Here is a 57,671-nt window from a genome sequence, read left to right as displayed (position 1 = left end):
GATCCTACCCTATTGAAACAGGTCGAAGTTCTTCGTGGCCCCGCATCAACAATTCATGGCACAGGCGCCTTAGGGGGGGTCGTTGCTTTTGAAACAAAAAGTGCTGATGACTTCCTAGAAGTCGGCGAGAAATACGGTGCTCAGATTTCTACTGGCTTTAGCTCTGTTGATAACGGGGTACATGGTAATATCACGGGCTATGCACGCCCATTAGATAACATTGACCTTATGGCAAGCGTTACCCGCCGTAAAACGGATGATTATGATGCAGGGGACGGTAAAAAAAGGGCGTACACCGATGATGACCTAGCCTCGGGCCTAATCAAAGGCGGCATTGATATCGCTGATTTCCACCGTATAGGCCTTTCATACAGGCTTTATCGTGATGATCATAACCTCCCAGCCACACCTGACGGATTAAGCACGTCGTCTATTGTTGAACGCGAAAGTAAAGAAGACAGTTTTGTTTTCGATTACAATTATGACAACCCTGACAACCAATGGTTCGACACATCTATCAAGGCTTACTATGACACAACGGACATAGACGAGGTCAGAATATCTGACGGACGCCATGAAGAACGAAACTTGGAAACTATAGGATTAGAAGGCTTCAACACATCCTATCTTAACCTTCATGAAAATGCTGAACTTGCTGTGACAGTCGGCGGGGAAATTTTTCAGGACACCCAAGAGGGCGAGAGCAATGGTGCGCCGATTGGTGGTTATCCTGATGCCGAACGTAATATCTATGGTGTGTATCTAGACAACACCTTAACGCTATTTGAAAATCTGGAACTCACCGCGGGACTTCGATATGATTCTTATTCTCTCGAAGCAGATGGACAAGAAAATTCAGAAGAGACAGCAACATCTCCTCGTTTTGCCATCAGCTACAAAGTTCTCCCCTTCTTACAACCTTATGTAAGTTACGCTGAAGCTTTTAGAGCTCCCACACTCGGCGAGACATACGCATCCGGTCTTCATTTCCCGGGAGGAGGACCTACTCCAAACAACTTTTTTGTGGCAAATCCTAACCTGAAACCAGAAACAGCCAAAACATGGGAGATTGGGACAAACATCAAACAAGATGGTCTTTTTAGGAAAGATGATTCTCTTCGTGCCAAAGTTTCTTACTTTAGAAATAACGTCGATGATTTTATTGAACTAGATGTCGATGTACCCGGCGGAACAACGACCAGCAGCAATGTCACAAAAGCACGTATTCAAGGTTTTGAAGCCGAAATCCATTACGACACACCAACCGTATATGGCTCTTTAAGCGGCTCAAGAATTCGCGGCAAAAACACCGACACCTCTGAAGCATTATCAGGTATTGGAGGTGATAAAGCAGCCCTAATGCTGGGATATCACTTTCAAAGCATCAATCTTGATCTTGGCGGTCGCGCCCTTGCGGTCAGGGAACAAAATCGCGTCCCAGACGACAGCGATGCAATTGACGGCTATGCAACATTTGATGTCTTCACCTCTTGGGACGCTGATGATTACGTCCCTGGCCTGAAAATCAATGCGGGTATCGATAATATTCTCGATAAAAATTACAGACGCGGTGCGGCTGTTCTGGATGAACCCGGACGTAATTTCAAAGTAACAGCCAGCTTGAAATTCTAGAAATGGAATACCCCACAATAGATCGAGAAGTTCACACCAGTATCCACCACAACAAAAGCAAAAGTGCCTAAAAATACAAGTTACTAGGCACACCGAGATCTAAGTCAAAATAAGGTTATAAAATCAGGAGCATTATCATGCACAACACACTCTCTGTTGAATACAAATCGCCATCAGATGCCTGGGCAGATCTATGCGCTGGCACAGCTAAAGGTTACGCCCGAGATATCGCCCATGCGATGAATATCACAGAGGCAGAGGTTGTGGCGGCGGGTGTGGGTGATAATGTCATCCGGCTAGAGGCCGATTGGGGGCAACTTGTACAAGAGCTTGGTTCTCTTGGTGATGTTAAAATTATCACTCGGAATGAACACGCTGTTCATGAAAAAGTCGGCCTTTTCGACAAAATTAGTGCCAAAGGTCCTATGGGAATTGTACTCAACCGCGAAATTGATCTTAGATTATTTTTAACGAAATGGGCCTTCGGCTTTGCCGTGACAACGGATAACAACAAAGGCAGACGGAAAAGCCTTCAATTCTTTGATCACGAAGGCACAGCTATTCACAAAATTTTCCTGACCGAAAGTTCTGATGAAACAGCTTATGAAACACTTATTTCTCGATACGAAGCGACTGAACAATCATCTATACTTCGACTGAAGAACTACGACCCGGCGAATACTCCGGCTGCCGACGGCACGATTGATATTGAAGCCCTGAAAAACGAATGGGGTGCTCTCAAGGATGTGCACCAATTCCACGGCCTATTGAGAAAGCACAATTGTGACCGCCATCAAAGCTTTAGGTTAATTGGCAAGGAATTCGCCGAAAAGCTAACGCCTGAGGCTCTCAAAAATGTTTTGGATCAGTCCGTTGCCAATAACATCTCGATCATGGTCTTTGTTGGGAACAAAGGATGTATACAGATCCACACTGGGCACATTGAAAAAGTTAAAGAGATGGGCCCTTGGATCAACGTACTGGATCCAGGATTCAACCTGCACCTCAGACAAGATCACATTGCAGAAATTTGGCTTGTTAGAAAACCAACCAAAGACGGCATCATCACAACCCTTGAAGTATTCAACGACAAAGAAGAAAGCTTTGCTTTGCTTTGTGGGGAACGTGAAGTGGGACAACCGGAAAACATCGCTTGGCACAACATGCTCGAAAGTTTGGTTCGACACGACACTGTTTCTGCTGCGGCAGAGTAATGATCAAAGAAAAGTCGAAAAAATGATCTCTGATACACCGATGTCTTTTAACCTTACTTGCTTGCCTAAACTTTATAAAGCAATCGCCATATGCTTGGCCTTTGCTTTGATCCTTGTACTTAATAAACAGGCAAATGCTGATGCCCAACGAATAATCACCTTGGGCGGACCTGTAACTGAGATTGTCTATGCGCTTGAAGCTGGAGAAAAAGTTGCAGCAACGGATACCACCAGCAAATATCCAGCAGCGGCTGTGGCATTACCAAAAGTCGGCTATTTACGGCAACTTTCAGCCGAAGGCCTCTTAAGCCTGAAGCCTGATTTAATCCTCGCGTTAGAGGGATCAGGTCCGGCACATGTACTCGAAACCATTCAAGCCGCTGGGATCAAAGTCGTTAAAATACCAGAACTTGTAGATACCACATCAATAGTAACAGGCATTGAACTGATCGCGGCACATACCGATCGCCAAGAGTTGGGGAAAACACTCAGCTCACAGATCTCAACTCAACTGCAAAAACAACTTTCTGCTGTTGATACGAAAAAGGAAAAGCCGACAGTTCTTTTCCTTTTAAACACAGGCCATGGCGGCCCTATGACAGCGGGGAAGAATACCGCGATTGATGCAATCATTACCTATTCAGGTGCTAAAAATATCGCCTCAGATTTGGAAAGCTTTAAGCCATTGGCCAGTGAATACATTCTCGGGAATAACCCTGATTATATTTTAATGTCGAAAGGATCCTTGGCGAATAGCGGTGGTATAGAAGTCTTAGCCACAGATCCACTTTTGGGCAAACTATCCGCCGTACAAAAGGGCCGCATCGTAACACTGGATGGTACGCTTCTCTTTGGATTGGGACCACGCACCATAGATGCAGTAAAAACTTTGTCCGCTCAAATCAAACAACAGACACCCTGAACAGACAATGGTCCAGACTCTGACAGAAACATCCGCCCGCCGTCAGCAAAGAAGCATTAAAAAGCCCTACTATATTTTGGGGGGGCTTTTTTTGCTTCTTATCCTATCTTCAGTTATATCGCTGGGGATCGGGGGCGTGGCAATTTCTCCCTTATCAAATATAGAACACTTTGCTTCTTTTATCGGCCTAAGTGAAAGTAAGTTAGAGCTACATCAAGCACTGGTGATCGAATCAATTCGCCTTCCCAGAATTATTCTGGGACTGATTATTGGTGCATCCCTAGGCCTTTCCGGGGCCGTTTTGCAAAGCTTATTCCGAAATCCTCTAGCTGATCCCGGTTTAATCGGCGTCTCTTCGGGCGCAGCCCTCGCCGTGGTTTGCGTAATCGTATTGGGCGACACCTACTTTACTACTTTTTTAGAGCTAACCCGTAATTTTGCGCTTCCCATAGCCGCCTTTGCAGGAAGCTTGTTAACCACCGCTTTGATTTACCACCTATCCAGACGCGATGGCCTTACAGATGTCGCCATGATGGTACTGATGGGCATTGCGGTAAATGCCATTGTTGGCTCTCTTATCGGCTTACTAACTTACTTAGCCGATGATACAGAGCTTAGGTCTTTGACCTTTTGGTCCATGGGAAGTCTGGCTGGTGCGGGCCAAACAGCATGGTTCTCTATCTCGATAATGATTATCGCTTCGCTTTTTTTGCTTAAGCTTTCCAGCCCCCTTAATCTTTTCCTGCTGGGCGAAGCCGAAGCCAATCACCTTGGCATACCAACAGAACGGGTCAAGCAACAAGCAGCAGTTGCACCTGCCTGCGCAACCGGCGCCGCTGTTGCTGCGGCAGGGATGATTGGGTTTATTGGTTTGATAGCCCCGCACCTATCCCGCTTGATAGGTGGGGCAGATAACCGTTTTGTATTACCAGCAGCTGCCTTGATAGGTGCCAATCTTATTGTAATTGCCGATACCATTGCCCGAATTATTGTTTTACCTGCGGAACTTCCCATCGGACTGGTCACAAGCTTTATTGGCGGCCCTTTCTTCTTCGTCCTTCTGTTCCGTGAATTCAAAAAGAGACGCATGTGACACTCAAAGCAACCGCCATTAACGTAAAAATCAATTCAACCAAATTACTAGAGGATGTTTCTCTCGAGCTTATTCCCGGAAAACTCTTAGGTATCTTGGGTCCGAATGGTGCGGGGAAATCCACCCTTCTCAAAGTGCTATCTGGTGATCTTACACCAACAAATGGTACGATTACCCTCGATGATAGCCCCCTTCAGAAATGGGCAAGTATTGATCTCGCCAAACGGCGTGCCGTTATGCCACAGGCATCACAGTTGGCTTTTCCTTTTTCTGCACGCGATGTCGTTGGCATGGGACGTTGGCCATATGAAAAGTTATGCTCACCTTTCATCAACAGGCTCGCTGTCGAAAAAGCCATGAGCCTAGCCGACATAAAACATCTCGCTGATCGCCTTTACCCCGTACTGTCGGGCGGGGAAAAACAACGCGTCCAACTTGCCAGAGCCTTAACCCAAAGCATCGGATTAACTGGCGATACAGAATCAAAATTTCTGCTGCTGGACGAACCAACCGCAGGCCTAGATATTGCGCATCAACATGCGGTTCTTGCCGCAGCAAAAAAACAGTGTAAAGAACGGAATACGGCTGGCCTAGCCATTCTCCACGATCTCAATCAGGCCGCTCAATACTGCGATTCCATTGGGATCATTTCTAACGGCACATTAATATCCAACGGGCCAACGCTTGAGGTCATGGAGCCAGGGCTGTTATCTGATATTTTCAGTTGTAATATATCAAGATCTTTAGACATAGCCTCTTCGACACCGGTTTTTCTTTCCTCAATCTGAGCTTTCTTCTGAATAAGCAAAAATAACTTGCCTTACAAAAGTCACAGCCTATTCACCTTAAGTTCATAAAGAATGTCTAATAATTTTTATGAACTTAAGGAAGGTAGCGCAGAGACGAACATGATTATCAGAGTCCTATTTACCATAGCCGTTATCGCCATCAGCTTGTTGGGGTATACAGCCTATATGGACAGAAATCTGGAAGTCATAGAGGCTGCCAAAATCCCCCTCACGATCAAAGCCGTCCCAGTACCCAACCAACAGTTCGCTACCCGAGAAACAGAAATTAAAGAAGTACCTTCTCTCTATTGGCGGGGTGGTTTTAAAATTAACTCTCCCCATAAACGCTTTGGCGGCTTGTCTGGGCTTGAGGTTTCAACAGATGGGCGTTCTCTCTTAGCTATTGGGGACAAAGGTCTCTGGTTTACTGGGCGCTTGAATTACGATCTTAACGGCAACCTTCTTTCCCTCACAAATGGGCTCATATCAACAATGAAAGGTTCTTTGGGGGAAAACCTGGTTCGAAAAAAAGACAGAGATAGCGAATCAATCGCTTTGGCTGATAGTGGAGCAATTTTTGTTAGTTTTGAGCGAGATCACCGAATTTTAGAATACTCCGCGCCCTTAACCACGACCACCGGAGCCATCCCCCTTCCAAGCGAATTCACAGATATCGCGTCTAGTAACCGAGGGATTGAGGCTCTTACATGGTTATCTGGCGATTGCCTTTTGGCCATTCCCGAGCGAACGACTACGCCACCGACCACGACACGCTCCTCACAAGAGAGCGTCATAGAAGCGTATCTCTTGCACCAAGGAAGTTGGGACAAACTATATCTGGAACCGAATAAAAATTATCTACCCACAGGCTTAAGCAGCACAGCAGAGGGCGATTTACTCTTGCTGGAACGAGAGTTTTCTTTTTGGGAAGGGTTCAAGAGCAGCTTGAGATTATTTACTGCATCAGAAATTGAAAATGGACTTGCCACACAAGGCTACGTGATGCGCGGAGATATTCTAGCAACGTTCGAAGGCGCTCAATCCATCGATAACATGGAGGGCATCAGTAGCCGGATCGGTGCTAATGGCGAAACCCTGATCTATCTCTTATCTGATGACAATCTAAATTTTGCGCAGGATACATTACTATTAATGTTCGAACTGCAAAAACAAAGAAAGCCCGCTGGCCAAAGCACAGCGGGCTGTTCTAAGAATAAGACTTCTTATTCAGCTGCTTTGGAAACCAAAGCTTTCTGAACGCGCTTTTTCATTTCCCGAGCTTTTTTGCCCAGTTTTTCAGATGATGTTGACAGCAAGAATGCGTCAAGACCACCACGCTTTTCGATGGTGCGGATAGCTGCAGTGCTCAGACGGAACTGAACAGTCTGACCTAGAGCATCGCTCAACATCGAAGTCTTTTGAAGATTTGGCAAGAAGCGACGCCGTGTTCTATTCTTAGCGTGGCTCACATTGTTGCCAGTCTGTACCTCTTTGCCGGTAAAGTCACAACGGCGTGCCATGGTTCTAATCCCGTAAACTCGATGAAAATAAAAATCTAATGCCGATACGTCGGCTCGGCGCGAGTTTTAGGACACCGTCGCCCAAGGGTCAAGATAAAAGCACGATTCACGTAAAGATTCGTAACGAATCTGTAAAAACGCCGCGTTTACAGCGTTTTATTACTCTACATCAGGTATAGAGAAAGATATTGAGCAGCTTTCTCGCTGCCGTAGCTGGCGCCATTTTACCCGAAATCACATCGGATTCCACCTTTTTAAGAGCCTTATCAATCTCAGGCTTATCCTTAAATGCGAGAACCAGAGATTCCTTAATCTCACTCCACATCCAGGAAACAGCCTGCTTAACCCTCTTATCCGGGATCTCGTTGCTTTCCCAAAGCTTGGTTCTAAATTCCTCTATCCCTGCCCAAATCTCATCAATGCCTTCATCATGCAATGCAGAACACTTCTTAACCCGAGGCTTCCAATTGGGACTGGACGGGCGCATTAACCCCAAAGCCGCATGATATTCTGCGGCGGCCCGATTTGCTGCTGGCGCAAGATCTCCATCAGCTTTGTTGACGACAACCATGTCAGCCAACTCCATAATCCCTTTTTTAATGCCCTGTAGTTCGTCACCTCCGCTTGGCAGCAGCAGTAACAGGAACATATCAACCATCTCTGAAACAGCCGTTTCCGACTGACCAACACCAACGGTCTCAACCAGAATGACATCAAAGCCCGATGCTTCGCATAACAACATCGCTTCACGGGTTCTACGCGCAACGCCCCCCAGCGTCGCACCAGCCGGGGAAGGACGAATAAAGGCTGCCTCTTGCCTAGATAGGATCTCCATCCGAGTTTTGTCGCCCAGAATCGAACCACCTGTTCGCTGTGACGATGGATCAATAGCCAAAACAGCAACACGAAAGCCTTTATCAATCAAGTGCATGCCGAAAGCTTCGATAAAAGTGGATTTACCAACACCAGGAACCCCGGAAATACCAATCCGGATAGATTTACCGCTCATCGGCAAGATTTTTTCTAACAAAAAATCCGCATCTTCCCGGTGATCTGCGCGGGTTGATTCAATCAGCGTAATTGCCTGTGCCAAAGCGCGCCGCTGTCCATCAGCAATCCCAGCAACCAGTTTACCGATTTTATCGTTATCTTTCGCCATAATGCCGCTTTACCTATACTATTCCGCCAACCGCGTCATCTTGTCCTGCTACCTTTTCAACCTCTGCAACCTTCTGGGCCACTTCCAACTGTCGGCGCCACATTTCAGCATAGTGACCTTCTTTTTTAAGGAGATCGCTATGGGTCCCACGCTCTTCTATCTGCCCCTGTTCAAGGACAATAATTTCATCGGCATCCACAACTGTTGAAAGACGGTGGGCAATGACCAGCGTTGTTCGGTCCTTGGATACATCATTAAGACTGGCCTGAATTTCCTGTTCCGTGCGACTATCCAATGCAGAGGTTGCCTCATCAAACAACATGATCGCCGGATCTTTAAGAACAGTTCTCGCAATGGCAACACGTTGCTTTTCCCCACCTGACAGCTTCAGCCCTCTCTCTCCGACAATGGAATCGTACCCGTCTGGTAATGACAATACAAAGTCATGAATTTTGGCTAGTTTTGCAGCCTCTTCGACTTCTTCACGCGTCGCGCTTGGGCGTCCATAGGCGATGTTATAAAGGATCGTATCGTTAAAAAGCACGGTGTCTTGCGGGACAATACCAATTGCCTGACGAAGTGATCCCTGCTTCACTTTGGCAATATTTTGCCCATCGATTAGGACCTCACCCGCATCCAGATCGTAAAATCGGAAAAGCAGGCGACTGATCGTTGACTTACCTGCGCCACTAGACCCCACAATGGCCAGCTTTTTACCCGCTGGAACCGTGAAACTAACGCCTTTTAGAATAGGCCGTCGTTCGTCATACCCAAAATGGCAGTCTTTAAACTGAATTTCAGCACCACTAACGGTCAGCTCTTTTGCATCCGGCTCGTCTTTGATTTCAAGATCTTTATGGAGCAATTCGAACATTGTATGCATATCGATAAGCGCCTGACGGATTTCTCGATAAACAAAGCCCAAAAAATTCAATGGCATTGCAAGCTGCAACAGATAGGCGTTGACCATGACAAAGTCGCCAACCGTCATCGCACCATTTACGACACCATAGGCAGACATGATCATCATTAAACTAGCCCCGAGCGAAATAATCCCAGACTGGACAATATTTAGGCTGGAAAGACTTGTCCGACTACGAATAGCTGCATGCTCATACGCAGCCAAGCCCCGGTCATAACGTTTGGCTTCATGTTCTTCATTGCCAAAATATTTAACTGTTTCAAAATTCAAGAGACTATCGACAGCTTTGGTATTGGCATCATTATCAGCCGCGTTCATATCCCGGCGTAGTGTGATGCGCCATTCCGTAATGCGGAGAGTCAGGAAAATATAGGCTAGGATTGTCACAAGCGGAACAACCGCAAAACGCCAGTCAAACAAAACCCACAGCAAAATACAAACAACTGTGATTTCAATAAGCGTCGGGATTACATTAAACATCAAGAAGGTGAGCATAAACTCAATCCCCTTTGTTCCCCGATCAATCGCGCGGGTTACGCCTCCCGTTCTGCGTTCGATATGGAACCGCAGAGAAAGTGAATGAAGATGTCGGAAGGTAACCAGCGCCACACTTCGAATAGCATTCTGCACAACCTTAGCAAATAATCCCTCGCGAATATTGTCAAACGCAATTGCGCAGACCCTAGCTGTACCGTAAGCAACCAAAAGGCCAAGCGGAACGACAAGCAACGTTGGGTCATCTATACTCAACGCATCCACCGCCTCCCTAAGAATATAGGGCACAGATACATTTGTAAGTTTTGCAAAAATAAGAAGCGCAAAGCAGAAGATAATCCGAGCTTTGAGATCAAAACGGCCAACTGGCCAAAAATAGGGCAGCAGCGTCTTTAGAGTATCCAGCTGGCTGTTCTCGCCCTCTGACTTAGGAACATCTTCACGCATCCGGCGCATATATCATCACTCCATACGACCAAGAGAACGCGCGAGAAGAACATAGAGCTTTCCAACATCTGCAGTCATAAACGTTGCGGAAAGAACGTCTTCGCTATCACATTCACGGGCCTGAGACATCAGGTTATCAAACTGATCCAGATAGCGATTTACCTGATTTCTGAAGGTTTGATTTGTCTCAAAATAACGTTTAACTTCACGTGTATCGTAAAGATCTTTTTTCTTTAGAATGGACCGTGCAAAGATAGAACGGTCCCCCTTGTGATATCGTTTCCAATATTCCTCAGGCAAGTCCTCGTCCAAAATTTTATTCAAATCAATGGCCGAAGAATTGAGATCATCAATAAGAATTGTCGCGCCGCGCAAGAATGCATCCCGCTTATTCGCCGAACGATCTTCGCGTAATTTTAGGGCCTGACGTGTTGCTTCTTCGGATGCATGCGCCAGATCTCGTGCCTGTTGCCCAAAAGCGTCCGCAAGCGATGAAACCTTGCCATGCAATTCTGTGACTTTGTTACTATCTTGCGAGAATGTCTCACTCAATTTCTCTGCGCTTTTAAGTGCACCGTCTGCAGAACCTTTCAAATTGGACGCAGCCTTTTCAGCACGAACACCAATATCCTCAACCTGTTTCAACGATTCTTCTGCTAAGACAGCAAGCTTTTCTCTTTGCTGATCAACATGATCCTTCAAGGTATCTGCTGTTTGACGGGATTCATCTGACGCCTTGCTGAGTGCTTCGGTACGGGCATCCAGCGACGTACGAACCTCTTCCAACAGAGTACTGAAGTCATCGGACAGTGTTTTAAAGGCATCCAATTCTTCGTGAACCCCATGGCGCAGGTCTTGCACTGCTTGATTGGCTGCGCTGGATCCATCCGCAAGTGCAAGTGTTTGAAGTTGAAACACTTTGGCCACTTCCGTAGTGTGGCGCACAGCTTTATCAGCGGCAAGTTCCATAAGCCTTGTTTGATCCTTAAGCGCTTTTGATGCTTCTTCAACATTCTCCTGTGCGCTTTTGCTAACCTGTCCAATTTCGCGGGTATGCTCGCTCAAGCCGCCCATCACAACATCGGCAAGATCGCTGAGTCGTTCAGAAGATTCTTCCAAACTAGCAATCCCCGGACGGATTTTTTCCGCCGCAGCCACCAAAGTATCCTGTGCCTGCGCCGTTGCCTCTGTCAGTCGGGATGCTTCCTCTCGCCCTGCCAGAGAAACCGCTTCGCCTAAATCCTTGGTGACCTGTGTCAGATTATCAGCAACTTCCTTGCCGCTCTTATCAAGTTCACCTGCCTGCACTCTAAAGCGTTCATTCATTTCCCCCGCTCGCAAGGCAACATCGGCAAAAAGCTCTCGAACCTCTTCCGCGTCTTTACGCATAGCATCGGATAGCGAGACAGCTTTGTAACCAATTTCAGCAACCAGTTGTTCCATGGCCTGATTCTCGCCAGACAATCTCTCGCCGAGCTCTGAAACTTTAGCTCCGGCCCCTTCGAGTAGCAGCTCAACATCGCCGATGCGATCCTTGATCAGACCTTTGAACTTTTCGCCTTCGGTATCAATCGTATCCTGAACTAATTTCAGGGTTTCGAGATCTTGTTTCAGGCTTTGGCGCATGGTTTCGCCACAGACTTCTGCTGTCGTACCCGCCGCGGCCATATCTTCAGCCTGCTGTTTTAACATTTCACTGGCATCTTCAGTTCGGCCGATTGTGCGTTCCACCGCCTCGTCCAAAACATCGACGGAGTCACGCAATGTCTTGCTGATCGTCTCAGCCATGACTTCACTGCGAACTCCAGAACTTTCGAGGGCAGTAACCTGTTCCTTCACTGCTTCTCGTGCATTTTCAAGGCTGGAATGAATTGAATTATGGACGTCTTCAAGTGAGCTTTGTTGTGTAACAAGCGTTTCTTGAATCTGTTCGGTCTGAGAAGAGGCCCGGATCGCGGCTCCCGTAAGCTGCTTTGTTTGCTCTTTAAATGCGCTAATCAGACCGCTCAGACGTTTTTCGACTTCACCCGACGCGCTATTCAGGCTTTCAGCCTGTTCTTGTAACTGGCGTGTAATGTCTTTAACGCGGGTATTCTCTTCGTCATCGGGATAGGTTAGCTTATCCAGCTTATCCAGAAGCTTGCGCGTTTCATTGGAAAGCGCAGCCCCCCTGAGGATAAAAAGAAGTATCGCCCACAAGAGAACAAGTGGCAGCGTGATACCAGCAAGCACCTGCCCCTGTTCCTGAGGCACCATGCTTTCAATCACATCCAGACCAACCTGGTTCTTAAAATACTGATAACAAACCCACAGCCATGCCCCTGATGCTGCCACCCCGAACAGCGCCAAAATTCTTGTGATCCAGGTATGACCTGACATCCCCTCACTCCCTGTTTAAACACGATTTACGATCGCCTGAGAGAGATACTACGGCAGGAAAGTCCTATAGTCCAAGAAAGACCATTAAGATCAGGGCCTTCTTGGACATTTTTTTTAATTAGCTTCGTTTATTCAACAAGCCAATAATTTCCTGTGCCGCCAAGGGGATATTGCTTCCAGGTCCATAAACCGCAGAAACGCCGGCTTGTTTCAGTGCATCATAATCTTGTGCCGGGATAACACCGCCACAAATGACAAGGATATCATCTGCTTTCTGGCGCTTAAGCTCAGCAATCAATTGCGGCACCAGCGTTTTATGGCCAGCAGCCTGTGTCGAGATACCAACAACGTGAACATCATTTTCAATGGCCTGTTGCGCCCCTTCTTCCGGTGTCTGGAAAAGGGGACCGACATCAACATCAAAGCCAATATCCGCAAAGGCCGTTGCAATGACTTTTGCGCCGCGATCATGTCCATCCTGTCCCAGCTTCACGACAAGCATTCTGGGGCGGCGACCTTCCTGTTCAGCAAAAGCTTCTACCTCGCCCTGAATACGGGCAAAATCATCATCGCCGTCATACGCAGATCCATACACGCCAGATATACTCCTGTTTACTGCACGATGACGACCATACACCTTTTCCAGTGCATCAGAAATCTCGCCAACTGTTGCCCGTAACCTCGTCGCCTGGACAGCCAAATCAAGCAAATTACCAGAACCATCTTCTGCCGCTTTGGTTAACGCAGCAAGAGCTTCATCACAGGCTTTACTATCACGTGTCTTGCGAATTTCATTCAAACGTTGAATCTGCTGTTCCCGAACCGCCGTATTATCAATATTAAGAACATCAAGATCGTCTTCTTTTTCAAGGCGATATTTATTAACGCCAACGACAGTCTCTTCACCACGATCAATCCGCGCCTGTTTCTTTGCCGCAGACTCTTCAATCCGCAATTTAGGCATGCCGGATTCAACCGCCTTGGTCATCCCGCCTATCTCTTCAACTTCATCGATAATTTTACGCGCTTCTTCAATCAAGCTCGCGGTCAGGCTTTCCACGTAGTAACTCCCAGCAAGAGGATCTACGACCTTAGTGATACCTGTCTCTTCTTGTAATATTAGCTGTGTATTACGAGCTATTCTTGCAGAGAAATCAGTGGGCAAACCTACCGCTTCGTCCAAAGCGTTGGTATGAAGGGATTGCGTTCCGCCCAAAGCTGCGGCCATGGCTTCAACAGTTGTCCGAATAACGTTGTTATAGGGGTCCTGTTCGGTCAAAGAGACGCCAGATGTTTGACAGTGTGTCCGGAGCATCAAGGATTTAACATCCTTGGGATCAAACATCTTTTTCATATAATGCGACCACAGAAAACGTGCAGCCCGAAGCTTTGACGCTTCCATAAAAAAGTTCATGCCAATCGCAAAGAAGAAACTAAGCCGCGGCGCAAAAGCATCTACGTCCAGACCTTTTGAGATCGCGGTGCGCACATATTCAAGGCCGTCTGCAATGGTAAAAGCAAGCTCTTGCACACAGGTAGATCCAGCTTCCTGCATGTGATAACCGGAAATAGAAATTGAATTGAAGCGTGGCATATTTTTAGCCGTGTAACCGATAATATCAGAAACAATCCGCATGGAAGGCGTCGGCGGGAAAATATAGGTATTTCGCACCATAAATTCTTTGAGAACATCATTCTGGATTGTTCCCGAGAGTTGTTCCGGCTTAACGCCCTGTTCTTCAGCAGCAACAATATAGCCAGCCAACACCGGCAACACGGCACCGTTCATTGTCATAGAAACAGACATTTGATCTAGCGGAATACCATCAAAAAGGATCTTCATATCCTCGACAGAATCAATCGCAACGCCAGCTTTACCAACATCCCCAACCACACGCGGATGATCAGAATCGTATCCTCTGTGCGTTGCCAAATCGAAAGCAACAGACAGCCCCTTTTGTCCTGCGGCAAGATTCCGACGGTAAAAAGCATTGGACTCTTCAGCAGTAGAAAAACCTGCATACTGACGCACCGTCCACGGACGCGCCGCGTACATACTGCCCCGAGGGCCGCGCAAGAAAGGAGCAAAGCCCGGTAATGTTCCCACGGTATCCAGATCTTCAAGATCGTCTTCCGTATAGATCGGCTTTACCACAATACCTTCGGGAGTTTCCCAATTCAGGCTATCGCTTTGCTTACCGCGAAGTTCTTTCTCAACAAGTCCTTCCCAGTCCGCGATTGTTTTTTTGGGAAAATCAGACATTCAACGCCCCTCCTAGTTTTCAGGATATCGCCCCGGCTTTTATTATTATGCCAGTCTTTATTATTATAACTGTTCACGTTATCGGGTATTTTCGTCTTACGGATAGACGCCCCTAAAGCAGAATTTTTTTTGCAGCGCAATATAACCAGCTTTTTCAAGGCGAGTCTATGCTCTGTAAGAAGCCTAATAAAGCAGAGCCAATTCAGTAAAATTGCAGATGTAAAAATTTTTACATGAAATCTTCGACAGGAATCACCCTTGTGGCGTTATACTTTCATCACCATGCAACTCTGGAAAACAAAAACCGGGAAATGATCGAAATAAATAAGAAACCCAATGCCCCAATTGTTCTATATGACAACCCCGTTATTTTATAACGATGATCGTTTTTTCCCGCTGCGAGTTTCGTTGGATTGCCACATAAAAATGCCTGGGCTTCTTTGAATCAAGCCGAGATTAGTATTCGGAGATAGGTATCGTGGCATTTCAGCAGATGTTCCTAACCATCTCGGCGAGAACCACCCAAGCTTTAAACCACAAAATCTTTACGACTTTACCACTTAAAGATAGGCATAGCTGCGACCGGATACTGGTTATAACGATTACATAGACCGACAAGTTTCAACATATCAGTTGGAGAGTTCAGGCCATTAAGATCATCAGAATGAATCCCACCCGCAATAAACAAACCATGAATACCTGCGGCATTTGCCCCTGTAATATCAGTACGGAGCGAATCACCGACAGCAAGCACACGTGATCCATCTTCGATACCGATAAGCTTCATGCATTCCTTGTATATATCCTGATAGGGCTTGCCGTGGTACTGCACTTCCCCACCCATATCTTGGTAATGATGAGCCACAGAACCAGCGCACAGTTCCCGTTTACCGCCTCGAATGACTTCCAGATCAGGATTGGCACATACCATAGGTAATTTTCTTTCAAGCGCCGGTTTTAATAGAAAATCATACCGCTCAACCTTATCTTCTGGATCCCAGATCCCGGTCAGCATAATAAAATCAGCGTTATCAATGTTATCTACAAAAGTGAAATCCAAACCTTCTTTCATCCCCAGATCTCTCTCAGGGCCAATCAAGAAAGCATTTTGACCTAACTTCTGATAAAATGGCAGGGATCGTTCTTTCAGGTTGCGCCATGTAACCTCACCCGAAGAAAGAACAGCATCGGCAAGATCCCGGGCGATACCCAGTTCTTCATTCCGAACGGTTACAGATTCAGCCCGTCTGGGTGCGTTGGACAGGATGACAACTCTTTTGCCAGCCTCTCTTAGTTTCTGAAGCGCATTCACGGCCTCAGGAAAAGCCTCTAAACCATCATGCATCACCCCCCAAAGATCGATTACAAATCCATCATAATTATCGATGACTTCGGAAACCCCTGATAGAAACGGGATCGTTCGAGGCGTAGATGACATAGGAAGTTCCTGCAAATAAATGTTTTAGAAATAGCAAGACTTCTTGTGCCACAAGCATCTTGACTTGCAAAGGATTACTCATACTCTCGAAAAGAGAACTTCCCTTATGGTTTAGCAGGTCGCGGTTCTCCAAAAAGATACCCCTGACCATAGGCAACGTCCTGATCAAGAACCTGAACAAGAGCATCTTCGGTTTCGATCTTTTCAACAACCAGCTCAATGGGAAGGCTTCGTAAGTTATTTAAAAATTTCTTTGTCTTGCTTTTGTCCTGTGAAAAAAGCCAGCCCTCTAGCTTCAAGAATCTTACACGGCCAGCGGCGAAAGCTTTTAGGTCCATATCCAGTGTTTTCATACGATCGAGTGACAGTCGACAACCATGCCCCATCAATCGTTCCAGGCTCAACAACTCGCTGGCCTTTAAGTCCAAAAACTCATCTTGTGCGACTTCGATAATCAAATGCGGCGCTATCTCAATATTTCCACGCACGAAATCGACAAAATCATCAAAGAAATCCTGATCCTTCAAGGTATGAGACGACAAATTTACAAAGAACGAAACATCTTCACCTGACCGGATAATCTTTCGAATAATCTGCACACACCTGAACAACAACATATTATCGATAGCGGTGATCAGCCCCGCCCGTGTTGCAACAGCAACATATTGTCCCGGCTCGATTACCTGTCCGTTCGTTGTGCGCAAACGGGAAAAGCACTCGTAAAATTTTCTTTTTCGCTGGGGTAAAGCAACAACGGGCTGCAGAAACATATCAATCCGGTCATCCCGTAATGAACGCCTCACGATTGATAAAATTTCCGTTTCGCTCAGATCACTTAAAACAGAGACCTGCTCTCTCTCTTGTTTCGTTTGCTTATCATTTCGTGCAAAGCGTAAAGATCTTTCATTTCTGAAATCATCCAGAAAATCACTTTTTACAATCTGCTGCTTTTCGCGAGCAGGTTCTTTACTTTCGGTCTGGCCAAACTGAGAACTTTCTTCATCATCGAACAATCCGAGAAAAGGGTCTGTCAATCTGGGCATAAGCGTTTTAAGTAAGTTTACCTCGGACAGAGCATCATTAATAATGTTTTGCTCTTCACTTAACTTGCTTGACTGACCTGCGGCCTCAAAGGCCTCTGCCATTCCTTTTATTTCTCGACGGGTCCAGGAGATACGATCTCTCAAAACAGCCTGATTATGATGGAGCGTTTCCAGTTTTGCAGTAACGTCATCATCATTTGACCGTCGGGTTATGATTTCATGCAACACGGCGCCCGAAAGAAAAACCCATAACCCAAGTAACATTGCCCCACCTGTTTGCAAGTCAGGAATATAGCTGGGTCCCATAAGGGCAGCGATCAGTGCAAGAGCACAATAGATTGTGATAAAGAGCAAATGGTGTAGCAGCGGCATAAATCTTTATTTCAATTAGATATAACGAATAGAGCAATCAATGACACAAGGTTCTTGAGAGAGCCTTAACAAGTGACTAATAATCTGACAGATTTCAGATCTCTTTTCCAACTATATAGATGGCCTAACTGATATGACGGTTAAAATTCTACACAACCCCCGCTGTAGCAAGTCCCGCGAAACTCTTAAAATAATTGAAGAGCAAGGACACACTGTAAAAATTATTGAATATCTGAAGGATGCAATCACTGAAAATCAACTCACAGACATTCTAGAACAGTTAAAACTAAATCCGTGTGATCTATTAAGAAAAGGGGAAAAAATCTATAAAGAGCTTAGCCTTTCAGACAAAAGCCTAACAGACCAAGACTTAATCAAAACCATGACAGAACACCCGATACTTATCGAACGCCCCATCGTAATTAGCTCAAAGGGTGCCAGAATTGGCAGGCCACCAGAATCAGTATTGGAAATTCTATAAGGTAAAAAGGTCATCTGTGATCTGCGCCAACGGCTTCAGCCACAGAGCCAAAACCATCTTGACGCAGCAAAACAGTCAGTTCTTTAAGAATCTGAGAGATAAGAGGCGGGCCACCATAGACCAGCGCAGAGTACAACTGTACCAGCGAAGCGCCCGCTTTTATTTTAGCATAAGCCTGTTCACCATTGGCGATACCACCAACACCGATTAATGGAATTTTTCCCTCTGTTAATCGGTACATATCCCTCAAAACATTTGTCGATGGCTCAAAAAGCGGCGCCCCGCTCAACCCACCCACCTCTGTACGATGTTCGCTTTTGAGGGTTTCAGGACGTTCTATTGTTGTGTTTGTAACCGTCAAACCGTCCAACGCAAGGTCCAACGCGACCGCAGCTATGTCTTGCTTATCTTCCTCGGTTAGATCAGGAGCAATCTTTAAGACGAGCGGGGGAGCTTTCTCACCAAGCGTAGAAGCCAATACATCCTGCACACCGGAAATCAACACCTCCAACTCTTCTCTACCTTGTAAAGCTCTCAAACCGGGCGTATTGGGGGAAGATACATTGATTACCATATAATCGGCATATCTTGCGAGTTTTCGAGCACCTTTTTGATAATCTTCAAGAGCAACTTCAGTGGTTTTATTTTTACCAAGATTGACCCCCAGTAACCCCGAAAGCTTTTTCTTGCGAAGTTGAATCAATCTCTTTTCTGCAGCATCCATTCCACCATTATTAAATCCCATGCGATTTATAACAGCCTTATCATCTGATAAGCGGAATACTCTGGGTTTAGAGTTTCCTGGTTGTGCCAACGGCGTAATTGATCCAACTTCGGTGAAGCCCAAGCCTTGCCCTAGCATCGGCTCTACAGCCTCTACGTTCTTATCAAAACCAGCTGCTAGCCCTAAGGGGTTTGAAAATTGAAGCCCCCATACAGACGTTTTAAGAAAAGGATCATCAAGTAGTTTTTGTGATGGAGCCAGACCGTGTTTGAGACACCATAAGGTAAAGTTATGCGCTGTCTCTGCCGGTAAAAGACGAATACATGGACCAACGATATCGAAGCTGTTCACAAAAATCTCCCGAGATCATAGCAAAGCTGTATTTGGAGGGGAGTAACATAGGCATGTCCAAGTCACCACCCCAGAAGCAACTACAAGTACAGAATTTGCAAAATTAAATTATGATTGCTCACGTAACCAAACAGGAAATTGATGCTTACCGTACATATCCAAATTTAAATCAACTGTTCGCACAACCGCCGCTAAAGGTAAATCAGCATATAGGTGAGGAAACAAAGCCCCGCCCCTTGATGGTTCCCACTTCAAAGCATCACCAAGCAGCTGCACATCGACTTCCAATAAAATGAGCCCATCCTGTCCAGCACGATGCTTAGCAACTGAACTATGAACCTGATCTGGTCCAGAAAAGTGTATAAAGCCGTCAGCTTTGTCTTGTGAGGATCCCGAATACCCCCCTTGCTCCTTTGCAAGGCACCATTCATCCAGTCTACAAACGTGATATATTAACTGTTTCGTCATATTACCCCCCTTCAATTCGCAAATAGCGTTGCATATTGCAAAATACATCAAGTCAAGCTACCGCAAAATGCAACACGCGATTAATTGTAACAACTTATAATTTCATTCACCGCTAGTTCAACCCCGCAGTTTCTAAGGGATTCAAAGCAATCTTAGGCTGTGAAAACAAAAAGAAACACCACCCAAAACACCTCTCCCCCGCAGAAACGCTCATTTTTTTTAAATATTTGCGAAACCCTCACCCATCAAAAACATTTTAACAATCATTTCTTAAGTTTAATATCAATGACTTAACTAAAAATATTAATTCATGTAACAAATACAACACAAACTGGCACACTCCCTGCAATATACCCTTTCAGGAAGTCTATTGCGAGCTAGACGACCTAGTATAAAGGAGAATACCATGGCACATCAAAACATGACAGCGAGCACCATCGGCAGCAGAGCATTGGCAACTGCTCTTGACGCCGTATCAGCCATGGAACAATCGGATCAGTCAATGATACCGACTTCTCCAAAAACAGCGATCTTCAATGCAGGATCGCCACAGAACGACTTAGGCGAAGAAAATATTCGGCAACTCTTCGTATCAATGGTTGAGACAGAACAGTAACCCCCTCACGTTCTCAACCATCTAAGTCGCTAAAGACTGTCTTCAGCCTGTGAAAGACAGCCTAATGGCGGGAAGGTAACTTCCCGCCATTTCTTTTTCTCAATACAGCACACCCAACAAGAATAAAGTATATGGCTCTACAAAATATCATCGGTAGAGACCATTTTCCATTCTCCCGGAAGCAAGTTTCCCAGTGTCAATTTACCAATAGATTCCCGAACAAGGCGTAATGTAGGGAACCCAACTGCAGCCGTCATCCTTCTTACCTGACGATTTTTCCCCTCAGTCAGGGAAATTCGCAACCAAGCCGTTGGAATATTCTTTCGCTCTCTTATTGGGGGCGTCCTTGGTGGAAGTTCTGGTTCTGATTTCATAAGTTCAACTTTGCAAGGCTTCGTACGATACCCTTTAATTGTTACGCCTTTTCTAAGCTGATCAAGGGTATCGTCATCTGGCACTCTTTCCACCTGAACAAGATAGCTTCTCGGATGTCCATTTTTAGGGTGAATCAAACGATCAATAAACGGGCCATCGTTGCTTAACAACAACAACCCTTCACTGTCTTTGTCCAAACGACCCGCAGCATAAACACCCTGGGGTAAATCTATCTCGCCAAGCGTCCGCTGCCCTGCCTCACCTGTAAATTGACTCAAAACATCATATGGCTTGTATAGCGCAACATATAACAAAACAGATGGTTTAACGATATTTCTCTCTCCTTGAGAAGACGTCTTCCGCTTGTTTTTCAAGCCATATTTTTCGGGCTGATGCTGTCTCCCAGTTTTTTGGCTCCCAGTTTTTTGGCCCACAATTTTTCGTTCTCTTCTTTGAATCATAACAATTATCTACTGCAACAATGACTTACAGTCACGTTTCAATTACGTAATACACAACTAAAACACGGGAAATCATCGACTTTACTCACCTCACTGCAAACGTGCGTCATGCTTGATAAGTTTTTGATCCTATTTTTTAGCAAATTGAGGTATAATTCCCAGAGAGTACAGGTGTCACGTTGCATAACAACAACTGAATAGGTGACCGTACAATGCTTAAACATGCTGATATATGGCACGCCATAGATAGTTTAGCTGCACAAAACTCCCTATCCCCCTCTGGCCTGGCACGGAAAGCAGGGCTGGACCCAACGACTTTTAACAAAAGCAAACGCATAACCCAAAAGAATAAACCCAGATGGCCAAGCACAGAGTCCATTTCTAAAATTCTTGACGCAACCAACTCAACACTCGCTGAATTTGTTAATCTCGTAGGTGAAGAAAGTGCTGGCTTACTCGCAAAAAGGATCCCGGTCCAAGACCTAACTCAAGCCTCTTCTTTGGGGCAGTTTGACCATAACGGTCACCCGATGGGAGACACCTGGGACGAAGCTCTTTTTGCCCGTATAAACGACACAAATGCCTTTGGATTAGAAATTACAGGCAATGACTATCAACCGGTATACAGAGACGGACACTTATTGATCATCTCCCCCAATGCCGACTTAAGACGGGGTGATCGCATTGCACTCATGACAACCAACTATGAAATTTTCATCAAAGAACTTATCAGAAACAGTCCGCTTAAAGCTGAATTAAAAGGCCTAGCTGCCCCACATCAAGATATGACAATTTTGACTCAGGATATAATCTGGATCGCTCGCATATTATGGGCCAGCCAATAAGTTTTGGTTGCAAAAAGCGCTTTCACACAACTTACTTTAACTAAATGTAAATCATAATTTTTACTCTTTTTAAAGGCTTTAGCGTCATATTAAATTAACAAACGGCTTAAGTGTTTGTCGTTTACTAACGAGAATTAAATTTAATTAAAGAGGCACTGACGCATGGCAAAACTGGACATGGATGGCCCCCTGAAATTGGAAGAGAAGACTATTCTCAAAGAAATAATTCAGCCCATGCCTGGCTCATTTGCACTCGGACATCTTGGTTCAGATCGAAGCTTTGAAGTATTGTACGTTGGATATGCCGAAAAAACAGTTCAGGAAACATTATTGCACTGCTTGAAAAAGCGGGTTGGACAAGGCGGCTTGATGGATAAATTAACGGGCAAAAACCAAATCAATGCCTTCAAATACAGCTACGCAAATTCGCTTGAAGCCTGCTTTCAAAAAACGTGTAAAAACTTTCACGATTTTGGCGGCTCCAAAAAGTTGAATAACAAAGTTCACCCCGCGCCACCCAAAGGATCTGACTGGGCTTGCAACAAATGCACAGAAGAATTATCGGCGAGCTTTAAGATTAAAGCTGGGTAGTTTTAAATAATGCCCCCCAAAGAAAAGCCCCGAATTAAAATTCGGGGCTTTTCTTTTTTTAATCTGCTTATTTTTTTCTGCGTCTTTAATTATGCCTGGCGTTAAGCTGAAAGATCTTCCCCAGCAAGGGCTCTTTCGATCAACTTAATACTCTCGCTCAAGCCATAGAGAGCAAAAAACGTTCCCATACGCGGCCCCTGAGACTGGCCCAACAAAACCTCGTAGAGACATTTGAACCAATCGCGCAGATTATCAAATTCATGATCTTTACCAATAGTATAAACTTCTGTTTGAATATCTTCCGCACTTGTATCGGACGGCAAACCTTTCAAGACAGCTAGCAAATCTTCAAGGGCTTTGATTTCTTTACCTTCTGGCGCCCGATATTGAAGCTTTGGCTTCACAAAATCCTGGTAATAACGAACAGCAAACCCGACCAGTTTATCAAGAAACGGCGTCGTTTCTGGCGACGCTTCTGGTGCATACTGCTTAATAAAGCCCCAAAGGCGATCGGTATCATTCGCGTTACAAACGCTTGCAAGATTCAACAAAATACCAAAAGAAAGCGACGTTTGCTCAGAAGGAACATTTCCTGTGTGAATATGCCACGCAGGGTTCTCAAAAAGTTTGCTTTCGTCCTGTTCTCCAACCTTCCCCTTGAAAGTGACGTAATCATCAACAGTTCGGGGAATAACATCAAAATATAACTTCTTAGCTGTTCTTGGCTTATTATACATAAACAAGGCTAGACTTTCCTGTGGCGCATAAGTCAGCCACTCTTCCATGGAAAGTCCGTTCCCTTTGGATTTAGAGATTTTTTGCCCCTGCTCATCCAGGAAAAGCTCGTAAGTAAAGGTTTCCGGTCCTTTGCATCCCAGAACCTTTTGTATTTTCTTGCCCAGTTTGACTGAATCAATCAGGTCTTTACCTGACATTTCATAGTCAACATCAAGCGCGTACTGACGCATCGCCCAATCCGGTTTCCACTGAAGCTTACAATGCCCGCCAGTTACGGGAACTTCGATCAGATCACCACCTTCATCACGGAAAGAGATCGTTCCCGCATCGACATTGGTTTCCTCGACAGGCACCTGAAGGACTTTCCCTGTCTTAGGGCAAATAGGCATAAAAGGACTATAGGTTGCCTGACGCTCTTTCCCGAGTGTCGGCAGCATCACCCCCATGATCTTGTCATAGTTAGCCAGGATTTCCAATAATGCCTTATCGAATTGACCAGACTGATAGACCTCGGTAGCAGAAAGGAAATCATACTGAAAACCGAAGCTGTCCAGGAACTGTCTGAGACGAGCATTATTATGGTGCCCTAGACTTTCGTGCTCACCAAACGGATCAGGCACCTTTGAAAGTGGCTGCCCGATGTTTGCCGCCAGCATTTCTTTGTTGGGCAAATTATCCGGTACTTTGCGGAAGCCATCAAGGTCATCAGAGAAACAGAAAAGCTTGGTTGGGATATCGCTCAGCTGTTCAAACGCATTACGTACCATCGTCGTACGAGCAACCTCACCAAAAGTTCCAATATGAGGCAGCCCTGATGGACCATACCCTGTTTGAAAAAGAACATACCCCTTCTCCGGCGTCTTCCCACCGATACGAGCCAATACTTTGCGCGCTTCTTCAAACGGCCATGCTTTTGCCTGCATAGCAAGTTCCTGGTGGTTAGACATCGTTTCAATCCCTCAAGGGTGTAATGTTAATTTAATGAAAGTCGTTCTGACTCTATTCAATAACAGGCCAGAGATGGGGAAATTAGGCGCAGGAAAGCCTCGCGTCAACTATAGTCGTTTAACTTAATTTTTGTTCTAGGCGTGAAGAGAGAAGTGTCGATAGCCTACACGAACAATGAAACAATGACGGACAAGAGTTAAGTTAAACGACTATAAGAGGCGTAACAGAGACTGATATTTCATAAATCACAACAAATGTTCGCCGCTTGTTCTTTTTCAATAGCCATTAGCGACGCCCGCTTTTATAAGAAGACAAAGAAAGCCGTCCAAACTTATATAATTGGTAAAAAATATTTAGATAGAGCATAGACCTTACGAGGAACAACATCAGAAATATGACACTCAAAGCATGACACCGGAACCCCCAACAGCAAATCAAACGATTACCAGCCAAGCCGACGCAATTATGATGCCCAAGGCGCCTTTGTTGTTATCCGGATTACGTTTTTCAGTCTGGATTAGTCCAGACGGCGAGATCGAAAGATTGCCAAATATTGAGGCTGCTCGCCGTGTCACCCTTGAACCCCCGATGGTATGTCATGCAAAATCTACGGCCCAAAGGTTGGGCATCGATCCCTTCCCATCGTATGATGTCCTTGAGCTGATCGCTTTTGTGCGCCCGGCTGCCGCCTGTACACCAACGCCCCGGGGCCTCGCGGCCTTTATTGGCGCCCCAGAGCCCACATCAATTGAAGCCGCAGCCCTAATTCTGCATCAAACATCAGAACTTCTTTTGCGTGAGCAAGCATCCAAAGGCAGACAATACGATCCCTATGCTGCAGATATTGCAAGAACAATGATGATGGCAGGCTGGCTATGGGCCCCCGCAATACTATCGGCTATGCAGGAAGAAAACCTGCACTCCCCGGCCCTAAAGCCCGGTCGAGGAATGCGTGTTTGGGAACGCCTTGAAGAATGGAGTGATCACGCTCCCGAAGACCCACCAAGGCATCAGTCTGTTAAACCAGAAGAAGCAAGACGCCGCCTCTCTGAACTACTCGGAGAAGATGCTGAGGTTCGTCCGCAACAGGTGGATTATTCCGCCGCAGTTTCTAGCGCTTTTGCCCCCAGAGACGTTTCCGGCGAACCCAATATTGTCTTGGCAGAAGCCGGAACCGGTGTTGGCAAAACCTTGGGGTACATTGCGCCAGCTAGTCTTTGGTCCGAAAAAAATGGTGCCCCGATCTGGATATCCACCTTTACCCGAAACCTACAAACTCAAATCGACAGTGAGCTCAATAGGCTTTTCCCGGAACGGCGCGAGAAATCAAAACGCGTCGTCATACGTAAAGGTCGCGAAAATTATCTTTGTCTGCTGAATCTTGAAGAAGCGTCTCAAGCCCTAATGACGAAACCCCATGACGCCATTGCCATAGGTTTGATGGTAAGATGGGCATCACGCAGCAGAAATGGTGATATGGTTGGGGGCGACTTCCCTGGCTGGTTGGCTGACTTGGTTGGGAAGAACAGAACTCTGGGTCTAACAGACAGACGTGGCGAATGTATTTACTCTGGCTGCCCCCACTACAGTCGTTGTTATATTGAACGCAATATCCGCAAAGCCAAACGCGCAAATATCGTTGTCGCAAACCATGCACTGGTCATGATTCAAGCTGCCATGGGCGGCGGACGTGATGAAGGCTCTCTTCCCAGTCATTATGTTTTTGACGAAGGCCATCACCTGTTTGATGCTGCTGACAGTGCTTTTTCTGCACACCTAACAGCACAGGAAAGTCAGGAACTCCGCCGCTGGATTTCTGGGGTAGAGACAGGATCAACCCGTTCTGCAAGCCGAGCACGCGGCCTGAAAAAGCGGCTCGAAGATTTGATCGCAACAGACGACAGGACTCGCGATCTGGTCACCGAAACCGTACACGCGGCAAGACATCTTACCGGGGACGGTTGGGTAAATCGGATGGAAGATAACCTTCCAAACGGGCCAATGGAAACCTTCCTTTGCCGGTTAAGAGAACAGGTTTACGCTCGTACGGACCATGAAAACTCCCCCTATAGTCTCGAAGCGGAAACCAAACCCGCAATTCCGGGCCTCATAGAATCTGCAATTGAACTACGTTCTGCACTCGAAGAACTTTTGGAACCAATTAAAAACCTGCGCCGCCGCCTGGAACAACGCCTTGATAATGAAGCTGATGAACTAGATAGCGACACACGGCGACGGATCGAAGCGGCTTGTAAAAGTCTGGAACAACGCGGCAGTAATCAGGTGCAGGCATGGATCGCCATGCTCATTGCGCTGGAAGAGGAAATTCCAGAAGATTTCACCGACTGGCTTTCTGTCGAACGTGCGGGAGGAAAAGACTTAGATGTTGGCCTGCACAGACACTGGATTGATCCCACTAAACCGCTGGCGAATACTTTGTTATCTCAGGCGCATGGTACTGTCATAACATCAGCAACCCTGACAGAGGGGAGCGGAAATGAAGAAGGCGACTGGATTGGCGCAGAACGACGTAGTGGCGCATCTTTCGTTCCCGGTATTCCGACAAGAGCCCGATTCAAATCCCCCTATGATTACGTCAATCAAACCCGGGTCTTTATCGTCAATGATGTCCGTAAAGACGATATGGATCAGGTTTCAGCAGCCTATCGAGAATTATTTCTGGCCTCACAAGGCGGGGCCTTAGGACTTTTTACTGCCATTTCCCGCCTCAGGACTGTTCACCAGAAAATGGGACCCGAACTCGATCGATCCGGTTTGACGCTCTATAGCCAGCATGTCGATAACCTCGACACCTCAACACTCATCGATATATTCAGGGCAGAAAGAAATTCATCTTTATTAGGCACCGATGCCGTTCGTGACGGCGTAGATGTACCCGGCGATTCGTTACGGTTGATCGTATTTGATCGCGTCCCCTGGCCAAGGCCAACCATTCAACACCGTGCCCGCAAAGAGCATTTTGGTGGCAACCGCTATAATGACAGCCAAACAAGACTAAAGCTGAAACAAGCCTATGGTCGCCTCATCAGACGTGAAAATGATCGTGGTATATTCGTCCTTCTTGATCCCATGATGCCGACGAGACTCCAAAATGCCTTTCCCGAAGGTGTTTCAATACAAAAAACAGGATTGGCAGACGCCGTTTCCCAAGTTCGTGACTTCTTTGACACTTCCTCTAAATAGAACAAAAACCTAACATTCCAGCCTATAAAGATTAAGTCCAAGTCCTTCATTTTAGTTCCGTACAGAAATTTCTGTTTTTTTTACTTGCAAAAGTAAAAGAGGAAGAATAAACCTCACTCCGGATCGGGGAGTAGCGCAGCCTGGTAGCGCATCTGGTTTGGGACCAGAGGGTCGGAGGTTCGAATCCTCTCTCCCCGACCAATTATTCCAAAAAGAAGGAATAATTGACCACAAAGACCGCCTTCGAGCGGTCTTTTGTCTTTTTAAGGCAAACACTTCCTCACGATACGCAAATGTTTACTTTAAAGTTCTGTAATAATAAAAATTCATGAGAATTTGAATGCAATATAACGAAACAAAAATCGTTAATTGAACAGCAGAATAACGCTATCCATCAATTCACTCTAACATTGCGACAAACCAAATACTCTGCGCCTAATACTCTGTGACAGGCATACCTTCGCGAAACGCGATCTTTCATACACCCGCAACAAATTGTGTTTTGGACAGGATCTAAAACACCCTGCCCAAACCACATAAATTAAGCCATTTCTGTTCGGCTTGATACCTTTGCCCTTAACAGGACACCCAACACAACGAGAGTCCCCAGCGTAATGGCGATCCAGCTGTTTGAGATAAGGACTAAACCAGCAAGAGTAAGCAAAACCTTCTCGACTAAAATAAGTTCACGCCCCCAAAACCCGATATAAGCAGCAGACAGAGCGAGAATAGCAAGAACCCCACTAAACAAAGCCAAGACAAACTCAACCAGAGAAAAGTCGACAAACAACAAACTAGGCGCATAGATAAACATAAAAGGTACCAATGCCTTACCCATAGAGAGCCTAAAAGCGGTCGTGCCCGTGCGCATCGGGTCTGCCCGTGACAGCCCTGCTGCAGCGTATGCTGCTAAGGCAACAGGAGGGGTAACATCTGCCAGCACTCCGAAGTAAAAAACAAAGAAGTGTGTCGCGATCAACGGCACACCAAACTCTGACAATGCCGGTGCCGCTATTGATGCCAAGATAATATAAGTCGGCGTCGTCGGAATACCCGCCCCCATCAAGATACAGGCAATTGCCACGAAAAAGAGACCGAAGAACAAAGCAATAGATTTTTCAGAAAGAAGGTCAGTAAAGTCGAACGCCGTGACAATTCCCGCTAGATCATACGCCAGCTGTACAACAGCCGCCGAGAACTTGAACCCCAGACCCGTTAATGTCGTAATACCCAGCAGAAAGCCTACACAGGCACAAGCAGCACCGATAGCTAGCGCAAACTTAGCGCCATCCTCGAAACCGATCATGAGCTTTCTTGGCGTCAATACTGTGTTTAAATCCATATCCCGATTACCCATTCTATGAGCTACCAGCGGGATATAAGAAAAACCTATCGTGAATAGAATTCCCCAAAAAGCGGCCAAAAACGGCGTATATTGCATCAATAAAAGTGTAACCATGACAGCTAAGGGAATCAATAAGTGCCAAGACCGTTTCAGAACGTTAGCCAGCTGTGGAATTTTATCTGCAGACATCCCCGCAAGTCCCAACCGCTTTGATTCCAAATGCACCATCAACAAAATGGCTAAATAGTGAAAAGCGGCCGGAATAATCGCAATAAGGATGATTTCATTATAAGGCACACCTAACATCTCGGTCATCACAAAAGCCGAAGCCCCCATAATCGGGGGTGTGACTTGCCCACCACAGGATGCAGATGCTTCAACCGCACCTGCAAAGCGCCCTGAAAAACCCATCTTTTTCATCAACGGGATTGTAAAAGCCCCTGTGGTAACCGTGTTGGCAATCGGAGACCCGGAAATCATTCCGAAGAAGCCAGAAGACACAACAGAAACCTTTGCACTCCCCCCGGATTGGCGGCCAGCGATGATCGTTGCCAAATCAATAAAGAGCTGCCCAAGGCCACTCATTTGAGCAAGAATCCCAAATAGAACAAAATGGAAGACATAGGTTGCAACAACGCCGACTGCGACGCCGTAGATACCTTCAGTTCCAACAAAGAGGTGATTAATAATACGATCGATCCCGTAACCACGATGGGCCAAAATACCGGGCATGTAAGGACCAAACATAGCGTAAAGAATACAAAAGGCCCCAATGTAGGCTAGCGTAGCCCCCATGGTACGACGTGTTGCCTCTAGCGTAACGATAATGGCGATCAGGCCCATCATATATTCTTGTGGACGCGGTTCGCCAACATTCACGATAAAGATGTCTTTGAAGAAGACTGCAAGATAAGCAGAGAACCCTGCGCCTAACGCAGCAAAAAGCCAATCACGTAAAGCGATTTTTCCCGGCTCACAACCACGCCCTTTTATTGGCAGGGTCATGATAGCCAGCCCCACCATTCCTGCGATAAAAACATAACTTGAGACAGTCGCGGGTAATTGTCCCAAAAGGTCAAAGATCAAAAAGAGATAGAAGGCCGCAAACAAGAAAGAGCTGCGCCACATAGCTGGTGTCGGCGCTGCCCGTTTGCGCGGGAAAACCAAAAATACCAGCCCCATCACAAAAGCCAGATGTACCGTGCGGTGCATAACTTCGTTCAGAAGTCCAAAACCTGCCGTATACAAATGGAATAAGGACAGAGCAACCGAGGCAATTGTGATCAGTATAGCAACTGGCCCCAATAAATCGCGGAAGTTAGATTCGGAGTCGTACTCCTTGATCATCGCCTCGATTTGTTCGGGCGAGAGGTCTGGATCTGACTGTCCAGATTGACCTGTTTGCTTTGTCATATGTTACTTTCCTTCATTCTCGCACATCTGAATACCCAGAACCTTGGCTTTAAGATCCGCCAAAGTAATCACAAATTCACCAAGATGCAGACTATTGAGGTATTCACGCTGAACACGCAGCTGAATACGGGTAAATTTCCGATCCATTTCAAGGATAAATTTACCGTCCTGTTGCCGCCATTTGATTGTTCCAACATCACCAGCAAAAGAAGGCAATCCGGCACTATGAGTTTCAAATACTTCAGCAATTTGATGTATCCCACTTGATCGCACCTCGTATATATCCATCACTGGCGTAAGCGTCGCGGAATGAATAAAGGAAAGTGAAAATTTGTGGCTTTCATCAAGTGTATATCGCACTAGTTCACGGTTCGAATAGCCATCATATAAACAAAGGTTACGAACCGGATTGTCGGCCCCAGAAGGAGCCGACAGAAAAAATAGGCTTAGCCATACGGCAAAGCCTATTTTACGAAAGTATATCAGCTTACTTTGTAACACCGATTTCTTTATAGTATTTTGCTGCGCCAGGATGCACAGGAATTGAAACACTTTGCAGCGCTGTTTTCGCAGCAATTTCCTTGCCCTTAGGATGAACTTTCCCAAGAGTTTCCGTGTTTTCATAAAGAGCTTTTGTCACGGCGTAGATAATATCATCCGACACGCCAGCATGTGTTGCCCAGATCGCACGAACAGCCAAAGTTTCAACATCTTTATCAATACCTTTGTAAGATCCCGCAGGCAGAATCGAATTTACATAATAAGGCTGTTTTTCCTGCAACTTGGCGATTGCTGGTCCGCTTAACGGGATCACTTTGATCTCATGACCATTGGCAAGTTCGGTAACAGAAGACGTCGGCGCACCAGCAGTAATCAATGATGCGTCTAGATTACCATCTTTAATTTTTTCAACCGATTGTGAAAAAGATGAGAAGTCTTCAGACAGATCATCCCGAGACATACCGTGGGCCTCAACTAAGTCACCCAATAGCTGCCACTGACCTGATCCAGGAGAACCAGACGAAATGGACTTTCCGGCAAGATCTTCGAATTTCTCGATGTTAGAATCCGCACGCGCAACCAGCTGAACTGTCTCAGGGTACAGCGCACCGATGGCACGAATGTTTTCAACTTTGTTGCCTTCGAATTGACCGATGCCTCTATAGGCTGCGTCCAGAATATCTGCTGCAGCAAAAGCACTTTCGATTTCGCCACGGCTCAAAAGTTTGGTGTTCGCAACAGACGCATTACCTGTTTCTGCTGTTGCCGACAATTTTGTATCTGGAAGCTCAGCGGTATTAGAAATTAACTGAGCAAGCATACCGCCCAGTGGATAGTAGGTACCACCCGTTCCGCCAGTAGCAATACCAAAGAAAGAGCGTGTTTGAGCGCTTACAGATTTTCCGACAAGACCTGCCAAAGGCAAAGCCGCGGCTGAAAGCATAAGAGTTCTGCGAGTAAGCATATTGTTCTCCATGTTGTTAACCAACCGGGAATTCTCTTGCCACCCGGCTCTACGAATAATTTGACTCATCTAATTTTAAATGTCAAAGATGTTTTTCAATTGTAAAAATATGATTTTATAGCGATGACACCCGAATTGATAAAATTTATGGCAGGATCTACCCCGATTTTGCTTAATGTTCCCCATGCTGGAACTTCCCTTCCATCATCAATCCTATCGCGATTACGCCCTGATGCATTGGATCTGAAAGACACTGATTGGCACATGCATGAATTTGCCCTCCCTTGTGCTGAGCTAGGATGCAGCGTCATGGCCGCGCAATATTCCCGCTACGTAGTGGATTTGAATCGTTCTGCCGAAGATACGCCGCTTTATACAGGCCCAACTACTGGTCTTGTTTCGCAGATAGATTTTGACGGACATCCACTTTATCAAACAGAACAAGAGCCAGATGAAGAAGAGATAAAAGCACGTATCAACACCTATTGGGGGCCCTATCATCAAGCACTAGAGGCAGAGATTCAGCATATCAAATCCGAGTTTGGTATTTGTATTCTGATAGACCTACATTCGATCCGATCAAAAGTACCCCGTCTATTTGATGGTGTGTTGCCCGATTTTAATCTTGGAACCAATAGCGGCAACAGTACTGATTCTCGATTTGAGAAATGTGCCCAGCAATACCTTAGTTCTGGTAAATATAGTTTCGTAAAAAATGGTCGTTTCAAAGGCGGCTACATTACACGGCATTATGGCCGGCCAGATCAAAACATACACGCCCTTCAGCTTGAGATTGCACAATCAACATACATGATCGAGCAAAGTCCCTGGAACCTGGAAAACCAAAAAGCGATTGCACTTGGCGATACGATAAAAGGATTAGTATCTGCGCTGTTATCCGAACTGGAATCTAGAAAATGACTTTTCTTGAAAACCTCATCACCACTTTAAGTTAACAATACCAACCCGGATCTGATCACGAACTCTTCTATTCTGTGCCCCCCCATAAAGCTATAAAGGACATCAATTAAATGGCGACCGGTTTATTCTTCAAACAAGCTCTGACAAATCAGGGTTGGGTATATGACATCTCTGTCAGCATCTCGGAAGACGGTTATATTCGGGCAATTGATCAGGATAATAACCCAAACTGCTACCCTGTGATTGAAAACCCGATTGTCCCCGGAATGCCAAACCTTCACAGCCATTCGTTTCAATATGCAATGGCTGGCTTGTCAGAAGTACGAAGAAATCCCGTTGATAGCTTCTGGTCCTGGCGTGAAATGATGTATTATTTTGCGCACAATGTTTCCCCCAGCGAACTACAGGCAATCACCGCAAAGCTTTATATGGAACTTCTCAAAGGCGGGTATACAGAAGTTGTTGAATTCCATTACCTACACAACGACATGGACGGCAGTTATTATACACAGACTGAAGAACTGTCGACAGCGATTATAACTGCCTCTGATCAAACGGGTCTTAGTCTTACACATCTTCCTGTATTTTACGCCCACGCAAATTTTGGCGGTGTCGCCCCACAAGATGCTCAACGTCGTTTTATCAACTCGCGGGACCAATATCTGAAGTTAATCGAAATACTTAAGTCAAACCAAAACCAGGCCAGTTATAATTTAGGCTTGGCTCCTCACTCATTAAGAGCCGTCACCGAAGACGAAATGGCTTGGCTTCTTGACTTACGAGACAATCTTTTACCAGATTGTCCGGTTCATATTCATGTGGCAGAGCAAACCAAAGAAGTAGATGACAGCGTTGCTTATAACGGGAAGCGTTCTGTCACAGCCCTCATGGACCAGGCACCTGTAGATTCTGCCTGGTGCCTAATTCATTCTACCCATTTAGATGATAACGAAGTTTCTGCGATTGCCAATTCTGGAGCAACCGTCGGCTTGTGTCCGCTGACAGAATCAAATCTGGGAGATGGAATTTTTCGGGCTATCGATTTTCTGAATAACGGGGGCCATTTTGGCATCGGTTCTGACAGCAACATTTGTACACAGGCCACCCAAGAGCTACGTACTCTGGAATATAGTCAGCGTTTATTATATCGACAACGAAACGTTCTGTGCTCGGAAAAAATGCCCAATGTTGGCAGTCATTTGTGGCAATTGGCTGCAGCGGGTGGTGCCCGCGCCACAGGCCGTAAAATCGGACAAATATCCGTGGGGTCCCGAGCAGATTTTGTCGAACTGAAATTTGATCAAAACGGTATTATGGCAGCCGTTCCCCCTCAAGCCGTACTTGATTTCCATATATTTTCTGGACAAAAATCTGATATTGGCGACGTTTATGTTGCCGGCAAGAAAGTTTTAACATCCGGAAAACATCCGTTAGAAGAAACGATAAACACAGCCTATGTTTCAGCTATACAGAGACTGGCCCATAAATTATAAGTAGCTATGGATAAAAGTAAGAAATATCAGTCAAATTCCCTCCTGCGGGGTCTTAGAATTCTTGAAGCATTTGGCGCCGGTCGAGCACAAATGACGCTTTCGCAAATCGCTGATGAAATTTCAGTAACGAGTTCAGCAGCCTTTCGTTTTGTACATACGTTAGAACAAGAAGGTTATTTAATAAAAAACGAGGCGGAGCGTACATTCCGCCTCGCGCCACGCGTTATGGAGCTGGGCTATAGCTATATCAAGTCTTTGGATTTAAACGACGTTGCAGCCAGTCACGCACGTCATCTACGCGATCTATCCGGTTTTTCAGTTCACGTCGCGGTACTAGAAAACACAGATGCCGTCTATGTTTTTCGCGCCATGTCTCCCAGTCCGATGGTCTCCAATATTCCCGTTGGCTCACGCTTACCAGCTTTTGCAACGTCCATGGGCCGTATCATGCTTTCCTCGCTCAGTGACGAAGAGATTGATCGCCGCTTCAAGGGATATGAATTTCAAAAATTCACAGACGCCACAATTGGCACGCTTAACGAGCTTAAAGCGGCCTTAAAAGAAGATCAAAAACGAGGGTATACGGCACAAGCTTCACAGTTAGCAGAAGGAACAAATGCGATAGCTGCGCCAATCCATGATCGATCAGGGTACGCTATCGGAGCCGTTAATATATCTGGGCACCACAACCAGCTAGGCTTGAATGAACACTTAATAAACATGGTGCTCGACTGTGCGAAGCGCATCTCTGAAATGCAGTAATAATCATAGCGAAGGACATTCGCGCTTAAATCTGTGCTTTACTCAATATTTTAAAAAGAAGAAAAACTGACCCCAAAAAACTGCCTTTGAGCGTTTTTTTATCTTTATGACCAGAATATTTTCATCATAAGGCCTGCCTGTCTCCCGATGAGATCATGCCTGCATTACCTCACAGACTCATTGTAGCACTACAATGTGGGCTATCTCATTCTTTTGCTATACGCCGTACTCTATCCTCACTAGGCTTTTGATCAGTCCATTACTGCTATCTCGGAATCTGATATGTCGCTTGATCTACTGCTGTTGTTTATACCCGCCGCCTTCGCAATCAATATTCTGCCGGGCCCAAATAACATGCTCGCCATGACAAACGGTCTGCGCTATGGACTTTTTGACGCCATGAAAGGCGGATTAGGCCGCCTAGTCGCTTTTGTTATCCTTATTGTTCTGACTGCCACGGGCCTCGGGGCAATTCTGGCTGCTTCAACAACAGCCTTTTACGCCTTGAAAATTGGCGGTGCCATATATCTCGTTTATCTGGGCATTCGCTTGTGGCGCTCAAAAACGGAAGATGTCGAAGACATTGGAGCGCCCCAGAGATCAAAAACTTCTACCTACTCCATTATTCGACAGGAATTTCTGGTCGCAATCAGTAATCCCAAGGCAATTTTGGTTTTCACTGCCTTTTTCCCTCAGTTCATTGATCCTACTCTTGCGATGTTGCCCCAATTCGCAACTATGGGAATAATCTTTGTTTTTCTCGAAATTATTGCGCTCTTTCTCTATGCCATTTCCGGTAAGCAACTTGCATTCCTGACCAGAACACAAAAGGGGCAAAGAATAATGAACCGAACCAGCGGGTCATTTCTCATTGCGGCTGGCGGCCTACTCGCTACATCCAGCCGATAGATTCTACCAAAATACCACATAGAAAATGCCGAACCATCCCGGCATTTTTCTTATTTGGAACACTTTATTTTCACATTAGGGGAATAAAAACAGCGCTGAGGTGTCTTTTATCTACACGGATATTTTTAAATCTCTGAATTAAGGAAATAAAGACATGAAGACAGCGCTGAAAATGATCGTCGTTACAACTGCCCTTATGACCGCCGCTCCCTTTGCAGCATCCGCAGAAAATTTGGATGAAATCGTTACCACAAGCGAGACATCACTCGGTACAATTCTCGTCAACAACTCAGGGATGACACTTTACTCCTTCGATAAGGATTCAGGTGGAAAATCAGTTTGCAATGGTGGTTGCGCAAAAGCTTGGCCACCTCTTTTGGCTTCATCTTCTGCTACGGAAAAAGGAAATTACACAAAAATCACACGTGATGATGGGGCGCAACAATGGGCATATAAAGGGATGCCACTTTATGGCTGGGTCCAAGACAAAAAGCCCGGCGATGTCACCGGAGATGAATTCAAAGGCGTCTGGCACGTTGTAAAACCTTAATACCGCAGCTCTGAATACGACAGACCAAAGGTCTAAGCCATTATGGACGAGTTTCTTGATCAGTTGACCAAGTCCATCCCCTTTCTCAGGCGATATGCTTACGCATTGGTCAAAGACTCGTCCAAGGCGGATGATCTGGTTCAGGACTGTCTGGAAAGAAGCTTGGCGAAACGTGACCAGTGGAAAGGCGACGGCAGCTTAAAATCGTGGTTATACAGAATTTTAAGTAACATCCACCTTAACCACTATCGACAGAACCAAACCAACCCTCTTCATTTTCCTGCTGAATTGACGGAAAGAACACCATTGGTCCCAGACACAGATACAACATCACATCAACTGAGCCATTTGTATTTAAGAGATCTGGATAAAGGGATTACCCAACTACCCGATGAACAAAAACAGGTCCTTTTGTTGATTGCGCTAGAGGGTTTAAGCTATTCGGAAGTCTCAGCCATTACACAAGTACCACTTGGCACCGTCATGTCTCGGCTTTCCCGAGCAAGAGAAACTTTGCGGAAATTTACCGCAACATCATCACCGAAAAAAGTACCGCCGATCAGGAGAATAAAATGAGCAGGAATAGATTTGAAGGCTCAGAGCTTCTCCACGCCTATGTTGACGGAGAATTAAAACCAGAGGAAAGGCTGCGTGTCGTACAATGGCTTGAAACTCACCCGGATGACGCAAGAATGGTCAATGAGTGGCAAAAGCAAAACCAGGGAATTAACACCCTTTTTGCTTCAAAAGCTCATGAACCAATACCGGAACACCTCTCCCCTCCCTCTAAGCCTCAACATATACTTTCCGACAATTGCACGTCAGCATCGATCCTTCCTCAAATAGCAGCCGCGTTCTTGATCCTAGCCATTGGCATAGCAGGTGGTTGGTTTGGGCGGGATTTCCTAAAGACATCAATATCAGACCAAATGCCCATCGCAACAGCATATCAAAACTTTTCCCAACCTGCGATGGAAGCCCATTGGATATACACACCCGAGGTCCGGCATCCGGTAGAAGTTGAAAAGAACGAGCAAGATCATCTTGTTAAATGGCTTTCTTATCGGCTCGAGACCCCCCTCACGATCCCTGTCCTCTCGGCACAAGGGTTTGATTTGATGGGCGGCCGTCTTTTACCTTCGCAAACAGGACCTGCCGCGCAGTTTATGTATGAAAGTAAAGCCGGCAGCCGTATTACCCTCTATCTCACAAAATCATTCAACGACGAAAAGGGAGAGACGGAATTTCAATTCAAACAAGCCGGATCAACACGGGCATTCTACTGGTACAATGGCGCTCTCGGCTACGCCGTCATCGGAGATATTAAGCGAAATGAACTGCTAGAAATTGTTAATGATGTCTATCGGCAACTCTAAGCGAAAAAATAACACCTAATTTTCAAGAGTTCTCTAGGGACTTATTCACCAAGACTGTTATAGTAATGGAAAAGCTATTGAAATTTACCGCGCTTCTTCTCAAGTAAGAGGCTCAATATTTCAAATATTACGCACAATGTTTATACACGTTCATAAGGAAGTGTCTCAATGACCGATTATCGTTCTGCCTTGGTCTATGTAATGGTTCTTACATCTGCAGCTGACAGCGACATGACTGATTCAGAGCTAACAACGATTGGTGAAATCGTAAAGTTTCTACCTGTGTTCAAAGGTTATAATCCAGAAGATCTTCCCATGGATTCTCGTAAGTGCGCTGACCTTCTCGAAGGCGAAGACGGTATTGATCGTGTCCTAGACCAAGTTGTCGCGGCTCTGCCGGAACACCTCAGGGAAACAGCCTATGCACTGGCATTAGAAGTTGTTGCCGCGGACGGTATTGCCAGCCAGGAAGAGTTACGTCTTTTGGAAATTTTACGCCACACGCTTGATATCGAACGCCTTGCAGCCGCTGCAATTGAGCGCGGCGCCCGCGCACGTTACATGCACGCTTGAATTTAATTATCCGAATTTAAAAAAAGAGAGGCCAACAACCTCTCTTTTTTCTTTGGAAGTAACTTCTATGTCCATACTAGAGATAGACATCTTTTTACCTTTGTAGATGCCCTGTGACAAAAGCCCGTTAACTAACAATCATCTATCCTATGATTTATGCTATTGATACCCTTCGAAATCCTTATATAAGACCTATATAGAGCTATCGTTTTTGGCAGGCACAGCATGATATCAGACACAAGACAACAAGACCGTCCCATTGCCCTTTGGCTTTTACTCTGCTGTGGAATGATTTTGGCCATGGCTGTCATTGGTGCCATTACCCGACTAACAGAATCAGGTCTGTCGATCATGGTGTGGGAACCCTTCAAGGGTGTTCTTCCCCCGATGAATCAAGGCGAATGGGAACGCATGTTTGATATTTACAAACAAATTCCCGAATACCAGCAAGAAAATCTGGGCATGAGCCTGGAGGAATTTAAAAATATTTTCTGGTGGGAATTCATCCATCGTCTTTGGGGACGTGCCATTGGCGTCGTTTTTCTGTTGCCCTTTGTATGGTTTTTAATCAAAGGACAAATCAGGAAACCGCTTATCCCTCATATGGTTCTGATGTTTATTCTTGGTGGACTACAGGGTGGTATGGGATGGTATATGGTTGCCAGTGGCTTCGCAGACAGAACTGATGTCAGCCAGTACCGATTAACTGCACACCTGTTACTAGCCTTTGCCATTTATGCCTATATTTTCTGGATTGCCATCGGGTTATTATTTCCACAACCAAGCAGAAATTCGGCTTTTTCAAGTGCCAAGCTGCACATTCCACTTTGCCTTATTCCTATACTCGTTACCATAACAATTGCTTCAGGTGGTCTCGTAGCCGGCCTCAATGCAGGCATGATTTACAACACCTTTCCTCTGATGGACGGAGAAATCATTCCCGATGCCTATCATGCGCTTGAACCATGGCATTTAAATATTTTTGAGAATATCGCTGCTGTACAGTTTAACCATCGGGCTTTGGCGATCACCACTTTCACCCTGACTTTAGTTATATGGGGGTGGTCCCTTGTCTTGCAGCGTTCTACTAACCTCGCGCTCGCGCTCAACCTGTTGCTTTTGAGTGCTGTCATTCAGGTTATATTGGGCATTAGTACTCTTTTACTGGTTGTTCCCATCTCGTTAGCTGCCATGCATCAGGCCGGTGGCCTGTTGTATCTTACCGCCAGTCTCTATGCCCTCTATGTTGTTCGCCGGGATAAGAACCCTGCTCTCTTTTAAGGTTTATTAGATATGTCAGATCATAAATTCCAAGTCCACGATATGGACATCCCTGATGAGCCACTAGCAATCTCTGTACTTACCGGCTTTCTGGGCAGTGGCAAAACCACCCTATTGAAAGAGCTATTGCAACATCCTGACATGGATGAAACTGCTGTTATTGTTAACGAGTTTGGGGAAATAGGATTGGATCATCTTCTGGTAGAAAGCTCTTCAGAAGATATCGTCCTGATGAACAGTGGTTGCCTGTGTTGCACAGTTCGTGGTGACTTGGTTGAAACAATCAGAAAGCTTTACAAACAACGCTTGATGAAAGAAGTTCCCACTTTCAACCGTATCGTTATCGAAACAACAGGCCTCGCCGATCCTGCGCCGATCCTGCAAACCTTAATGTCCGATCCTTTTCTAAGTGACCGTTTTAGACTGGATGGTGTAATCGCCACTGTCGATGCCATTAATGGTACAGAAACACTGAACAATCATCAGGAATCAATCAAGCAGGCTGCTGTGGCCGACCGCCTGCTTCTGACCAAAACTGATCTGTCCAAAGATGGTGATTTTAAGGATCTTGTCGCTCGCCTCAAAGAATTAAACCCCACAGCGAGTATCTTCAAAATTGCGAAGGGCCAGATTGACCCGGCACAGCTTTTTAACGCTGGGCTCTATAATCCCGAAACCAAAACACTGGATGTGCAAAACTGGCTTAAAGCAGAAGCTTTTGAAGATAGCCACAAGCATAACCACGGGCATAATCACCATCATGGTCATGGACACCACCACGGACATAGCCATAACCCCAACAGACACGACGACAGAGTGCATGCCTTCTGCCTAACACATGATAAGCCGCTTGACTGGGATCAACTTAATTCCTGGGTAGATATGCTCATCACACTGTATGGCAGCAATTTGCTTCGGATCAAAGGTTTGCTTAATATTGAGGGTGATGAGAAACCAATTGTCATTCATGGCGTTCAACATATTTTTCACCCTCCCGTAATGCTGGAAGGTTGGCCAGACAAAGACCGCCGATCAAAAATTGTTTTTATTGTCAAAGATCTAAAACAGGAAATGTTTGAAGATACCTTCAAAGCGTTCATGGAACAGAATGACGATGTGATATAGCGGGTAAAGCTAGCCTCAACCAGTTATCGCTTTAAAACCACCTGTTCTTTCATGAGTACACCATAGAAGAAACTCTTCTGCTGGCATCGGCTTCGCAAAGAAATACCCCTGCGCCTCTTCACAACCTCGATCTTTGAGGAATAACATATGGGATTTTTCTTCGACCCCCTCGGCTAGGACTTTCGTTCCCATAGCATGCGCCATAGAGATAATAGCAGCCGTAATTGCAGCATCATCCTGATTCTGATCCAACTTTAGGACGAACGATTTATCAATCTTCAGCTTATCAACTGGGAATCGCTTCAGATAAGAAAGCGAAGAATAACCCGTACCAAAGTCATCAATGGCCAAATGAACCCCAAGTTCAGCGAGACTATTTAGAATACGATCAGCCTCTCTAAAGTCAGCCATAATCGCCGTCTCGGTAATTTCAAGCTCGAGACATCCTGGACTTACCTGCGTGAATTCAAGAACTTCGGCCACTTTGTGAACAAAGTCGACTTGCCTGAATGAAACGGCAGACAAATTAACCGCAACACGAATACCCGGCAAAATATTTTGCCATTCTTTTGCCTGTGTACAAGCCGTCGTCATAACCCAGTCAGTAATAGGATCGATTAATCCTGTTTTCTCAGCAATAGGAATAAAACGATCTGGGCTTACCATTCCATCACTGCTATGCCAGCGGATTAAAGCTTCGGCCCCGACCAAACGTCCGGTTTGCAGCTCTATCTGAGGTTGATAATAAAGCTCGAATTCATTTTTATCTAATGCTGCCCGAAGTAAATGTTCTAACCGACTACTTTCTTCGAGATTCTTTTTTAAACCGCTATCAAAGAATGTATAGGTCGACCTCCCTTTATGCTTCGCTTGATAAAGCGCCATTTCGGCATGGCCTAAAAGCTCAGTTGCCGTCCTTCCATGTTCAGGACCAATTGCGATACCAACACTGCATCCTGAATAAACTTCATTACCACTCAGGAAAAACGCCTTGCCCATCCGCATTAGAAGTCGTTGAGCACAATATTCGGCATCGACTTTTTCTTCGATCGGCAACATCAAGGCAAATTCATCTCCGCCCAACCGAGCCAAATGTGCCCCAGGGATTAGTTCTTCTTTGAGTAAATCAGCAATTTTTCGTAATAACTGATCACCTGTTTCGTGCCCAAATATATCATTCAAATCTTTGAAATGATCCAGATCCATCACCAAAACAGCACAGTATTTAGTATCCTCACACGCTTCGCCCCCTTTAAAAAGGGATGGGTGCTGATCCACAGCATGTACAAACTGTATACGATTACCAAGACCCGTTAATGCGTCGTGGTAAGTCATGTGTTCCACAGTTTTCTGGGCTTTAATACGCGCTTTGATTTCCTGTGAGAGTTCCTGTGTTCTTTCCGCAACTTTCTTCTTCAATACCCCTTGGATACGAAGCAGCTCTTCTTGGCGCAATAACAGGTCATTGATATCCTTGGCCTCGATTAAATACGCACTTCGACCACCGTGGCGAAACTTTGAAACAAACATTTCAACACGTAACGCTCCCCCTTTTAAACCCACAAGTTTGAGAGGAAATGCCTGCGTTTCATCGGATAAAAGTTTAAAATCTTTGTTAAAAACAGATTTATAATCCGGGTGAACAAACGTTGAAAAGGCTTTACCAAGAACGTCCTCTTCATCACTACCTTCAAGCAACTTTAGCCCAGCAGGATTCATATAGCTGATGCCATTATCATCACAGATACACAGGAAAGAAAGCGCAGCATCCTTGAGAATACGCTGTGATATCTCGCTTTCAACAAGAGCTGCAGCATTTTTCTTGGCAAGAGAGAAGTCCTTGCCATAAAGGATAATGGTGTTCTGTTCCGCTTCTACAACAGAATCTGCATAAAACATGACTTCATGCTTCTTGTTGTTAAAGCCAACTATTTTTAACGGGAAATCAGTTTTCCCACTTTCCAATAGTCCCTGCCAAATATCATTGAAGACATAGTGATATTCGACATCAACAAGATCAATAACGGGAAGAGGGTTATCATTCCCGGAATTATCATAACCAAGCATGTTGCATCCCGCATTATTGCAGAAGACAACGCACTGATCCCGCACCAATAGAGCCAGATCAGGAAGAGCATTAAGGATTTGCTTGATATCTGTATTCAAACTTTATTTATGACTATCATAGAGATAGCCATCCATTCCATTATACTTACAACCGCCATTTGGACTGGCTAATAACTCAAAGAAACGCCGCCCAGCTTATCCTTTAAGCTAGCAAAATGACTCTTACTGGAATGTAAAGATCTGGAAAATTTCACAATTTTTTGACAATAAATCTTACATTTTTTATTCGGTATGATTTTTTGACCCGCGACCCTTGAAATATTTGATCAAAAAGTTGATCACAACGATTGGTAAGACCAACCCTGCCCCCAAAAGAATATAGCGCCCGCCCCAATCAATAAATTCAGCAGCAGAATCGACTACCTTCTGAAAATTATCGACAATCCAGTTCACGAGCCCCAATGCATCCGTGTTGAAAGCGGCAAGCACAACACCAACCACAAAACAAAGAAGTACGATCTGAATAATACGGCCAACCATGCGATTTCCCACGTAACCGAACACCTTTTAAGGTCTTCAGTTTATAATCAAGTTCAATTAAAATTCTCTAGACCAGTTATTTTCTAGAATCCGACAGCGTCTAGAGCAAGAACAATCAGCACTCAACTATGTTGAGCGGGCAAATACAGACAAAGTGCTCGTCTGGAATCAACAAGAGCGTTGTCTTATGAGAAAGAACAACGCTCTTGGATCTATATGCCCAAATTGGTAGAAATCGATTATTTATGATTTCCCAATAATTTCCATACCGTTGGCAGGAGTAATGAAGCCAACGCAAGTTTTACTACGTCACCCATAAGGAATGGCAACATACCCCATTCCAACAAAGGCTTGTCCCAACCAACAATCGAACCAAGCCAAAGCAAACCAAAGCTATAGATCACTGCATTACCAAGGATCATCGCAACAGCGGTTGAGATATAATTGCGATCCCAGCCTTTTTCAGCTAACCAGCCAAGCAAGACAGCAGCAAAGAAGAAGCCAAGCAAATAGCCCCCTGTTGTGCCCATCATGTATACAAGACCAAGCCCTTTTTCAGGCGTACCGGAAAACACTGGAAGCCCCATAGCACCTTCGAAAAGATAGAGCATGATCGTTAATCCACCCAAGCGCCAGCCATAGGCCATACCAATCATAAAGACCACTGTGGTCTGCATTGTCATTGGAACGGGATAAAAAGGAATCTGAATTTTAGCCGACGCCCAAAGAGCAAGGGACCCAACGAGGACCATCAACATCTTTGTTAAAAGGTTTGAATGAGAACCAACAAGTTGCTGTCCCAATGTAGGGTGAGCGGTTTGTACCGAGAGCATCAATATGCCTCCTGCAAAATAAACAAACAATTGTTATCGATTGATATCATCTTGTTAAGAATCGATAATTTCAACTTTACTCTAACAAGCTAGCATCCAAGAAGAAAGTTGCAATTCTGCAGGTACTGATTGGGGGGTCTTGCAACAAAGACCGGGCAACAATTACCGGGGATTGAGCTATATTCAACCTCCCCATACCAACCAGATACTCATTGCCAATCAATCTGGATATTTACAGAATTATGTTTTGCTCAAAACTTTGACTATTAAGGAAGTGTCATATCTGGATAATCGGTAATAATACCGTCCACACCCATCTTGATTAAACGCGTGAAATCATCAGAGTCGTTCACAGTCCAAGGAATGACTTTCAACCCTTCTTGATGGGCTTCTTTCACGAGTTCAGGCGTAACTTCTCGATAAAAAGGTGACCAGACACGTCCCCCCGCAGACTTGACCATCTTGGGGATGCTCCCCGCATGATCGTCAACATCGAAACCCGCTGTCCAGCCACTTGTTCCTGCTTGTCCAATCGCGATGTTATCCAACCACTTTTGCTGCGCGGTCAGATAAACCGTGGGTATATCTGGTGCCTGTTTTTGTACGAGCTGAAGTGTCCGCCAATCAAAGGATTGGATCGTTACACGATCTGACATGCCGTGCTTATAGATAACAGTAAGAAGTGCCGCGACAAAATCATCCGGAGATACAGTCGCATCAGGCGTTTGCGGATTTATTTTAGTTTCAATGTTGAATTGAACAACCTTGTTACCTGAGCGCGTAACCAGATCAAAAAGATCAGACAATCTCGGAATAGCCTGAAATTGCTCGGAATTTTGCCGAGAGAATCTTTCTGCGTACTTTGACCCGGGTTTAAGGGCGCCCACATTAAATCTGGCGACGTCCTGATAATTCATCCCGTTCAAAATAAGCGACTTATCCTGAACCCAATTACCCTTGGGATCTTTTGCAATATTGGGATTTAAATAAGGATCGTGATGAACAACAACAACACCATCCCGAGTCACCCCAGTATCTAGCTCAAGCGTCGTAACACCAAGCTCCAGCGCCTTGGAAAAGCCAGCCAACGTATTTTCCGGGGCAAGCCCCCGAGCACCACGATGCCCCTGTAAATCAAAATTCTCTGACACACCGAGATCAGCAAACCGTTGCGAAATACTTTCCGCCCCTACTGTCTGCACAACCCCCATAACAGCGAGTATTACGCCTGCTTTGATTTTTCCTTGGCTCAAAAACATTAGCTGCTCTCTACAGATTGCCCAATAGTCTTGCTGTCATCAAAATTGAGAACCAGTACCTGACGGGTCAAAGGCGCCACTTTCATCGATCCCATGTTTCGTGGGTCAATCCAAATCGCCTGTTCAATTTCCACCTGTGGGCCGACTGACGCATCACTTTTAATGTAGAAAACATCGGCTTCGACAGATGTATGATTTTCATTCTCTGCCGGGGCTGTAAATTTTCCTAAGAAACGACAATCAGATCGATCAAACTTAAAACCAAGGTCTTCACCCAGCTCTCGCTCCAAAGCAGCCAAGGGCTCTTCCCCTTGCTCAATCTTCCCGCCGGCTTGCATAAAAAAGGACATGCCTCTTTTTCGAACCAGCAGCATTTTTCCATGACTATTACCAATCACAGCCGCCGCAATTTTGATCACGTCTGGCGTTTCAGTGTTTTTTTCTTGGGAACTCATCAAAGAACCTTCTTATAAAATAATCAAGCAACCGAACTTGGATAGCGGACAATTGGAGCGGGTGAAGGGAATCGAACCCTCGTATGCAGCTTGGGAAGCTGCCGTTCTACCATTGAACTACACCCGCGATAGCTAGACGCTAGATTGGCACATATCTGATCACTAGTCCTATCCTTTGCCTGATAATATAACAAGGTATATGTACCTTCATCCTTTTAATTCTGCTGAAATAATTCACTGATTATTTTGTGGGATTATTTTGTGGGATTATTTTGTGGGATTATTTTGTGGGATTATTTTGTGGGATTATTTTGTGGCAAAATTTTACACTTTATACCCTTGACCCCACAAAAACCTTTCCTAAGTGTTGTTTAGCGGGGGCTGAAATCAGACCCGCAACATAGGCCTGAATGGCCGCTTGTTATGATCACATTGCTTTTAGGAGGATGTCGTTATGACCCGTTACGATCTATCACCGCTTTTCCGTTCGACTGTCGGCTTTGACCGCTTGGCACGGATGCTGGATGAAATTCCTGATTACAAAGATAATAGCCCTGCCTATCCGCCTTACAACATAGAAAGCGTCGGCGAAGACCACTACAGAATCACCATGGCTGTCGCAGGTTACACGCAAGAAATGCTCGACATCAGCTTTCATTAAAACATGCTTCATGTTTCAGGGGAAATTCCGCCAACCAAAGAAGAACGTCGATATCTTCACCATGGCTTGAGCAGTCGAAAGTTCGAGCAGAAATTCCAACTTGATGATTATGTAAAGGTCGAGGATGCCCATCTCAAAGATGGGTTACTTACCATTGATCTCGTCCGCGAAATTCCAGAAGAAAAGAAACCGCGTACGATTGAAATTACGCAGGGGCAGCCTTCAAACTTGCTTGGCAAAGCAAAAAAAATAATTGAAGGAACAAAAAATAAAGCTGCGTAATTCCCTTACGTTCTATCACATGTTCATACTTACAAGCGTCGGGTCCTTTTCCCGACGCTTGCTTTCAAACAATTAATACAGACCAGCTTTTCCATTCCGATAAAACCCTCGTGATCAGATGCTCTTAAAGCTGACAAAGCCGCTTTTGATCTATACCTTTGCGATAACTTAACAAAACAAGAAACCATCAGTTGGCTGATAGTTTCATCGAAGAGGTATCAATGGGGATTAAACAAACTTTCACTTCTGCCATTCTTTTTACCGGGCTTGCTCTCAACTTGGCGACACCACAAAGTGTTATCGCTCAAGATCAAACCACTGCTAATCAAGACTGGTCAAAAATTGAAACCAAAGCTCAGGGCCAAACCGTTTACTGGAATGCCTGGGGTGGCAGTGAGCTTATAAATGAATATATCGCCTGGGTCGGCAAACGAGTGTGGGATGACAATAAAATCACCCTCAAGCATGTAAAGATTACTGATACTGCGGATGTTGTCAGCCGGGTGCTTGCTGAAAAAACAGCGGGGAAAGATGCCGAAGGCTCTGTTGATCTCGTCTGGATTAACGGCGAGAACTTTGCCTCCATGAAAACGAATGGGCTTCTGTTTGGCCCCTTCTCAGAAAATCTGCCGAACTATCCCTTGGTCGATACAGAAAACAAAGCCACAACAACAATAGATTTTACAAATCCAGTTGATGGATTGGAAGCACCTTGGGGAATGGCAAAGTTCAACTTCATCTACGACAGTGCCAAAGTGGACCAAATCCCGAACTCTTCCGAAGAACTTTTGGCTTGGGCCAAGAACAATTCAGGACGTTTTACATACCCCTCACCACCTGATTACTTAGGTTCGACCTTCTTAAAACAAGTGCTTGTTGAATCTGTTGATGATCTCAAAATACTACGACAAGCAGCAACAGACGAAACTGAATTTAAGAAAACAACCGCTACTTTATGGGATTACCTTGATCAGTTACATCCTGCTCTTTGGCGTGATGGCAAACAGTTTCCCGTAAGCAGTTCAGCCCAACAACAACTGCTAGACGACGGTGAAGTTGATATTCACCTCTCATTCAATCCGGGGGCGGCCTCGTCCCTTATCAAGTCCGGTGAACTGGCGCCAAGCGTTCGAACCTTTGTTTTTGACAAGGGAACAATTGGCAACACACACTTTATTGCCATTCCCTACAACTCATCCAGTAAAGAAGCAGCCATGATTGTTGCGAACTTTCTGATGAGCCCCGAGGCACAGGCCCGCAAACAAGATCCGGAATACTGGGGTGATGACACCGTTTTATCTATTGCAAAGCTATCTGCTGAAGATCAAAAAATCTTTTCAGCAATTGAACTCGGCGTTGCAACATTGCCTCCTCAAGATCTAGGGCCAACTTTGCTGGAACCTCACCCAAGCTGGATGGAACGTATAGAGAAAGAATGGCTGACACGGTACGGACAATAAATTCTACCATCAGCAAACAAATACGATACCATCAGGCCATGAAAAACCATTTCAGCTCAATTCTTAGCGTGCTTTTCAGTTTGCGCACGGTGCCTGTGCTGACACTCATGATTTTTCTGTTGCCCGTTCTGGCAGGGCTTACCAGTACAGTTTTGCCCGCTTTTGGATATCTGCCCGTCATAGGGCAGATATCTATAAATGCTAACGCCTGGGAACAGCTCTTTGCGCATCCTGCTTTATCCAACGCCCTCATCACATCCGTATCCAGCGGGGTCCTAGCAACAATTCTTTCGCTGGTCGTATCTCTTTCGTTTGTTGCAGCGTGGCAGGGTACCGCCAGCTTTAGAAAAGCGCGCCGAATTTTGGCGCCCATTCTTGCCATCCCCCATTCAGCACTTGCTATTGGCCTCGCCTTCTTAATTGCCCCAAGTGGTTGGATTGTCCGCGTGTTTTCACCTTGGGCAACGGGTTGGGAACGCCCTCCGGATATCCCCATTATTCACGATGAATGGGGAATATCACTTATTCTTGGGCTAATGATCAAAGAAACACCCTATCTTTTATTAATGATACTGGCGGCATTGGACCAGTCTCAAGCAAAACAGCGGCTAAAGCTCGCGAAGACTTTAGGTTATCATCCGATCGCAGCATGGATAAAAGGCATACTGCCTGTCATCTACAAGCAAATCCGCCTCCCCATCTATGCCGTTCTCGCTTTTTCCTTATCTGTTGTTGATATTGCCCTGATCCTTGGCCCAACAACACCGCCTACGTTATCAATATTGGTACTTCGGTGGTTCAATGACCCCGACCTAAACTATCGAACTATTGCAGCCGCGGGTGCCTTACTCCAACTCTTTGTCGTTGTCTGCGTAATTGTCACTTGGTGGATTACAGAAAAAGCAATGTCCAGGCTAAGCAAAGGGTGGCTTATAAATGGCCGGCGGACATTTTTAGAACAACCTGTTCGTAAAGTTTCCAAATTTTCCCTGAATAGTATTTTCGTTCTGTTTTTTGGCAGCTTGCTCGTCATTCTTCTTTGGTCTTTCACCCGCCGATGGCGATACCCGGACTTTTTACCTTCGGTCTGGAGCATCCAAAGCTGGGATCGTAATATACACAACCTATTATGGAGTAGCTCTTCCACACTTATAATTGGCCTGATCAGCTCTTTCGTTGCTGTCGTTCTTGTCGTCGTTTGTTTGGAGAATGAAAAACGTCGGGGAAAAACAGCCGGATCAGGAGCCCTGTGGCTGGTGTACTTACCTCTTATGATCCCTCAGGTGTCTTTCCTTTTTGGGGTACAAATTTTGACGATTAAAGCAGGCATCGATGCCAGTTGGCTTGCGATTATCTGGAGCCATCTTCTCTTTGTTCTCCCCTATGTATTCCTGTCCCTGACAGACCCTTACCGACAACAAGATGATCGCTATATCAAGGTAGCGCTTTCGATGGGAATAAGTCCGGCTCGTGCGTTCTGGCGCATAAGATTACCCATGTTACTCAGGCCATTACTTTTTGCCTTTTCCATAGGTTTTGCGGTTTCCGTAGCCCAGTATTTACCAACTCTTTTCGTTGGTGGAGGCCGATTTTCAACCTTGACCACCGAAGCTGTCAATCTTTCAGCTAGTGGCAATAGACGTATAATTGCCGTGTACGCACTTCTTCAGGCTTTGTTACCTTTGTTTTGCTTTATAGCTGCGCTAACCTTGCCAAATATTGTTTTCCGTAATCGCCGTGCTTTAAAGGAACATTAAGTGACATCATGAGCGATAATACTTTCAAGCAATCTGCCACACCCGCACAATATCCCACGCTTTATTTAAAAGACCTGAAGCTATGCTTACGCGGGGAAGCACTCTTCACCAATCTGTCCTTGAATATTTCACCGGGGGAAATTGTAACCCTTATGGGGCCAAGTGGCTGTGGAAAATCCAGCCTTCTTGCGGCAATAAGTGGTACACTTGAAAGCGATTTTTCTCTTGTCGGAGAGATTTTTCTGGATGATTTGAACTTAACCAACCTCCCCCCTGAAGAACGACATATAGGAATGCTGTTCCAAGAAGATCTTTTATTCCCACATATGTCCGTGAGCGAGAATCTTTGCTTTGGTATTCCCGCCCACATCAAAAGCAAAAAAGAACGAGTATCCTTGATTTCGCAGGCATTAAAAGATGCTGGATTATCAGAGTTCGAAAATAGAGACCCCGCAACCCTATCTGGTGGGCAGCGAGCACGCATTGCAGTATTAAGAACACTACTCTCTCAACCCCGTGCACTTTTACTGGATGAACCCTTCTCGAAACTGGACACTGAACTACGTACTCGCTTTCGCGATTTTGTCTTCAGGCACGCCCGGGCACATAACTTGCCAACTTTGTTGGTCACCCATGATCCCGAAGATGCTCAATCAACAGGCGGGAAAGTTATTCGAGTATCCGATTTCTAACTGAAAACCCCATTAGCTTTCATCAAAATAATAAAACCTGTTTGGCATTATCTGTTACAGCCTCAAAATTTTATTCGAACCGCCAGCTTGATCCACACCAGACGCAACGGTATAATCTACCATACTCGTCAGAGGTTATTGAAATATTCTGTGTTCTTGATTGTCTCTAACGAACACTCCACGCCCGTAATATTTACGAATGCCACCAACCAAGTCTAGCGCTCGCAATTTTTCGAGACCACCCAATCATGCGTAATCCAAAGATTTTCACAGCTTTAATAGCGTATAACAGATCGCTTTTTTTTGCAGATCTTCTCGCCGGTGTGACAGTAGCATTAGTCGCTCTTCCCCTCAGCCTCGCAATCGCGATCGCTTCAGGCGCGCCACCAGAAAAAGGGATTGTAACCGCAATAATTGGCGGTTTATTGATTTCACTTTTCGGTGGCAGTCGAGTTCAGATCGGTGGTCCGACAGGGGCATTCATCGTTGTCGTCTTCAACGTCATCACACAATACGGATACGATGGTCTTGTATTGGCCACTTTCATGGCGGGGATTATTCTACTCATCGGTGGATATTTTCGAGCAGGAAACCTGATAGCTTTTGTGCCTGAAGCCGTTGTTAATGGCTTTACTATTGGCATAGGAATCATTATTGCCACAAGTCAGTTAAAAGATTTATTTGGCTTGTCTATAGATAACGTTCCAGCCGATTTTTTAGAAAAAATACCTGTCTTCTGGGAAGCACACCAAACCCTTAACTTACCAGCAACGACAATAGCGATTATCACACTTATACTGATTGTCGTTCTCCGCAGTATAGCGCCTCGTTTTCCTAGTCTAATTATTGGTATTGGCGTTGGGTCTGTACTCGTTGCAATGATGTCTTTGCCTGTGGACACACTCGGATCTCGCTTTGGTCAACTACCTAGCCAAATACCATGGCCACAGCTACCTGATTTGTCTTTCTCTCGAATTATAGAGCTTATTCCTTCTGCTTTAATTATTGCATTTTTAGCAGGCGTTGAGTCATTGCTATCGGCAATGGTAGCCGACAAAATGATTGACGGGCAACACAGACCAAATGCCGAACTTACAGCACAGGGTATAGCTAATATAGGCTCAGCATTATTCACAGGGCTTCCAGCTACAGGCGCAATTGCCCGAACAGCAACAAACATAAAAGCAGGAGGTAAAACACCAATAGCAGGAATCATTCATGCTATTATAATACTACTTGTTATGTTACTCGCTGCCCCACTGGCAAGTTATATGGCTATGCCCGCATTGGCCGCCCTTCTTACTATCACTGCCTGGAACATGACCGAGCCACACAAATGGCGTGAATATGCTCGTGGCAAGAAAAGCGATATTATACTTTTGCTACTAACACTTATTTTGACTGTTATTGTCGATTTGACTGTTGCAATTGGTGTAGGAGTATCAGTCGGGCTTGCTCTACGCCTTAGCAGACGGGATCATGTAAAAAATGATTGGTCCCCCCCAAACCGATAGTAATCAAAAAACAACCTCACGAATTCACCAGGTGGAACCGTCATTCAAATGTCCGAATTCTAGAACCAATTTTCCGAAGACATTTTGACATTATTTCTATGAATAATGCACAGAGGGGATTGCTTTCTGTTAATATATTTATATTAACAGTCGTCTAACAAAGTGATATGAGATTTTTTAATAACCGAATATTGTCTCGTTTTTTTGCTCTTGCGGCAAAAACGAGATAAAAGCTGTCACGTTTTGAGATAGCTTGGGAGCCTACGTTGATGTATAGCCAGACAACCCGGTCTATAACGGTAACAGTAACGCCGACTTTTCTTGAAGATCAGTCGTCACCTACTGATAATCATTATGTCTGGGCGTATCAGGTACAGATAGAAAATACAGGCGACGAGGCCATTACCTTGAAAAATCGTTATTGGCGAATTACTGATTCGATGGGACGCATTCAAGAGGTCCGAGGCGCTGGCGTGGTTGGGGAACAACCTCTCTTACAGCCTGGTGAAAGTTTTGAATATACAAGTGGCACGCCCCTTTCTACCGCCTCTGGTATCATGTGTGGCAGTTATGAAATGGAAGACACTAGCGGGGAACTATACGATGTGTTGGTTCCACCCTTTTCACTGGACAGCCCTTACGAGATCGCGCGTCCGAACTAGAACATATCTTCTACGGAATCTTGAATCCGATAGAAGCTTTAAGGATTACAGTCCGTGAGTGACAAAGATAGTAAAGTCATCCGCCCTTCACGCGATGAAGCTCTGGCCGCGGTTGAAACCCTTCTACGTTGGGCAGGTGATGACCCAACCCGCGAAGGCTTATTAGGCACACCTGATCGCGTTGTACGCAGCTACGAGGAATTTTTTGCAGGCTATAATGTTGAGCCTCGGGAATTACTCGAACGTACTTTTGAGGAAGTCGAAGGGTACGACGAGATTGTATTGCTCAGAGATATCCGGTTTGAATCTCATTGCGAACATCACATGGCACCGATTATTGGAAAAGCACATGTCGCGTATTTGCCTAATAATCGTGTTGTTGGCATCAGCAAGCTTGCCCGCGTGATCGAAGCTTATGCAAAACGACTGCAAATTCAAGAAAAGATGACGGCGCAGGTCGCCAATGCAATTAACGAGGTTCTTCAACCCAAAGGCGTCGCCGTTGTTATCGAAGCGGCACACCAATGCATGACCACCCGCGGTGTTCACAAATCAGGCGTAACAATGGTAACAAGCCGTATGCTTGGCCTGTTCCGCACCAACCCCTCCACAAGACGCGAATTCCTTTCTTTGATAGGAAACCCTTCTTCTTCAGCGTCTTAAGAAAAATAAAAATCCAAAGCCCCCATTAATCCGCAATGCGGATAGGGGGCTTTTGCATACCAATAACAATAATTTTCTGATACTCTCCCAGCACTTTCGCCCTTACACCTGCTTCCCTGACGGAACTGGTATAAGATCTTTTAGGTGCCATTCTGGCTCCCCGATGGATTTACTTTAGCTTTTTCATCGGTCATAAAACCGCTATTTGGCCAAAAGGTTTGAAGATGATCAAGTTCCGTCCCGTCGTCTTCGTCACAGGAATACTGCTCTCGATTATGGCCATTGCCATGATCATACCTGCCATTGTCGATGCTGCCGCAGGGCACCCAGACTGGCGCGTTTTCGCGACATCTTCTGCCCTTAGTCTTTCTGTTGGCATATCCATGGTTCTGGCAACCAACGCAACATGGACGGCCTTTAGCCTGCGCGAAGCTTTCGTCATTACAAACCTTGCTTGGCTGACCATTGCCATCGCTGGGGCCGTACCATTAGCATTTTCCGAACTGGAACTCAGCATCACCGATGCCTTCTTTGAATCCATGTCTGGGATCACAACAACTGGCTCTACCATTATTGTCGGGTTGGATGAGACCCCCCCAGGTATCCTTCTTTGGCGTGGGATTCTGCAATGGCTGGGTGGTATCGGTATTATTGTCATGGCCGTTGCCATTCTTCCGATACTACAAGTCGGTGGTATGCAGATGTTCCGGGTTGAAGCCTTTGAAGCAGATAAAGTACTTCCCAAGGCAGCGCAGATTGCTGCCGCTATTTCCATCTTTTACGTCTTTATCACAATCGGAGCTGCAATAATCCTATCTCTATTGGGTATGAGCGGGTTTGATGCTGTTGTTCACGCAATGACTTCAATCGCGACGGGGGGCTTCTCAACCTACGATGCCTCGATCGGACACTTTGAAGATCCTAAAATTCATTGGGCGATCAGTGGATTTATGGTTCTTGGCTCCATTCCCTTTATTCTTTACTTGCGCGTTATTCGGGGGGATTTCAAATCTCTGATTCAAGATAGTCAGGTAAAAACATTTTTGATCATTCTTGGGTTATCAATTGCCCTTATAACTTACTGGCTTATTGCTGATAATGGCTATTCTTTTGCTACAGCCCTAAGGCTATCCGCATTTAATGTCATATCTCTGATGACAGGTAGTGGCTTTACAACTGCCAACTACGGCCTATGGGGCGGCTTTGCCCTCGCCCTGCTTTTTATATTGATGTTTGTCGGTGGCTGCGCGGGCTCCACGACCTGTGGCATTAAAATATTCCGCCTGCAGGTTCTCTATTCAACTGCCGAGGCACAGCTTAACCGTTTGATCCAACCCAACGGCATTTTCTTTCCGACCTATAATGGTAACCCGATCCCGGAAAGTGTCTCAGACTCAGTCATGAGCTTCTTCTTCCTCTTTGCCGTCAGTTTTGTCTTGCTTGCAGCTGGATTAGGTTTCTCGGGATTGGATTTTATCACTGCTATTTCAGGCGCAGCAACTGCAATTGCAAATGTTGGTCCTGGCCTTGGGGAAACCATTGGCCCCGCCGGAAACTTCCAGCCTCTACCAGATAGTGCCAAGTGGCTCATGTCTGCGGGAATGCTTCTTGGACGGTTGGAACTCTTCACGATTATGGTGATGATCCTTCCTCGTTTCTGGCGCGGCTAGATCAACAGACTCTAATAATTTTACCCTAAAGCGATTATCCCCTAAACATTTTCAGGGGATAATCGCTTTAGCTTGAAAGCAACCCGTTCTCGATCGCGTATCGTGTCAAACCTGCAGTAGAACTAATATCCAGTTTACGCTTGATATTCTTACGATGAGTCTCGACTGTACGCACACTGATATCCAGTTCCAAAGCAACGTGCTTGTTGCTTTTCCCCTCTGCCAACAACAACAAAATAGTTTGCTCGCGTGTGGTTAAGGGGCCTTCCGCATCACTATCCTGATATGACATCAGAATCTTGGACACTCCCGAACTAAAGTAGGTTCCCCCTAAATGCACGGCTTCAATAGCAGCAACCACTTCTTGAGATGGTACATCCTTTAAAACATACCCCCGTGCCCCATAGCGTAAAGCGCTGGAAATATATTCACGATTATTATGCATGCTCAGAATCAGGAGTTTTATTTCAGGATACTTTTCGGCAAATATTTCTGTTGCGTCCAACCCATTCAATTCCGGCATATTTATATCCATCAGGACAACGTCCGGTCTTAACTCTTCCGATTTGGCCAAAGCTTCAGCTCCGGTTGTCGCCTCCCCAATCACTTCAATATTGTCGTAAAGCTCCAGGCAGGACCTAAGGCCATCACGAACCAAAGGATGATCATCGCAAAGCAGTACCGATATTACTTTTTTCTCATTCGTCATGACTTTATCTCGGCCTCCGTACGCAAAATACCTTTTGGAAGTGTCGCAACAATCTTCGTTCCCGACGGGGAAGATGTTATGTCTAATTCTCCACCGTGATGTTCCATGCGCTCTTGCATATTTCTTAATCCAATTCCTGCAAGGGGATCTTTTTTTGTGTTCAGTCCCTGAATATCAAAACCGGAACCATTATCAGAAATTTCTAACGTCACAATTCCCTGATGTGCAGCCAAATTAATATCAACATGATCGGCATTTGCATGACGCTCAATGTTCGTCAGGGCCTCTTGCGCCACTCTAAACAATGTTGTTTTTGCATCCTTTGGAAGCAAATTTTTAAAGGTAACAGTACCTATTTTAATTTTAATATTCGTACGTTCTGAAAATTCATGAGCTAAACTTTCCAAGGCAGGCGACAATCCCAGATCATCAAGAAGGCTAGGCCTGAGATCACGAGAAATGCGTCGAACTTCATTAATCGCGATGTTCAGCGCATTTGCTCCTTTTTCAATGGCCCCGGCGACCCCCTCAGTATCTTCGGTTATCCGTTGGGCTTTTTTCAAGGCAACTTCATGCGCATACTTTATCGAAACCAAAATTTGGCTAATCCCGTCATGAAGTTCACGGGCCACGCGCCCCCTCTCTTCTTCCTGTGTTTCAATAATTCGCTGCGTGAGATCCTTTAACTTTCCATCTGCGACACGACGCTCATGCAGATTTATCGCAATCCCGGTAACAAAAACTCCACCAAGTGCGGTGAAAGTGATGATAAGGATAATCACAGACGTTTCCCGGATACGTTCTTCAACTTCCAGCTCAAATTCTGCGACTTGGGCAATAACGTCATCAATATAAAGGCCCGTTCCCAGCATCCAGTTCCATTTATCCAAAGCGACCGCATAGCTAATTTTATCCCTAATCTTCCCTGTGGAAGGCTTTGCCCAGAGATACCGATGAAAACCGCCTCCCTCTTGTGCCCTGTAAATCAAATGCTGAATGACAAGATTACCCGTGGTGTCTTTGAGTTCCCACCAATTATTACCAATCAACTCGGGCTGTTTAGGGTGAACAAGGCTTGTTCCTTCAAAATCATAAACGAAGAAATAGCCATCTTCCCCATAAGTGAGAGTTTTGAGGATTTCCTTTACCTGCCGTTTTGCATCCAAATCATATGATTCAGCCGGATCATAGATATGTCTTATCGATGTCTGCGCGAGGCTTAGGTAGTTTAAAAGTTCCAACTTCTTGGCATTAACCATGTTTCGCTCAAATGCCGCAATTTCATCATTGGATAACCGCTGTGTTTGATAGGTTACCAAAATAGATATGGCTGAAATCGCCAAAATTAAGGGAACGGTTGCAAGCAAGAGTACTTTCTGCTTTAAATTCATAAGCTTATTTTCCGTTCGCCCTTAAACATTACGGGATTTTTGCATTAAATTCTGACTATAGCATGCTACTTTTTGCTTTTCTCTCAGTATTAGTTGGTATTTTCGTGCCCCCACTAAACGTGATTAACTACCAAGTGCTGCGAATTTAAATCTCGGGCTGTTACTGATAGACAGTCCTCAATATTTTACAGTAAAAACCAAGCCGTCAAAGAAACGGTGTCATAATAAAATGAGAAATCTTGAAAAATTTGAGATTATTCTTTCTAACCGGAGGCAGTTTTAATGAATCGTAGAAAGTTTCTAACGGGCGCAGCTACGGGTGTAGCAGCAGGTGCGGCAGCAGCAACACTTAGT

Annotated in this window: 53 protein-coding genes and 2 tRNA genes (1 of these 55 running past the window's edge); 32 read left to right on the top strand and 23 right to left on the bottom strand. The window is 45.4% G+C overall.

Annotation, left to right across the window (positions count from 1 at the left end):
* The 6 genes from ACN0QW_RS16880 to ACN0QW_RS16855 all read left to right on the top strand — a co-directional run.
* A protein-coding gene (locus ACN0QW_RS16880) for a TonB-dependent hemoglobin/transferrin/lactoferrin family receptor (RefSeq protein ID WP_417433064.1) crosses the window boundary here: on the top strand, positions 1–1,632 show its 3' portion. 423 nt of this gene lie to the left of the window's left edge; 1,632 of the gene's 2,055 nt are visible here — the last part of the coding sequence; the start codon falls outside the window, past its left edge; the stop codon is at positions 1,630–1,632.
* Positions 1,633–1,769: 137 nt separating this feature from the next.
* Entirely contained in the window at positions 1,770–2,846 is a 1,077-nt protein-coding gene (locus tag ACN0QW_RS16875) for a hemin-degrading factor (RefSeq protein ID WP_417433062.1), read from the top strand.
* Positions 2,847–2,868: 22 nt separating this feature from the next.
* On the top strand, positions 2,869–3,768 hold the full coding sequence (locus tag ACN0QW_RS16870; RefSeq protein ID WP_417433060.1) for a heme/hemin ABC transporter substrate-binding protein: 900 nt from the start codon (positions 2,869–2,871) through the stop codon (positions 3,766–3,768).
* A gap of 7 nt (positions 3,769–3,775) precedes the next feature.
* Positions 3,776–4,861 (top strand): FecCD family ABC transporter permease, encoded by a 1,086-nt coding sequence (locus ACN0QW_RS16865; RefSeq protein ID WP_417433058.1) that lies wholly within the window; start codon positions 3,776–3,778, stop codon positions 4,859–4,861.
* Positions 4,858–5,649: a heme ABC transporter ATP-binding protein gene (locus ACN0QW_RS16860; RefSeq protein WP_417433056.1), complete on the top strand. Its 792-nt coding sequence runs from the start codon at positions 4,858–4,860 to the stop codon at positions 5,647–5,649. The genes ACN0QW_RS16865 and ACN0QW_RS16860 overlap by 4 nt, the downstream gene beginning before the upstream one ends.
* 72 nt (positions 5,650–5,721) lie before the next feature.
* Positions 5,722–6,906 carry an esterase-like activity of phytase family protein gene (locus ACN0QW_RS16855; RefSeq protein ID WP_417433054.1) on the top strand — a complete coding sequence of 395 codons (1,185 nt, stop codon included), beginning with the start codon at positions 5,722–5,724 and terminating at the stop codon, positions 6,904–6,906.
* Here the strand turns inward: ACN0QW_RS16855 and rpmB are convergent.
* The 7 genes from rpmB to ACN0QW_RS16820 form a co-directional block, all read right to left on the bottom strand.
* Positions 6,873–7,169 (bottom strand): 50S ribosomal protein L28, encoded by a 297-nt coding sequence (gene rpmB, locus ACN0QW_RS16850; protein WP_085902858.1) that lies wholly within the window; start codon positions 7,167–7,169, stop codon positions 6,873–6,875. The two genes, ACN0QW_RS16855 and rpmB, sit on opposite strands and share 34 nt — an antisense overlap.
* A 169-nt stretch (positions 7,170–7,338) precedes the next feature.
* Positions 7,339–8,328, bottom strand: coding sequence for a methylmalonyl Co-A mutase-associated GTPase MeaB (gene meaB / locus ACN0QW_RS16845; protein WP_417433052.1), 990 nt, complete (start codon positions 8,326–8,328; stop codon positions 7,339–7,341).
* 13 nt (positions 8,329–8,341) lie between these two features.
* Positions 8,342–10,201, bottom strand: coding sequence for an ABCB family ABC transporter ATP-binding protein/permease (locus ACN0QW_RS16840; RefSeq protein WP_417433050.1), 1,860 nt, complete (start codon positions 10,199–10,201; stop codon positions 8,342–8,344).
* Positions 10,202–10,207: 6 nt separating this feature from the next.
* The gene (locus ACN0QW_RS16835; protein ID WP_417433048.1) at positions 10,208–12,571 is read right to left on the bottom strand and encodes a hypothetical protein; all 2,364 of its coding nucleotides are present in this window, start codon (positions 12,569–12,571) and stop codon (positions 10,208–10,210) included.
* Between the two features lie 118 nt (positions 12,572–12,689).
* A complete protein-coding gene (scpA, locus tag ACN0QW_RS16830; protein WP_417433046.1) occupies positions 12,690–14,834 on the bottom strand; it encodes a methylmalonyl-CoA mutase in 2,145 nt (714 codons plus the stop codon).
* Between the two features lie 553 nt (positions 14,835–15,387).
* On the bottom strand, positions 15,388–16,272 hold the full coding sequence (locus ACN0QW_RS16825) for a TIGR01459 family HAD-type hydrolase (protein WP_299376940.1): 885 nt from the start codon (positions 16,270–16,272) through the stop codon (positions 15,388–15,390).
* 104 nt (positions 16,273–16,376) lie between these two features.
* Complete coding sequence (locus tag ACN0QW_RS16820) at positions 16,377–17,687, bottom strand: EAL domain-containing protein (RefSeq protein ID WP_417433044.1); 1,311 nt, start codon at positions 17,685–17,687, stop codon at positions 16,377–16,379.
* Positions 17,688–17,820: 133 nt separating this feature from the next.
* On the opposite strand from ACN0QW_RS16820, the gene arsC reads away from it, so the two are divergent.
* Positions 17,821–18,168, top strand: coding sequence for an arsenate reductase (glutaredoxin) (arsC, locus tag ACN0QW_RS16815; protein WP_417433042.1), 348 nt, complete (start codon positions 17,821–17,823; stop codon positions 18,166–18,168).
* A 10-nt stretch (positions 18,169–18,178) separates the two neighbouring features.
* On the opposite strand, the gene ACN0QW_RS16810 is transcribed toward arsC, so the two are convergent.
* Complete coding sequence (locus ACN0QW_RS16810) at positions 18,179–19,243, bottom strand: quinone-dependent dihydroorotate dehydrogenase (RefSeq protein WP_417433040.1); 1,065 nt, start codon at positions 19,241–19,243, stop codon at positions 18,179–18,181.
* A 108-nt stretch (positions 19,244–19,351) separates the two neighbouring features.
* Positions 19,352–19,711: a DUF952 domain-containing protein gene (locus ACN0QW_RS16805; protein WP_417433038.1), complete on the bottom strand. Its 360-nt coding sequence runs from the start codon at positions 19,709–19,711 to the stop codon at positions 19,352–19,354.
* A gap of 406 nt (positions 19,712–20,117) precedes the next feature.
* On the opposite strand from ACN0QW_RS16805, the gene ACN0QW_RS16800 reads away from it, so the two are divergent.
* Positions 20,118–20,327, top strand: a complete 210-nt coding sequence (locus ACN0QW_RS16800) for a hypothetical protein (protein ID WP_417433036.1) — start codon at positions 20,118–20,120, stop codon at positions 20,325–20,327.
* Positions 20,328–20,464: 137 nt separating this feature from the next.
* On the opposite strand, the gene ACN0QW_RS16795 is transcribed toward ACN0QW_RS16800, so the two are convergent.
* A complete protein-coding gene (locus ACN0QW_RS16795) occupies positions 20,465–21,016 on the bottom strand; it encodes a pseudouridine synthase (RefSeq protein WP_417433155.1) in 552 nt (183 codons plus the stop codon).
* Positions 21,017–21,375: 359 nt separating this feature from the next.
* Here ACN0QW_RS16795 and ACN0QW_RS16790 point away from each other — a divergent pair, with 359 nt between their 5' ends.
* Together ACN0QW_RS16790 and ACN0QW_RS16785 are read left to right on the top strand one after the other, a co-directional pair.
* The gene (locus ACN0QW_RS16790; protein WP_417433034.1) at positions 21,376–22,008 is read left to right on the top strand and encodes a S24 family peptidase; all 633 of its coding nucleotides are present in this window, start codon (positions 21,376–21,378) and stop codon (positions 22,006–22,008) included.
* A 162-nt stretch (positions 22,009–22,170) separates the two neighbouring features.
* Positions 22,171–22,599 (top strand): hypothetical protein, encoded by a 429-nt coding sequence (locus ACN0QW_RS16785; protein ID WP_417433033.1) that lies wholly within the window; start codon positions 22,171–22,173, stop codon positions 22,597–22,599.
* A 101-nt stretch (positions 22,600–22,700) separates the two neighbouring features.
* On the opposite strand, the gene ACN0QW_RS16780 is transcribed toward ACN0QW_RS16785, so the two are convergent.
* The gene (locus tag ACN0QW_RS16780; protein WP_417433031.1) at positions 22,701–24,284 is read right to left on the bottom strand and encodes a lysine--tRNA ligase; all 1,584 of its coding nucleotides are present in this window, start codon (positions 24,282–24,284) and stop codon (positions 22,701–22,703) included.
* A gap of 409 nt (positions 24,285–24,693) precedes the next feature.
* Here ACN0QW_RS16780 and ACN0QW_RS16775 point away from each other — a divergent pair, with 409 nt between their 5' ends.
* Together ACN0QW_RS16775 and ACN0QW_RS16770 are read left to right on the top strand one after the other, a co-directional pair.
* Entirely contained in the window at positions 24,694–27,489 is a 2,796-nt protein-coding gene (locus ACN0QW_RS16775) for an ATP-dependent DNA helicase (protein ID WP_417433029.1), read from the top strand.
* Positions 27,490–27,613: 124 nt separating this feature from the next.
* Positions 27,614–27,690 (top strand) — tRNA-Pro (locus tag ACN0QW_RS16770).
* A 340-nt stretch (positions 27,691–28,030) separates the two neighbouring features.
* Here ACN0QW_RS16770 and ACN0QW_RS16765 read toward each other — a convergent pair.
* From ACN0QW_RS16765 to ACN0QW_RS16755, 3 genes are read right to left on the bottom strand one after another with little or no spacing between them, the layout of a single operon-like run.
* Entirely contained in the window at positions 28,031–30,247 is a 2,217-nt protein-coding gene (locus ACN0QW_RS16765) for a TRAP transporter permease (RefSeq protein ID WP_417433027.1), read from the bottom strand.
* A gap of 3 nt (positions 30,248–30,250) precedes the next feature.
* Positions 30,251–30,748 (bottom strand): DUF1850 domain-containing protein, encoded by a 498-nt coding sequence (locus tag ACN0QW_RS16760; protein ID WP_417433025.1) that lies wholly within the window; start codon positions 30,746–30,748, stop codon positions 30,251–30,253.
* Positions 30,735–31,712, bottom strand: a complete 978-nt coding sequence (locus ACN0QW_RS16755; RefSeq protein ID WP_417433023.1) for a TAXI family TRAP transporter solute-binding subunit — start codon at positions 31,710–31,712, stop codon at positions 30,735–30,737. Before ACN0QW_RS16755 ends, ACN0QW_RS16760 begins: the two co-directional genes overlap by 14 nt.
* 147 nt (positions 31,713–31,859) lie before the next feature.
* Between ACN0QW_RS16755 and hutG the strand changes: the two genes are divergently transcribed.
* The 10 genes from hutG to ACN0QW_RS16705 all read left to right on the top strand — a co-directional run bounded on the left by hutG (position 31,860) and on the right by ACN0QW_RS16705 (position 40,702).
* On the top strand, positions 31,860–32,633 hold the full coding sequence (gene hutG / locus ACN0QW_RS16750) for an N-formylglutamate deformylase (protein ID WP_417433021.1): 774 nt from the start codon (positions 31,860–31,862) through the stop codon (positions 32,631–32,633).
* Positions 32,634–32,743: 110 nt separating this feature from the next.
* Entirely contained in the window at positions 32,744–34,126 is a 1,383-nt protein-coding gene (locus ACN0QW_RS16745; protein WP_417433019.1) for a formimidoylglutamate deiminase, read from the top strand.
* 6 nt (positions 34,127–34,132) lie between these two features.
* The gene (locus ACN0QW_RS16740; RefSeq protein WP_417433017.1) at positions 34,133–34,888 is read left to right on the top strand and encodes an IclR family transcriptional regulator; all 756 of its coding nucleotides are present in this window, start codon (positions 34,133–34,135) and stop codon (positions 34,886–34,888) included.
* Positions 34,889–35,170: 282 nt separating this feature from the next.
* Positions 35,171–35,797 carry a LysE family translocator gene (locus tag ACN0QW_RS16735; RefSeq protein ID WP_417433015.1) on the top strand — a complete coding sequence of 209 codons (627 nt, stop codon included), beginning with the start codon at positions 35,171–35,173 and terminating at the stop codon, positions 35,795–35,797.
* 154 nt (positions 35,798–35,951) lie between these two features.
* Positions 35,952–36,347 carry a hypothetical protein gene (locus tag ACN0QW_RS16730; RefSeq protein ID WP_417433013.1) on the top strand — a complete coding sequence of 132 codons (396 nt, stop codon included), beginning with the start codon at positions 35,952–35,954 and terminating at the stop codon, positions 36,345–36,347.
* 42 nt (positions 36,348–36,389) lie between these two features.
* On the top strand, positions 36,390–36,923 hold the full coding sequence (locus ACN0QW_RS16725) for an RNA polymerase sigma factor (RefSeq protein WP_417433011.1): 534 nt from the start codon (positions 36,390–36,392) through the stop codon (positions 36,921–36,923).
* Positions 36,920–37,723, top strand: coding sequence for an anti-sigma factor family protein (locus ACN0QW_RS16720; protein WP_417433009.1), 804 nt, complete (start codon positions 36,920–36,922; stop codon positions 37,721–37,723). The genes ACN0QW_RS16725 and ACN0QW_RS16720 overlap by 4 nt, the downstream gene beginning before the upstream one ends.
* 168 nt (positions 37,724–37,891) lie before the next feature.
* The gene (locus ACN0QW_RS16715) at positions 37,892–38,296 is read left to right on the top strand and encodes a tellurite resistance TerB family protein (RefSeq protein ID WP_417433007.1); all 405 of its coding nucleotides are present in this window, start codon (positions 37,892–37,894) and stop codon (positions 38,294–38,296) included.
* Between the two features lie 225 nt (positions 38,297–38,521).
* Positions 38,522–39,577, top strand: coding sequence for a COX15/CtaA family protein (locus tag ACN0QW_RS16710; protein WP_417433005.1), 1,056 nt, complete (start codon positions 38,522–38,524; stop codon positions 39,575–39,577).
* Positions 39,578–39,589: 12 nt separating this feature from the next.
* A complete protein-coding gene (locus ACN0QW_RS16705; RefSeq protein WP_417433003.1) occupies positions 39,590–40,702 on the top strand; it encodes a CobW family GTP-binding protein in 1,113 nt (370 codons plus the stop codon).
* Positions 40,703–40,717: 15 nt separating this feature from the next.
* Here ACN0QW_RS16705 and ACN0QW_RS16700 read toward each other — a convergent pair whose 3' ends face one another.
* From ACN0QW_RS16700 to ACN0QW_RS16675, 6 genes are all read right to left on the bottom strand, one after another.
* Complete coding sequence (locus ACN0QW_RS16700) at positions 40,718–42,868, bottom strand: EAL domain-containing protein (protein ID WP_417433001.1); 2,151 nt, start codon at positions 42,866–42,868, stop codon at positions 40,718–40,720.
* A 183-nt stretch (positions 42,869–43,051) separates the two neighbouring features.
* Positions 43,052–43,309 carry a hypothetical protein gene (locus ACN0QW_RS16695; protein ID WP_417432999.1) on the bottom strand — a complete coding sequence of 86 codons (258 nt, stop codon included), beginning with the start codon at positions 43,307–43,309 and terminating at the stop codon, positions 43,052–43,054.
* 239 nt (positions 43,310–43,548) lie between these two features.
* Complete coding sequence (locus ACN0QW_RS16690) at positions 43,549–44,142, bottom strand: biotin transporter BioY (RefSeq protein ID WP_417432997.1); 594 nt, start codon at positions 44,140–44,142, stop codon at positions 43,549–43,551.
* 266 nt (positions 44,143–44,408) lie between these two features.
* Positions 44,409–45,401, bottom strand: coding sequence for a glycerophosphodiester phosphodiesterase (locus ACN0QW_RS16685; RefSeq protein WP_417432995.1), 993 nt, complete (start codon positions 45,399–45,401; stop codon positions 44,409–44,411).
* On the bottom strand, positions 45,401–45,856 hold the full coding sequence (locus ACN0QW_RS16680; RefSeq protein WP_417432993.1) for an NUDIX hydrolase: 456 nt from the start codon (positions 45,854–45,856) through the stop codon (positions 45,401–45,403). The genes ACN0QW_RS16685 and ACN0QW_RS16680 overlap by 1 nt, the downstream gene beginning before the upstream one ends.
* A 53-nt stretch (positions 45,857–45,909) precedes the next feature.
* Positions 45,910–45,983 (bottom strand) — tRNA-Gly (locus tag ACN0QW_RS16675).
* Positions 45,984–46,310: 327 nt separating this feature from the next.
* On the opposite strand from ACN0QW_RS16675, the gene ACN0QW_RS16670 reads away from it, so the two are divergent.
* The 8 genes from ACN0QW_RS16670 to folE all read left to right on the top strand — a co-directional run bounded on the left by ACN0QW_RS16670 (position 46,311) and on the right by folE (position 53,547).
* Positions 46,311–46,517: a hypothetical protein gene (locus ACN0QW_RS16670; protein WP_417432991.1), complete on the top strand. Its 207-nt coding sequence runs from the start codon at positions 46,311–46,313 to the stop codon at positions 46,515–46,517.
* Between the two features lie 3 nt (positions 46,518–46,520).
* Positions 46,521–46,799 carry an Hsp20 family protein gene (locus ACN0QW_RS16665; protein WP_417432989.1) on the top strand — a complete coding sequence of 93 codons (279 nt, stop codon included), beginning with the start codon at positions 46,521–46,523 and terminating at the stop codon, positions 46,797–46,799.
* A gap of 191 nt (positions 46,800–46,990) precedes the next feature.
* On the top strand, positions 46,991–48,259 hold the full coding sequence (locus ACN0QW_RS16660; protein WP_417432987.1) for an ABC transporter substrate-binding protein: 1,269 nt from the start codon (positions 46,991–46,993) through the stop codon (positions 48,257–48,259).
* A complete protein-coding gene (locus ACN0QW_RS16655) occupies positions 48,235–50,016 on the top strand; it encodes an ABC transporter permease (RefSeq protein WP_417432985.1) in 1,782 nt (593 codons plus the stop codon). Before ACN0QW_RS16660 ends, ACN0QW_RS16655 begins: the two co-directional genes overlap by 25 nt.
* 8 nt (positions 50,017–50,024) lie before the next feature.
* Positions 50,025–50,708, top strand: coding sequence for an ATP-binding cassette domain-containing protein (locus ACN0QW_RS16650; RefSeq protein ID WP_417432983.1), 684 nt, complete (start codon positions 50,025–50,027; stop codon positions 50,706–50,708).
* A 248-nt stretch (positions 50,709–50,956) separates the two neighbouring features.
* Positions 50,957–52,222, top strand: a complete 1,266-nt coding sequence (locus ACN0QW_RS16645) for a SulP family inorganic anion transporter (RefSeq protein ID WP_417432981.1) — start codon at positions 50,957–50,959, stop codon at positions 52,220–52,222.
* A gap of 269 nt (positions 52,223–52,491) precedes the next feature.
* Positions 52,492–52,884 (top strand): Co2+/Mg2+ efflux protein ApaG, encoded by a 393-nt coding sequence (gene apaG / locus ACN0QW_RS16640; RefSeq protein ID WP_417432979.1) that lies wholly within the window; start codon positions 52,492–52,494, stop codon positions 52,882–52,884.
* 54 nt (positions 52,885–52,938) lie between these two features.
* A complete protein-coding gene (folE, locus tag ACN0QW_RS16635; RefSeq protein ID WP_047765473.1) occupies positions 52,939–53,547 on the top strand; it encodes a GTP cyclohydrolase I FolE in 609 nt (202 codons plus the stop codon).
* 25 nt (positions 53,548–53,572) lie between these two features.
* Here the strand turns inward: folE and ACN0QW_RS16630 are convergent, their stop codons facing one another.
* Complete coding sequence (locus ACN0QW_RS16630) at positions 53,573–53,698, bottom strand: hypothetical protein (protein ID WP_417432977.1); 126 nt, start codon at positions 53,696–53,698, stop codon at positions 53,573–53,575.
* Positions 53,699–53,771: 73 nt separating this feature from the next.
* On the opposite strand from ACN0QW_RS16630, the gene ACN0QW_RS16625 reads away from it, so the two are divergent.
* Positions 53,772–55,217, top strand: coding sequence for a TrkH family potassium uptake protein (locus tag ACN0QW_RS16625; protein ID WP_299377597.1), 1,446 nt, complete (start codon positions 53,772–53,774; stop codon positions 55,215–55,217).
* Positions 55,218–55,284: 67 nt separating this feature from the next.
* Here ACN0QW_RS16625 and ACN0QW_RS16620 read toward each other — a convergent pair whose 3' ends face one another.
* Together ACN0QW_RS16620 and ACN0QW_RS16615 are read right to left on the bottom strand one after the other, a co-directional pair.
* Positions 55,285–55,926, bottom strand: a complete 642-nt coding sequence (locus ACN0QW_RS16620; protein WP_299377599.1) for a response regulator transcription factor — start codon at positions 55,924–55,926, stop codon at positions 55,285–55,287.
* Positions 55,923–57,317: a cache domain-containing protein gene (locus tag ACN0QW_RS16615; protein ID WP_417432974.1), complete on the bottom strand. Its 1,395-nt coding sequence runs from the start codon at positions 57,315–57,317 to the stop codon at positions 55,923–55,925. The genes ACN0QW_RS16620 and ACN0QW_RS16615 overlap by 4 nt, the downstream gene beginning before the upstream one ends.
* 282 nt (positions 57,318–57,599) lie before the next feature.
* Between ACN0QW_RS16615 and ACN0QW_RS16610 the strand changes: the two genes are divergently transcribed.
* Positions 57,600–57,671 (top strand): twin-arginine translocation signal domain-containing protein (locus ACN0QW_RS16610; protein ID WP_417433153.1); only part of this gene is annotated, 72 nt, incomplete at its 3' end.

Origin of the sequence: Kiloniella sp., assembly GCF_048259265.1 — a bacterium.
GTDB lineage: Bacteria > Pseudomonadota > Alphaproteobacteria > Kiloniellales > Kiloniellaceae > Kiloniella.
The sequence above is the reverse complement of the archived record's forward strand: the minus strand, read 5'-3'. Positions and strand labels throughout refer to the sequence as shown.

Excerpts from the sequence above, each read along its gene's own strand:
- ACN0QW_RS16875 (WP_417433062.1), top strand. The coding sequence starts at position 1,770 with ATGCACAACACACTCTCTGTTGAATACAAATCGCCATCAGATGCCTGG.
- ACN0QW_RS16870 (WP_417433060.1), top strand. The coding sequence starts at position 2,869 with ATGATCTCTGATACACCGATGTCTTTTAACCTTACTTGCTTGCCTAAA.
- ACN0QW_RS16865 (WP_417433058.1), top strand. The coding sequence starts at position 3,776 with ATGGTCCAGACTCTGACAGAAACATCCGCCCGCCGTCAGCAAAGAAGC.
- ACN0QW_RS16855 (WP_417433054.1), top strand. The coding sequence starts at position 5,722 with ATGTCTAATAATTTTTATGAACTTAAGGAAGGTAGCGCAGAGACGAAC.
- rpmB (WP_085902858.1), bottom strand. The coding sequence starts at position 7,169 with ATGGCACGCCGTTGTGACTTTACCGGCAAAGAGGTACAGACTGGCAAC.
- meaB (WP_417433052.1), bottom strand. The coding sequence starts at position 8,328 with ATGGCGAAAGATAACGATAAAATCGGTAAACTGGTTGCTGGGATTGCT.
- ACN0QW_RS16840 (WP_417433050.1), bottom strand. The coding sequence starts at position 10,201 with ATGCGCCGGATGCGTGAAGATGTTCCTAAGTCAGAGGGCGAGAACAGC.
- ACN0QW_RS16835 (WP_417433048.1), bottom strand. The coding sequence starts at position 12,571 with ATGTCAGGTCATACCTGGATCACAAGAATTTTGGCGCTGTTCGGGGTG.
- scpA (WP_417433046.1), bottom strand. The coding sequence starts at position 14,834 with ATGTCTGATTTTCCCAAAAAAACAATCGCGGACTGGGAAGGACTTGTT.
- ACN0QW_RS16825 (WP_299376940.1), bottom strand. The coding sequence starts at position 16,272 with ATGTCATCTACGCCTCGAACGATCCCGTTTCTATCAGGGGTTTCCGAA.
- ACN0QW_RS16820 (WP_417433044.1), bottom strand. The coding sequence starts at position 17,687 with ATGCCGCTGCTACACCATTTGCTCTTTATCACAATCTATTGTGCTCTT.
- arsC (WP_417433042.1), top strand. The coding sequence starts at position 17,821 with ATGACGGTTAAAATTCTACACAACCCCCGCTGTAGCAAGTCCCGCGAA.
- ACN0QW_RS16805 (WP_417433038.1), bottom strand. The coding sequence starts at position 19,711 with ATGACGAAACAGTTAATATATCACGTTTGTAGACTGGATGAATGGTGC.
- ACN0QW_RS16800 (WP_417433036.1), top strand. The coding sequence starts at position 20,118 with ATGGCACATCAAAACATGACAGCGAGCACCATCGGCAGCAGAGCATTG.
- ACN0QW_RS16790 (WP_417433034.1), top strand. The coding sequence starts at position 21,376 with ATGCTTAAACATGCTGATATATGGCACGCCATAGATAGTTTAGCTGCA.
- ACN0QW_RS16785 (WP_417433033.1), top strand. The coding sequence starts at position 22,171 with ATGGCAAAACTGGACATGGATGGCCCCCTGAAATTGGAAGAGAAGACT.
- ACN0QW_RS16780 (WP_417433031.1), bottom strand. The coding sequence starts at position 24,284 with ATGTCTAACCACCAGGAACTTGCTATGCAGGCAAAAGCATGGCCGTTT.
- ACN0QW_RS16775 (WP_417433029.1), top strand. The coding sequence starts at position 24,694 with ATGACACCGGAACCCCCAACAGCAAATCAAACGATTACCAGCCAAGCC.
- ACN0QW_RS16765 (WP_417433027.1), bottom strand. The coding sequence starts at position 30,247 with ATGACAAAGCAAACAGGTCAATCTGGACAGTCAGATCCAGACCTCTCG.
- ACN0QW_RS16755 (WP_417433023.1), bottom strand. The coding sequence starts at position 31,712 with ATGCTTACTCGCAGAACTCTTATGCTTTCAGCCGCGGCTTTGCCTTTG.
- hutG (WP_417433021.1), top strand. The coding sequence starts at position 31,860 with ATGGCAGGATCTACCCCGATTTTGCTTAATGTTCCCCATGCTGGAACT.
- ACN0QW_RS16745 (WP_417433019.1), top strand. The coding sequence starts at position 32,744 with ATGGCGACCGGTTTATTCTTCAAACAAGCTCTGACAAATCAGGGTTGG.
- ACN0QW_RS16740 (WP_417433017.1), top strand. The coding sequence starts at position 34,133 with ATGGATAAAAGTAAGAAATATCAGTCAAATTCCCTCCTGCGGGGTCTT.
- ACN0QW_RS16735 (WP_417433015.1), top strand. The coding sequence starts at position 35,171 with ATGTCGCTTGATCTACTGCTGTTGTTTATACCCGCCGCCTTCGCAATC.
- ACN0QW_RS16730 (WP_417433013.1), top strand. The coding sequence starts at position 35,952 with ATGAAGACAGCGCTGAAAATGATCGTCGTTACAACTGCCCTTATGACC.
- ACN0QW_RS16725 (WP_417433011.1), top strand. The coding sequence starts at position 36,390 with ATGGACGAGTTTCTTGATCAGTTGACCAAGTCCATCCCCTTTCTCAGG.
- ACN0QW_RS16720 (WP_417433009.1), top strand. The coding sequence starts at position 36,920 with ATGAGCAGGAATAGATTTGAAGGCTCAGAGCTTCTCCACGCCTATGTT.
- ACN0QW_RS16715 (WP_417433007.1), top strand. The coding sequence starts at position 37,892 with ATGACCGATTATCGTTCTGCCTTGGTCTATGTAATGGTTCTTACATCT.
- ACN0QW_RS16710 (WP_417433005.1), top strand. The coding sequence starts at position 38,522 with ATGATATCAGACACAAGACAACAAGACCGTCCCATTGCCCTTTGGCTT.
- ACN0QW_RS16705 (WP_417433003.1), top strand. The coding sequence starts at position 39,590 with ATGTCAGATCATAAATTCCAAGTCCACGATATGGACATCCCTGATGAG.
- ACN0QW_RS16695 (WP_417432999.1), bottom strand. The coding sequence starts at position 43,309 with ATGGTTGGCCGTATTATTCAGATCGTACTTCTTTGTTTTGTGGTTGGT.
- ACN0QW_RS16690 (WP_417432997.1), bottom strand. The coding sequence starts at position 44,142 with ATGCTCTCGGTACAAACCGCTCACCCTACATTGGGACAGCAACTTGTT.
- ACN0QW_RS16685 (WP_417432995.1), bottom strand. The coding sequence starts at position 45,401 with ATGTTTTTGAGCCAAGGAAAAATCAAAGCAGGCGTAATACTCGCTGTT.
- ACN0QW_RS16680 (WP_417432993.1), bottom strand. The coding sequence starts at position 45,856 with ATGAGTTCCCAAGAAAAAAACACTGAAACGCCAGACGTGATCAAAATT.
- ACN0QW_RS16670 (WP_417432991.1), top strand. The coding sequence starts at position 46,311 with ATGACCCGTTACGATCTATCACCGCTTTTCCGTTCGACTGTCGGCTTT.
- ACN0QW_RS16665 (WP_417432989.1), top strand. The coding sequence starts at position 46,521 with ATGCTTCATGTTTCAGGGGAAATTCCGCCAACCAAAGAAGAACGTCGA.
- ACN0QW_RS16655 (WP_417432985.1), top strand. The coding sequence starts at position 48,235 with ATGGCTGACACGGTACGGACAATAAATTCTACCATCAGCAAACAAATA.
- ACN0QW_RS16650 (WP_417432983.1), top strand. The coding sequence starts at position 50,025 with ATGAGCGATAATACTTTCAAGCAATCTGCCACACCCGCACAATATCCC.
- ACN0QW_RS16645 (WP_417432981.1), top strand. The coding sequence starts at position 50,957 with ATGCGTAATCCAAAGATTTTCACAGCTTTAATAGCGTATAACAGATCG.
- apaG (WP_417432979.1), top strand. The coding sequence starts at position 52,492 with ATGTATAGCCAGACAACCCGGTCTATAACGGTAACAGTAACGCCGACT.
- ACN0QW_RS16630 (WP_417432977.1), bottom strand. The coding sequence starts at position 53,698 with ATGGCACCTAAAAGATCTTATACCAGTTCCGTCAGGGAAGCAGGTGTA.
- ACN0QW_RS16625 (WP_299377597.1), top strand. The coding sequence starts at position 53,772 with ATGATCAAGTTCCGTCCCGTCGTCTTCGTCACAGGAATACTGCTCTCG.
- ACN0QW_RS16620 (WP_299377599.1), bottom strand. The coding sequence starts at position 55,926 with ATGACGAATGAGAAAAAAGTAATATCGGTACTGCTTTGCGATGATCAT.
- ACN0QW_RS16615 (WP_417432974.1), bottom strand. The coding sequence starts at position 57,317 with ATGAATTTAAAGCAGAAAGTACTCTTGCTTGCAACCGTTCCCTTAATT.